Source organism: Fenollaria sp. C0166D3 (assembly GCF_056590255.1).
In genome coordinates this window covers 115,344-173,014 of record NZ_JBWPVU010000001.1, presented here as the reverse complement: position 1 = coordinate 173,014, position 57,671 = coordinate 115,344, and the positions used below count along the sequence as shown (strand labels likewise).

51 protein-coding genes and 1 pseudogene (2 of these 52 cut by a window edge) are annotated in these 57,671 nt (G+C 33.1%); 37 read left to right on the top strand and 15 right to left on the bottom strand.

Translation table 11 applies throughout. The annotated features are described in order from the left end of the window. The 36 genes and pseudogenes from AC1EJ0_RS00770 to AC1EJ0_RS00595 form a co-directional block, all read left to right on the top strand. Positions 1-259: the final stretch of a Fe-S-containing hydro-lyase gene (locus AC1EJ0_RS00770; RefSeq protein ID WP_320605182.1), read on the top strand. The gene continues 308 nt to the left of window position 1, outside the view; only the last 259 of its 567 coding nucleotides appear in the window; the start codon falls outside the window, past its left edge; it ends in the stop codon at positions 257-259. Continuing rightward, positions 238-519, top strand: coding sequence for a citrate lyase acyl carrier protein (gene citD, locus AC1EJ0_RS00765; RefSeq protein WP_058260376.1), 282 nt, complete (start codon positions 238-240; stop codon positions 517-519). The genes AC1EJ0_RS00770 and citD overlap by 22 nt, the downstream gene beginning before the upstream one ends. Continuing rightward, positions 509-1,378: an HpcH/HpaI aldolase/citrate lyase family protein gene (locus AC1EJ0_RS00760; protein WP_480022810.1), complete on the top strand. Its 870-nt coding sequence runs from the start codon at positions 509-511 to the stop codon at positions 1,376-1,378. Before citD ends, AC1EJ0_RS00760 begins: the two co-directional genes overlap by 11 nt. Next, positions 1,365-2,828: a citrate lyase subunit alpha gene (gene citF, locus AC1EJ0_RS00755; RefSeq protein WP_480022811.1), complete on the top strand. Its 1,464-nt coding sequence runs from the start codon at positions 1,365-1,367 to the stop codon at positions 2,826-2,828. The genes AC1EJ0_RS00760 and citF overlap by 14 nt, the downstream gene beginning before the upstream one ends. A 1-nt stretch (position 2,829) precedes the next feature. After that, the gene (locus tag AC1EJ0_RS00750) at positions 2,830-3,306 is read left to right on the top strand and encodes a PTS sugar transporter subunit IIA (RefSeq protein ID WP_320605189.1); all 477 of its coding nucleotides are present in this window, start codon (positions 2,830-2,832) and stop codon (positions 3,304-3,306) included. Positions 3,307-3,423: 117 nt separating this feature from the next. Beyond that, positions 3,424-4,524 carry a CapA family protein gene (locus AC1EJ0_RS00745; protein WP_480022812.1) on the top strand — a complete coding sequence of 367 codons (1,101 nt, stop codon included), beginning with the start codon at positions 3,424-3,426 and terminating at the stop codon, positions 4,522-4,524. A 265-nt stretch (positions 4,525-4,789) separates the two neighbouring features. Next, complete coding sequence (gene rpsB, locus AC1EJ0_RS00740) at positions 4,790-5,533, top strand: 30S ribosomal protein S2 (RefSeq protein WP_058260371.1); 744 nt, start codon at positions 4,790-4,792, stop codon at positions 5,531-5,533. 9 nt (positions 5,534-5,542) lie between these two features. Further along, complete coding sequence (gene tsf / locus AC1EJ0_RS00735) at positions 5,543-6,190, top strand: translation elongation factor Ts (protein WP_304016301.1); 648 nt, start codon at positions 5,543-5,545, stop codon at positions 6,188-6,190. A gap of 3 nt (positions 6,191-6,193) precedes the next feature. After that, a complete protein-coding gene (pyrH, locus tag AC1EJ0_RS00730; protein WP_480022813.1) occupies positions 6,194-6,901 on the top strand; it encodes a UMP kinase in 708 nt (235 codons plus the stop codon). Position 6,902: 1 nt separating this feature from the next. After that, the gene (frr, locus tag AC1EJ0_RS00725) at positions 6,903-7,460 is read left to right on the top strand and encodes a ribosome recycling factor (RefSeq protein ID WP_058260368.1); all 558 of its coding nucleotides are present in this window, start codon (positions 6,903-6,905) and stop codon (positions 7,458-7,460) included. A 48-nt stretch (positions 7,461-7,508) separates the two neighbouring features. Beyond that, a complete protein-coding gene (gene uppS / locus AC1EJ0_RS00720) occupies positions 7,509-8,186 on the top strand; it encodes a polyprenyl diphosphate synthase (RefSeq protein WP_480022814.1) in 678 nt (225 codons plus the stop codon). Next, a complete protein-coding gene (locus AC1EJ0_RS00715; protein ID WP_480022815.1) occupies positions 8,186-8,950 on the top strand; it encodes a phosphatidate cytidylyltransferase in 765 nt (254 codons plus the stop codon). Before uppS ends, AC1EJ0_RS00715 begins: the two co-directional genes overlap by 1 nt. A 14-nt stretch (positions 8,951-8,964) precedes the next feature. After that, positions 8,965-9,984 carry an RIP metalloprotease RseP gene (gene rseP, locus AC1EJ0_RS00710; protein ID WP_480022816.1) on the top strand — a complete coding sequence of 340 codons (1,020 nt, stop codon included), beginning with the start codon at positions 8,965-8,967 and terminating at the stop codon, positions 9,982-9,984. Beyond that, positions 9,984-11,033, top strand: coding sequence for a flavodoxin-dependent (E)-4-hydroxy-3-methylbut-2-enyl-diphosphate synthase (ispG, locus tag AC1EJ0_RS00705; protein ID WP_480022917.1), 1,050 nt, complete (start codon positions 9,984-9,986; stop codon positions 11,031-11,033). The genes rseP and ispG overlap by 1 nt, the downstream gene beginning before the upstream one ends. Before the next feature lie 4 nt (positions 11,034-11,037). Continuing rightward, on the top strand, positions 11,038-15,291 hold the full coding sequence (locus AC1EJ0_RS00700) for a PolC-type DNA polymerase III (protein ID WP_480022817.1): 4,254 nt from the start codon (positions 11,038-11,040) through the stop codon (positions 15,289-15,291). An 897-nt stretch (positions 15,292-16,188) separates the two neighbouring features. Then, entirely contained in the window at positions 16,189-16,578 is a 390-nt protein-coding gene (locus tag AC1EJ0_RS00695; RefSeq protein WP_480022818.1) for a hypothetical protein, read from the top strand. 1 nt (position 16,579) lies between these two features. Next, on the top strand, positions 16,580-17,362 hold the full coding sequence (locus tag AC1EJ0_RS00690) for a TlyA family RNA methyltransferase (RefSeq protein WP_480022819.1): 783 nt from the start codon (positions 16,580-16,582) through the stop codon (positions 17,360-17,362). Positions 17,363-17,366: 4 nt separating this feature from the next. After that, positions 17,367-19,034 carry a DNA repair protein RecN gene (gene recN, locus AC1EJ0_RS00685; protein ID WP_480022820.1) on the top strand — a complete coding sequence of 556 codons (1,668 nt, stop codon included), beginning with the start codon at positions 17,367-17,369 and terminating at the stop codon, positions 19,032-19,034. 1 nt (position 19,035) lies between these two features. Further along, positions 19,036-19,590 carry an NUDIX hydrolase gene (locus AC1EJ0_RS00680; RefSeq protein WP_480022821.1) on the top strand — a complete coding sequence of 185 codons (555 nt, stop codon included), beginning with the start codon at positions 19,036-19,038 and terminating at the stop codon, positions 19,588-19,590. Further along, entirely contained in the window at positions 19,577-20,878 is a 1,302-nt protein-coding gene (locus tag AC1EJ0_RS00675) for a thymidine phosphorylase (protein WP_480022822.1), read from the top strand. The genes AC1EJ0_RS00680 and AC1EJ0_RS00675 overlap by 14 nt, the downstream gene beginning before the upstream one ends. Beyond that, entirely contained in the window at positions 20,878-21,480 is a 603-nt protein-coding gene (locus AC1EJ0_RS00670) for a site-2 protease family protein (RefSeq protein ID WP_294983542.1), read from the top strand. Before AC1EJ0_RS00675 ends, AC1EJ0_RS00670 begins: the two co-directional genes overlap by 1 nt. After that, positions 21,480-22,193 carry a segregation and condensation protein A gene (locus tag AC1EJ0_RS00665; protein ID WP_480022823.1) on the top strand — a complete coding sequence of 238 codons (714 nt, stop codon included), beginning with the start codon at positions 21,480-21,482 and terminating at the stop codon, positions 22,191-22,193. The genes AC1EJ0_RS00670 and AC1EJ0_RS00665 overlap by 1 nt, the downstream gene beginning before the upstream one ends. Beyond that, complete coding sequence (gene scpB / locus AC1EJ0_RS00660; RefSeq protein WP_480022824.1) at positions 22,186-22,734, top strand: SMC-Scp complex subunit ScpB; 549 nt, start codon at positions 22,186-22,188, stop codon at positions 22,732-22,734. The genes AC1EJ0_RS00665 and scpB overlap by 8 nt, the downstream gene beginning before the upstream one ends. Beyond that, a complete protein-coding gene (locus AC1EJ0_RS00655; protein WP_480022825.1) occupies positions 22,712-23,428 on the top strand; it encodes a pseudouridine synthase in 717 nt (238 codons plus the stop codon). Before scpB ends, AC1EJ0_RS00655 begins: the two co-directional genes overlap by 23 nt. Beyond that, positions 23,425-24,018, top strand: a complete 594-nt coding sequence (gene mnmM / locus AC1EJ0_RS00650; protein WP_480022826.1) for a tRNA 5-(aminomethyl)-2-thiouridylate-methyltransferase MnmM — start codon at positions 23,425-23,427, stop codon at positions 24,016-24,018. Before AC1EJ0_RS00655 ends, mnmM begins: the two co-directional genes overlap by 4 nt. Next, positions 23,993-24,862, top strand: coding sequence for a MurR/RpiR family transcriptional regulator (locus AC1EJ0_RS00645; RefSeq protein ID WP_480022827.1), 870 nt, complete (start codon positions 23,993-23,995; stop codon positions 24,860-24,862). The genes mnmM and AC1EJ0_RS00645 overlap by 26 nt, the downstream gene beginning before the upstream one ends. After that, complete coding sequence (locus AC1EJ0_RS00640) at positions 24,862-26,094, top strand: BaiN/RdsA family NAD(P)/FAD-dependent oxidoreductase (RefSeq protein ID WP_480022828.1); 1,233 nt, start codon at positions 24,862-24,864, stop codon at positions 26,092-26,094. Before AC1EJ0_RS00645 ends, AC1EJ0_RS00640 begins: the two co-directional genes overlap by 1 nt. Positions 26,095-26,102: 8 nt before the next feature. Next, positions 26,103-26,423 (top strand): annotated as a pseudogene (locus AC1EJ0_RS00635) (chorismate mutase); the annotation flags it as partial. An 18-nt stretch (positions 26,424-26,441) separates the two neighbouring features. Beyond that, positions 26,442-27,101 carry a (d)CMP kinase gene (gene cmk / locus AC1EJ0_RS00630; RefSeq protein WP_480022918.1) on the top strand — a complete coding sequence of 220 codons (660 nt, stop codon included), beginning with the start codon at positions 26,442-26,444 and terminating at the stop codon, positions 27,099-27,101. Next, positions 27,101-27,649: a lysophospholipid acyltransferase family protein gene (locus AC1EJ0_RS00625; RefSeq protein ID WP_480022829.1), complete on the top strand. Its 549-nt coding sequence runs from the start codon at positions 27,101-27,103 to the stop codon at positions 27,647-27,649. The genes cmk and AC1EJ0_RS00625 overlap by 1 nt, the downstream gene beginning before the upstream one ends. Next, positions 27,649-29,766 carry a bifunctional 4-hydroxy-3-methylbut-2-enyl diphosphate reductase/30S ribosomal protein S1 gene (locus tag AC1EJ0_RS00620; protein WP_480022830.1) on the top strand — a complete coding sequence of 706 codons (2,118 nt, stop codon included), beginning with the start codon at positions 27,649-27,651 and terminating at the stop codon, positions 29,764-29,766. The genes AC1EJ0_RS00625 and AC1EJ0_RS00620 overlap by 1 nt, the downstream gene beginning before the upstream one ends. A 123-nt stretch (positions 29,767-29,889) precedes the next feature. Then, positions 29,890-31,206 (top strand): tRNA (N6-isopentenyl adenosine(37)-C2)-methylthiotransferase MiaB, encoded by a 1,317-nt coding sequence (miaB, locus tag AC1EJ0_RS00615; protein ID WP_480022919.1) that lies wholly within the window; start codon positions 29,890-29,892, stop codon positions 31,204-31,206. Further along, positions 31,193-33,733, top strand: a complete 2,541-nt coding sequence (gene mutS / locus AC1EJ0_RS00610) for a DNA mismatch repair protein MutS (protein WP_480022831.1) — start codon at positions 31,193-31,195, stop codon at positions 33,731-33,733. Before miaB ends, mutS begins: the two co-directional genes overlap by 14 nt. Further along, on the top strand, positions 33,734-35,683 hold the full coding sequence (mutL, locus tag AC1EJ0_RS00605) for a DNA mismatch repair endonuclease MutL (protein ID WP_480022832.1): 1,950 nt from the start codon (positions 33,734-33,736) through the stop codon (positions 35,681-35,683). After that, the gene (gene miaA, locus AC1EJ0_RS00600) at positions 35,683-36,636 is read left to right on the top strand and encodes a tRNA (adenosine(37)-N6)-dimethylallyltransferase MiaA (protein WP_480022833.1); all 954 of its coding nucleotides are present in this window, start codon (positions 35,683-35,685) and stop codon (positions 36,634-36,636) included. Before mutL ends, miaA begins: the two co-directional genes overlap by 1 nt. Further along, positions 36,629-37,903, top strand: coding sequence for a methionine gamma-lyase family protein (locus AC1EJ0_RS00595; protein ID WP_480022834.1), 1,275 nt, complete (start codon positions 36,629-36,631; stop codon positions 37,901-37,903). Before miaA ends, AC1EJ0_RS00595 begins: the two co-directional genes overlap by 8 nt. 35 nt (positions 37,904-37,938) lie before the next feature. Here AC1EJ0_RS00595 and AC1EJ0_RS00590 read toward each other — a convergent pair whose 3' ends face one another. The 5 genes from AC1EJ0_RS00590 to AC1EJ0_RS00570 all read right to left on the bottom strand — a co-directional run bounded on the left by AC1EJ0_RS00590 (position 37,939) and on the right by AC1EJ0_RS00570 (position 44,592). Further along, positions 37,939-38,913, bottom strand: a complete 975-nt coding sequence (locus AC1EJ0_RS00590) for a tyrosine recombinase XerC (RefSeq protein ID WP_480022835.1) — start codon at positions 38,911-38,913, stop codon at positions 37,939-37,941. Positions 38,914-39,140: 227 nt separating this feature from the next. Next, complete coding sequence (gene rny / locus AC1EJ0_RS00585) at positions 39,141-40,691, bottom strand: ribonuclease Y (protein WP_480022836.1); 1,551 nt, start codon at positions 40,689-40,691, stop codon at positions 39,141-39,143. 179 nt (positions 40,692-40,870) lie between these two features. Continuing rightward, positions 40,871-42,298, bottom strand: coding sequence for a cardiolipin synthase (gene cls, locus AC1EJ0_RS00580; RefSeq protein ID WP_480022837.1), 1,428 nt, complete (start codon positions 42,296-42,298; stop codon positions 40,871-40,873). Between the two features lie 11 nt (positions 42,299-42,309). After that, on the bottom strand, positions 42,310-44,136 hold the full coding sequence (gene typA, locus AC1EJ0_RS00575; RefSeq protein ID WP_480022838.1) for a translational GTPase TypA: 1,827 nt from the start codon (positions 44,134-44,136) through the stop codon (positions 42,310-42,312). Between the two features lie 60 nt (positions 44,137-44,196). After that, positions 44,197-44,592, bottom strand: a complete 396-nt coding sequence (locus tag AC1EJ0_RS00570) for an ATP-binding protein (protein WP_480022839.1) — start codon at positions 44,590-44,592, stop codon at positions 44,197-44,199. A gap of 111 nt (positions 44,593-44,703) precedes the next feature. Between AC1EJ0_RS00570 and rd the strand changes: the two genes are divergently transcribed. Beyond that, positions 44,704-44,862: a rubredoxin gene (gene rd / locus AC1EJ0_RS00565; RefSeq protein ID WP_082244110.1), complete on the top strand. Its 159-nt coding sequence runs from the start codon at positions 44,704-44,706 to the stop codon at positions 44,860-44,862. Between the two features lie 102 nt (positions 44,863-44,964). Here the strand turns inward: rd and yihA are convergent, their stop codons facing one another. The 10 genes from yihA to AC1EJ0_RS00515 form a co-directional block, all read right to left on the bottom strand. After that, a complete protein-coding gene (yihA, locus tag AC1EJ0_RS00560; RefSeq protein ID WP_480022840.1) occupies positions 44,965-45,549 on the bottom strand; it encodes a ribosome biogenesis GTP-binding protein YihA/YsxC in 585 nt (194 codons plus the stop codon). Next, complete coding sequence (gene lon, locus AC1EJ0_RS00555) at positions 45,542-47,926, bottom strand: endopeptidase La (protein ID WP_480022841.1); 2,385 nt, start codon at positions 47,924-47,926, stop codon at positions 45,542-45,544. Before lon ends, yihA begins: the two co-directional genes overlap by 8 nt. 76 nt (positions 47,927-48,002) lie before the next feature. After that, the gene (gene clpX / locus AC1EJ0_RS00550) at positions 48,003-49,256 is read right to left on the bottom strand and encodes an ATP-dependent Clp protease ATP-binding subunit ClpX (protein ID WP_480022842.1); all 1,254 of its coding nucleotides are present in this window, start codon (positions 49,254-49,256) and stop codon (positions 48,003-48,005) included. Between the two features lie 3 nt (positions 49,257-49,259). After that, positions 49,260-49,841: an ATP-dependent Clp endopeptidase proteolytic subunit ClpP gene (gene clpP / locus AC1EJ0_RS00545; protein ID WP_294796603.1), complete on the bottom strand. Its 582-nt coding sequence runs from the start codon at positions 49,839-49,841 to the stop codon at positions 49,260-49,262. Positions 49,842-49,853: 12 nt separating this feature from the next. Continuing rightward, positions 49,854-51,143, bottom strand: coding sequence for a trigger factor (tig, locus tag AC1EJ0_RS00540; protein WP_480022843.1), 1,290 nt, complete (start codon positions 51,141-51,143; stop codon positions 49,854-49,856). Between the two features lie 125 nt (positions 51,144-51,268). Then, entirely contained in the window at positions 51,269-51,847 is a 579-nt protein-coding gene (locus AC1EJ0_RS00535) for a LemA family protein (RefSeq protein ID WP_480022844.1), read from the bottom strand. Between the two features lie 28 nt (positions 51,848-51,875). Next, complete coding sequence (locus tag AC1EJ0_RS00530; protein WP_480022845.1) at positions 51,876-52,688, bottom strand: TPM domain-containing protein; 813 nt, start codon at positions 52,686-52,688, stop codon at positions 51,876-51,878. 49 nt (positions 52,689-52,737) lie between these two features. Then, the gene (gene uvrA, locus AC1EJ0_RS00525; protein ID WP_480022846.1) at positions 52,738-55,575 is read right to left on the bottom strand and encodes an excinuclease ABC subunit UvrA; all 2,838 of its coding nucleotides are present in this window, start codon (positions 55,573-55,575) and stop codon (positions 52,738-52,740) included. After that, positions 55,565-57,535: an excinuclease ABC subunit UvrB gene (gene uvrB / locus AC1EJ0_RS00520; protein WP_480022920.1), complete on the bottom strand. Its 1,971-nt coding sequence runs from the start codon at positions 57,533-57,535 to the stop codon at positions 55,565-55,567. Before uvrB ends, uvrA begins: the two co-directional genes overlap by 11 nt. Then, on the bottom strand, positions 57,532-57,671 hold the 3' portion of the coding sequence (locus AC1EJ0_RS00515) for a hypothetical protein (RefSeq protein ID WP_480022847.1). Its footprint extends 1,462 nt past the window's final position; only the last 140 of its 1,602 coding nucleotides appear in the window; the start codon falls outside the window, past its right edge; its stop codon occupies positions 57,532-57,534. The genes uvrB and AC1EJ0_RS00515 overlap by 4 nt, the downstream gene beginning before the upstream one ends.

Below are 57,671 nucleotides of genomic sequence, written 5' to 3'. Positions count from 1 at the left end.
CAAAAGAGATGACAATGTTAAAGAAAAAATAAAAGAATGCGGTGCTTGCTACTTTGCTGCTATAGGCGGAGCTGCTGCCATCATAGCTGATAGAATTAAAACTGCAAAGATAATTGCTTATGAAGATTTAGGAGCTGAAGCTTTAAGAGAGATAACTGTAGAAAAATTCCCAGCAACTGTTATAGTTGACTCTACAGGCAAAGATCTATATATAGAAGGTAAGAAGGAGTATTTGGAATGGAAAGAAAAGAACGAGTAATAAGTAAAGCTGCTAAAGCGGGCTCGCTTGAATCAAACGATCTAATGATTATGATAGAGCCTTCAGATAAATTAGATATCACACTAAATTCAGTAGTTAAGGAACAATATGGTGATAAGATTTTGAAGGCAATAAATGAAGTTCTTGATGAAGAAGGCGTTACTAAGGCAAATATTGTAATTGAAGATAAGGGCGCTTTAGACTTTACTATCAGAGCAAGAATGAGAACTGCAATCGAAAGGAGTCAAAATGAACTATAGAACAATGTTATTTATGCCAGGAAACAACCCAGGCATGTTACAATCATCTGATATACTAGGTGCAGACGCTATAATTATAGACTTAGAAGATGCGGTATCATTACCAGAAAAGGATGCGGCAAGAGAACTTGTTAAGGAATATCTAAAAACATTTAAGTCTGAAGAAAAAGAAGGATCAGATATATATGTAAGAGTTAATCCTCTTGATACTGATTACTTCTACAAAGACTTAGATGCACTTCAAGGACTAAACTTCGATGGCATCATGCTTGCAAAAGCATCTCAAGAATCAGTAGAAGCACTTTCTAAGTACTTAGATGATAATAATCAAAAATACGATATATTCTGCCTAATTGAAACATCTCAAGGTGTTGAAGATGCTAGAAATATTCTTGCAAAATCAAAGAGAGTAAAAGGCGTTTTACTAGGCGCAGAAGACCTAACACTTGATTTAGGCGCAAAGAGAACTAAAGAGTCAGATGAAATAAAATACTCAAGAATGAGAATTGTTTCATGTGCTAAATCTTTAGGTTTACAAGCAATAGATACACCTTGGACAGATACAGACGATATCGAAGGCTTAGTAATTGATACAAAGAAGGCTAAAGCTATGGGTATGACTGGTAAAGCTTTAATATCTCCAAGACATGTTGATCATGTTAATGAAATTTTCTCACCAAGCAAGGAAGATATCGATCATGCAATCAGAGTTATGGAAGCTCTTAAAGATGCTAAAGAAAAAGGTCTTGGCGCATTCTCACTTGATGGTAAGATGGTTGACAGACCTATCATACTAAGAGCAACAAATACATTAAAGATGTCTGGCAATTATAAGGAGGAATATGATGAGCTTTTATAATGATGATATTAAAATATTAGATAAGAAAGATTATCCTAAAAAAGAAGTAAAGCCAAGCAAAGTTTATGAAAGCATCAAAGATTTATTTGATAAACTTGATTTGAAAGATGGCATAACAGTTTCATCACACCATCATTTAAGAAATGGTGATGCCGTGTTAAACATGATGATGCTTGAGCTTCAAAGAAGAGGCATAAAAGACATAACACTTGTAGCTTCATCACTATTCCCAGTTCACAAAGAACTTATTCCTTTACTTGAAGATGGTACTATAACAAATATAATTACTTCATATATATCAGGTGATTTAGCAAAAGCTATTTCAAAAGGCAAATTAAAAGGCAAAATACTAATGCAATCACATGGCGGAAGAGCTAGAAGTATAATTGATGAAGATGTTGTCATTGACTACGCTTTCATCGCAGCTCCATCATGCGACCCAATGGGAAACATCTCTGGTGTTAATGGGGAAGCATCATGCGGCTCAATGGGTTATGCAATAGCAGACGCTATCTACGCTAAAAAGAAAATTGCTATAACAGATACTGTTGTTGACTATCCTAACTACCCAAGCGACATTACTGAAGACTATGTTGACTATATCTTAAAGGTAGATAGCATTGGTGATAAGAACGGTATAGTATCTGGTACAACAAAAGTTACTAAAGACCCAGTTGGACTTAAGATTGCTAAGGATACATTAAAAGTAATGAAGGCATCAGGTCTACTAAAAGATGGTTTTAGTTACCAAAGTGGTGCGGGTGGAATTTCACTTGCAGTTACCGACTTCTTAAGAGACTACATGATTAAAGAAAATATCAAGGGCTCATTTGCAAGTGGCGGTATTACTGGTTATTTAACAGATATGCTCGAAGAAGGTTTGTTCACTTCATTATACGACGTACAATGCTTCGACTTAAAAGCAATCGAATCCATTAAGAAGAATGCTAATCATTTAAGAATGAGCGGCTCTGAATATGGTAATCCAGAAGTATCAGCAGTTGTTGACAACCTAGACGTAGTTATCCTAGGCGCAACTGAAATTGACCTTGACTTCAATGTTAACGTTATTACAGGAGCAGACGGTATGCTAATGGGCGGCTCAGGCGGTCACCAAGACACAGCAGCTGGAGCAAAGATGTCAATTATAGTTTCAAAACTATTTTCATCAAGACTACCAGTTATTAAGAACAGAGTAGATGTAATCGCTACACCTGGAACAACTATAGACGTGCTTGTAACTGAAAGAGGAATAGCGGTTAACCCATTAAGACAAGATTTAATCGAAAAATTCAAAGCAAGCGGCCTAAACGTTATGACAATACAAGAGCTAAAGGCAATTGCAGATAACTTTATGGGTGAACCTAATGACATAAAGAAAAAAGATAGAATTATTGGCTATAGTGAATATAGAGACGGATCTATATTAGACGCAATTTATGAGGTGTAATATGGGACTATTTTCAAAGAAAAAAGAACTTGATTTATATGCGCCAATCACAGGTAAGCTTATAGACATAACAGAAGTTAAAGACCAAGTATTTTCACAAAAGATACTTGGCGATGGCATTGCCATAGAACCAAAGGAAGGCGTTCTATATGCACCATGCGATTGTGAAGTAGTTCAATTGTTTCATACGCTTCACGCAATAGGCTTAAAGGCAAAAGATGTAGAACTACTTGTTCACATCGGCATGGACACAGTTGAGCTTAATGGCGAGGGCTTCAAAGGCTTTGTTAATGAAGGCGACCATGTTAAAAAAGGCCAAAAGCTTATTGAGTTTGATATAGATTATATCAAGTCACAAGGCAAAGAGGCTACTACACCTATAGTCATTACAAATATGGATGCAGTTAAATCACTTAATAAGAGCGAGGCAAAAGACATCGTTGCCAATCAAGATATAGCTCTTAAAATTAATCTTTAATAATATTCATTACTAGGAGGTATGTATATGCATACCTCTTTTTATTGTTTAGGTAAGGCTTGAAAATTTCCTTCTTATATAATATAATCATTATAATAAGTAAAAAAGGGTGATTAAATGAATAAAAGATTTAAATCTTCAATAGTTTTAGTATTACTTTTATCTATGCTGATGTGTAATATTGCATTCGCTGAAGATGCAGAAGATGTTGAAGATGTGGTAGTAAGCGATGAAAATTTAGTTCTAGTAGATGAGAAGATAACTATATCACTAGCAGGTGATGTATCATATTCAACTTATGTAAAGAATAAAGTTAATCAATTTGGCGTGACTTATCCAATGGAAAACGTTAGGGAAATATTCCAAAATGATGATATAAGCTTTATAAATTTAGAGACTTCTATTACAGATCGTAAGAAGCCAGCAAATATAAAAAAAGAATATAACTTCGCTTCAAATTCAAATACGGCCGGGGAGCTAGCTAATTCATCCATAGACTTAGTCAATCTTGCCAATAATCATGCGCTCGACTATGGCCAAGAAGGTTTTATTGATACGATGAATTTACTTGACACAGCTGGTATACAATACGTTGGCGGTGGAAGAAAGATAGATGAGGCAATTTCCGCAAAGATAATTGAAGTTAAAAACAAAAAGATAGGCTTTTTAGCCCTCAATGCAGTTGTGCCTAGCAGAACATGGCTTGCTACAGACAAAAGGGCTGGTCAGGTAAGTATGTACCCATATGAGGTTGACAAAAGACTAGCATATATTAAAGAGATTAAATCACAAGTTGATTATCTAATTCTATCGATACATTGGCAAGGCTTAAGTAATCCTAAAAACGAAAAGGATTACATCAATGCAGCACATAAACTAATAGATGCAGGAGTTGACGTTGTCGTTGGTACGCATCCTCATTTAATGCAAGCAACAGAGTATTATAAGGATGGCATTATTTTTTACAGTTTAGGAAACTTTATCTTCCCAAATATGGGAGGCAGGGCAGATAAGGCCGCCATAATTCAGTTAGAGATAGATCCAAACGCTGATGAAGTAATCAAAGTTAAGTACATTCCGACAAAGATGCTTGGCAATAGACCTGTCTTATTAAAAGACCAAGAAAGATTAAATGAGCTATACTATATGAACGCTGTTAACAAGAAGTTCAATTCATACGTACAAGCGAATGGATATATGATTAAACTAGAAAAATAATATTTGATTAGTGATAAATGGATGCAAGGCTATATACTAGCTATGCATCCATTTTTATTAATGACATTAGCTTAAGAAAAACATATTCAATAAGATAAGATAAAAATAATTTTATAAATAGAAAATGCTTGTATTTTATCAACTTATATGTTATAATTGATTAGTAAAAATATGCACACTTCACGATGTACGCCTCAGGTGCTAAACATTAGTTAAGGCGGCAGGTGAATGAAGTGTAAAGAAAAAAACTTGGAGGTAGAAAGACATGGCAGTAATTGCAATGAAAGACTTATTAGAAGCAGGTGTTCACTTCGGACACCAAACTAGAAGATGGAACCCTAAGATGGCTAGATTTATTTTCACAGAAAGAAACGGAATCTATATCATCGACCTACAAAAAACAGTTGATCAAGTTGAAGAAGCTTACAAATTGGTTAAAGATGTTGTTGAAGAAGGCGGAAAGGTTCTATTCGTAGGAACTAAGAAACAAGCTCAAGAAGCTATCGAATCAGAAGCTAAAAGATGTGAAATGTACTATGTTAACCAAAGATGGTTAGGTGGTATGCTTACTAACTACAACACAATTAAGGGTAGAATCAAAAAACTTGAAGAATACAATAAAATGGAAGAAGACGGTTCTTTAAGCGTTTTACCTAAGAAAGAAGTTGCTACAATCAGAGCAGAAAAAGAAAAATTATCTAAATACCTAGATGGTATTAAGGAAATGGGTGGAATGCCACAATTAATCTTTGTTGTAGACCCTAAGAAAGAAAAGATAGCTATAAACGAAGCAAGAATACTTGGTATACCTGTTATTGGTTTAGTTGATACTAACTGCGATCCAGATGAAGTTGATATAGCTATACCTGGTAACGACGACGCTATCAGAGCGGTTAAGTTAATCACTGAAACTTTAGCTAACGCTGTTATCGAAGGAAAACAAGGTAAACAAGAACGTTCTGAAGAAAAAACAGAAGAAAAAGAAGAAATAAATAACGAAGAAAACTAGGAGGTAAATATGGCTATAAGTGCACAATTAATTAAGGAATTAAGAGAAAAAACTGGCGCAGGCATGATGGACTGCAAAAAGGTTTTAGTTGAAACTGATGGTGACATCGATAAGGCTATAGATCTTTTAAGAGAAAAAGGACTAGCATCAGCTGAAAAGAAAGCTTCTAGAATTGCATCAGAAGGCTTAGTTGCTTCTTATATTCACTCAGGAAGAATCGGTGTTTTAGTAGAAGTTAACTCAGAAACTGACTTCGTTGCTAAGACAGATGAATTCAAAGATTTTGTTAAAGATATAGCTATGCAAGTAGCTGCATCAAACCCAGAATACCTATGCGAAGAAGATGTTCCTCAAGAAGCTATTGATAAAGAAAAAGAAGTTCTTATTCAACAAGCTCTAAACGAAGGAAAACCTCAAAACATAGCAGAAAAGATGGTTGAAGGTAGAATGCATAAATTCTATGAAAGAGTATGCTTATTAGACCAACCATTCATCAAGGACCCAAGCATAACTGTAAATGATTTATTAAAAGATAAAATTGCAAAGATTGGTGAAAACATCAAGATTAGACGTTTCGTTAGATACGAAGTTGGCGAAGGCTTAGAAAAGAGAGAAGAAGATTTTGCTGCTGAAGTAGCAAAGCAAATGGGCAAGTAATATATGGCTTATAAGAGGATCGTCTTAAAATTAAGTGGTGAAGCTTTAGCTGGTAGCGAAAAGACTGGTATCGATAATGAGGTTATCAAGTCAATCGCTAAAAGAGTAAAGACTGTAACAGAAATGGGTGTTGAAGTAGGTATAGTTGTTGGCGGAGGAAACTTCTGGAGAGGAAGAGACTCACTTAATATACAAAGAGCAACATCAGATTATATGGGCATGCTAGGAACTGTTATGAATGCACTTGCACTACAAGATGCTTTAGAAAAGATGGATGTACTTACAAGAGTACAAACATCAATCGAGATGAGAGCTGTAGCAGAACCATATATAAGAAGAAGAGCAATTAGACAACTTGAAAAGAAGATGGTTGTTATATTTGCTGCAGGAACTGGTAATCCTTACTTTTCAACAGATACAACTGCTGCACTTAGAGCTGCTGAAATCAATGCAGAGGCTATACTATTAGCCAAGAAGGGTGTAGACGGTATCTACGACAGCGATCCAAAGATAAATAAAGATGCGAAAAAGTTTGATAAATTATCTTATCTTGATATACTTAGCAAAAATTTAAAGATAATGGATGCAACAGCAACATCTTTATGTATGGATAACAATATACCGCTAGTAGTATTTGGTATAGATGACCCTGATAACATAGTCAGAGTTGTTGAAGGTGAAAGGATAGGAACTATTGTAAAGGAGGATTAATATGCCTGATAGATTTAGTCAAGAATATGAACCGAAGATGAATAAAACAATAGAAGTTTTTAAAGAAGATCTTAACTCAGTAAGGGCTGGCAGAGCTAACCCAGCACTACTTGATAAAATTATGGTTAGCTATTATGGTGTAATGACTCCACTGCAACAACTTGCAAACGTTTCAGCACCTGAAGCAAGACTACTAGTTATTCAACCATATGATGCATCAACAATACCAGAAATAGAAAAAGAAATTCAAAAATCAGACATTGGTATAACACCGTCAAACGATGGCAAGCTTATTCGTTTACCATTCCCTCAATTAACTGAGGACAGACGTAAAGAACTAACTAAGATAGTTTCTAAAAAAGGTGAAGATACTAAGATTATTATAAGAAATCTTAGAAGAGACCTTATGGATGCTATTAAGAAGGCTGAAAAAGATGGAGATATCAGTGAAGACGATAGAAAGACTTTTGAAGACGATGCTCAAAAATTAACTGATAAATACACTGATAAGATTGATGAGATTATAAAAGCTAAACAAGCAGAATTAATGGAAGTGTAAAATATTAACCCCCCTCTTTATAGGGGGGTTATTTACAAGGAGATAGTTATGATTTTAAATCATGTAGCAATAATTATGGATGGCAATGGCAGATGGGCAAAAAAAAGAAATATGCCCAGAACTTATGGTCACAAAGAAGGTATGAATAGGGTTATAGAGAATGTAAGGTACGCCTCAGATACAGGCATAAAATATCTTACTCTATATGCGTTTTCTAAAGAAAATTGGAAGAGACCTAAGGAAGAAGTATCGTTTTTAATGAAGCTTATAATTATATATATTAACAGCCAAATTGATGAACTAGATAAGAACAATGTTAAGATCGTTGTATCTGGAGATTTGGATGGAATATATTCTGACTCAAAAGCGGTTATAGATGGAGCAATTGAGAGAACATCTAAAAATACTGGCCTTGTTCTAAACATCTGCTTAAACTATGGCTCGAGAGATGAAATAATTAGGGCTATTAATCTTGCGAAAAAAGATAATAAGGAAATTAATTCTTATGAGGATTTAAAGGAGTACTTCTACAACCCATGTATACCAGATCCTGATTTAATAATCAGAACTAGTGGGGAAGAGAGACTATCAAACTTTTTGCTTATGCAATCTGCATACAGCGAACTTTACTTTACTCAAAAACTATGGCCCGACTTTCATAAAGAAGATTTTGCAGAAGCTATAGAGAACTTTGCTCTTAGACATAGAAGATATGGAGGAATATAATGAAGAGTTTTTTTAAAAGACTAGCTACATCAGTAGTGGTTTTATTACTACTTATATTAATAATTTATGACATGAACCATATCTATAGATTTGGTATGTTCTTATGCGCCTCCATTGCTTCATATGAAGTCTTACACATGATGGCAGATACAAGAAAGAATTTTTCTTATGCTTTAGCCATTTTACTTAATATTTTAGTTTATATTAATACTTATACACACACATTTCCAAATGAATACATATTTATGATGATGAGTATAATATTCTCAATAATAAGTGTTGTGGACGAAAAGTTTTCATCAAGAACTTTTGTAAGTTTGATATTTACAACATATTTTATAATATTTCCGTTCTCGATCTTCTACAACTTTATTGATAGGGATAAACTCATACTAATATTTTTAATTGCTATATCAAGTGATGTATTTGCTTATGTCTTTGGCTCGCTTTTTGGAAAGCATAAACTTATCGAAAGGATAAGCCCTAATAAAACTATCGAAGGCTCTGTTGGCTCATACATCATAACTGTAGCGATTACATATTTTTATACAAGATACTTTAATCTAAATTTAAATCCATATTATTATATAGGTTTAATTTTAGCGCCTGTTGTTGCGCAATTTGGCGATTTAATATTTTCAAAGCTTAAAAGATATTATAATATTAAGGATTACGGTTACATATTCCCAGGACATGGAGGCATTATGGATAGATTTGATAGTGTTTTACTCGTATGTCCGTTCGTATTAATATGTTTTTTTTAAGGAGCAATTTATAGATGAGTATAATAGTAGCAATTTTAGTATTTTTAGTTTTAGTAACAATTCATGAATTTGGTCACTTTATTGTGGCTAAGTGGGCTGGCATCAAGGTTAATGAATTTGCCGTGGGTATGGGCCCAGCAATATTCAAAAAGCAAAAAGGTGAGACCCTTTACTCACTTAGAGCCTTCCCGCTTGGTGGCTACTGCGCTATGGAAGGTGAGGACGAGGACAGCTCTGACGAAAGAAGTTTTGACAATGCAAAAGCATATAAGAGACTTGTAGTTATATTAGCAGGTGCTTTTATGAATATAGTTTTGGCTATATTAGCTTTTTTGATTGTTAATATGCAAAGCGGATATACAGATTTGAGAATTGATAAAATCGAAGCAGATTCACCTGCATATATAGCCGGTATACAAGAAAATGACGAAATAATTTCATATAATGGTAAAAAGCCACTACTATTCTTAGAATTAAGAAATATGATTATTAATTCAAACAATGAAAGTGATACTCTTAGAGTAAAAAGAGATGGCGAACTCATAGACATAGAAGTTAAACCTGAACTGGCTACAATTGAAGACGACGGTCAAGTTATTGAGTATAAAAAACTTGGCATAATGCCTAAAGTAAGTTATGATTTTTTAGGCTCATTTAAAGAGAGTATAAATACCTGTAGATACGCTTACAGATCTATGTTTGAATTTTTAGGAAGAGCATTTAAAGGTAAAGTCAAAAAGAATGAAGTTTCAGGACCAGTTGTTATCATTAAGACAATATCGAGTGCAGCTAAAGTCGGATTTAGTTCTGTTATGTTCTTACTCGGTTTAATTAGTATAAACCTTGCCTTCTTTAATCTATTGCCATTCCCAGCTTTAGATGGGGGAAAGGCTGTATTTATCCTATTTGAAATGATAACTGGCATAAAGCCAAATAAAAAAGTGGAATACATTGTGAACATCATCGGATTTTCACTTCTAATGCTTTTATTCTTATTTGTAACGTATAATGATATAAAAGGATTGATTAAATGATAGTTAGAAAGAAAACAAAAAAAATATTTGTTGGCAATGTTGCTATAGGTGGAGACGCGCCTATAACAATACAATCAATGACAAATACTGATACTAAAGATGTTGAAGCGACAGTTAAACAAGTTATTGAGATGGAGAATCATGGTCTAGACATAATAAGGATGGCTGTCAATGACGAAGAAGACGCTAAGGCTATAAACGAAATAAAGGGAAAAATTCATGTGCCTGTCATTGCCGATATACAATTTGATTATAAACTTGCACTAATGGCGGCAAGAGAAGGCTACGATTGCATAAGAATTAATCCAGGCAATCTTAATTCAGAAGATGAACTTAGAGAAATAGTCGAAATATGTAAAGATAAGAATCTGCCTATAAGGGTTGGAGCAAATTCCGGATCTATTTCTAAAAAAATACTAGATAAATATAAGGGCGTTAATGAAAATTCATTAGTTTATGGAGCTCTTGAACAAGTTGAGATGCTTAATAAACTTGATTTTCACAATATAAAAGTATCTATCAAGTCATCTGATGTCAATACATGCATCGATGCGAATAGATTATTCTCAAGCCTATGTGACTATCCACTTCATCTAGGACTAACAGAAGCAGGATCACCATCCGTTGGCATAGTTAAATCATCTATAGCCATAGGAACGCTTCTTAAAGACGGTATAGGCGACACAATACGCGTATCGCTAACATCTGATCCAGTAGAGGAAGTTATAGCCGCTAAGAAGATTCTGAGCGCTTTAGGCATACGTAGAGACTCAGTAAACCTTGTTTCGTGTCCTACATGTGCTAGAACTAAGATAAATATCATACCTATAGTTGAAGAGCTAGAGCCCTTACTTGCTAATATTAAAAAAGATATAACGGTAGCCGTGATGGGCTGCCCGGTTAATGGACCTGGTGAAGCAAAAAATGCCGATATAGGCATCAGTATGAGTAAAGAATTTGCTTACCTATTTAAAAAGGGTAAGGTTATAAAAAAGCTTGATAGAAGTGAAGTAGTTGAAGAACTCTTAAAAGAAATCGAAAGAATGTGAAGTAATGATAAAATTATTTAAACCTGAAGAACTGAATATTGATATAGACTTTCTTTCAAATGAAGATAAGATATTTTTTGAAAGTCCTGTGCTTAAGGATAAGACACTTAAAATAACTTATTATTATAATTTAAAAGATCAAAGTCTAAGCCAAAAAGTAGACGAAGTAATTAAGTCTACTTTTTTAAAATTCTCTTTATCAGATGTAAATATTAATGCAGTAGCATATACAAAATGCAATGAATATTTTGAATCGATAAGAAGTGAGTTTACTGATATTGATGATAATTCATTTGACTGTGAAGAGCTTGACAATCTATATACATTTACATTTGATAATCAGCTTTTGCTTGATAGTTTCAATGCAAATCCATATTTAGAATTAATGAGGTCTTTATGCTCAAGCTTTGAAGGTAAAACTATAGAAACTAAATGCAAAGAGATTATTATTAATAAGGAAGAATTTATTGATCAATTAAAGAGCAATGCCGAACAAATAAGTGAAAACTTTAAAATTGTTAAAGAAGAAAAGAAAAAGAGCGAGCCAAGCTCTGAAGCGAGTGGAAAGAAATCATTCTTCAGAAAGAAAAAAGAAATTGATAAGAACAAATGCATTAAAATAAAAGACATTAGCTCGGATATGGACTTTATTACTATACAAGGAGAAGTATTTGAGTATGAATTTGTTGATAGAGATGAATACGCTTTACTTAAGTTTGCCGTTGATGATGGTGAAGAGGCTATAAGAGTTAGTAAATTTATTAGAAAGAATAAAGAAGGTCAATATGACTATGACTACGATATAGAAGATGGCGTCAAGCTATACCTTTGCGGCAATGTTAATCTCTTTCAAAATATAATGAGCATAAAGATATATAGTTATGAAATTATTAATGAAGAAAAATCAGAAGAAGCAGAAGAAGATATTAAAAGAGTAGAGATTGGTCTTCACACAAAAATGTCAAGCCAAGAAGGCTTCATATCAGCAAAAGAATACTTTAAAGAAGCTAAAAAGAGAGGCTACGAGTCCATTGGTTTTATGGACAAATATGTTGTACAAAGCTATCCAGAAATCATGGATGCAGCTATAGAAACAGGTATTAAGCCTCTATATGGTGTTGAAGCGAATTTATTTGACGATACAAAATCACTAGTTAATAATTACAAAGGCGATAATAAGAATACCTTTGTCGTTTTTGACGTGGAGACAACTGGATTTTCAGCCATTGACGACAGAATTATCGAAATGGGTGCGGTGAAGATACAGGATGGTAAGGTCATAGATAATTTTTCTGAGTTCACTGATCCAGGCTTTCATATACCATATAGAATAACTGAGTTAACAACTATTGATGATGCGACTGTAGCAGGCTGTCCATCTTTCGATGAACTATTAGAAAAGTTTATGGACTTTTGTAAAGACTCAGTTCTTGTTGCTCACAACGCCGAGTTTGATATTTCATTTATTAAAAGTTCCATGCATAGAAAAGGCGTTAAATTTGATTTTGAATATATTGATACACTTGAGCTATCGAGATACTTACTTCCAGATTTAAAAAAGCATAAACTAGATACATTAACATCACTATTCAACATAACTCTAGAAAATCATCATAGAGCCATTGATGACGCTACTGCAACCGGATTTGTCTTCTTAAAGCTTTTAGATCTATTAAAAGAACAAGGCTGTAATAATCTTGAAGCTATTTCAAAGATAAAGTCACAAAACTATTACAATGTTTATAAAATATCAATATTTGCTACAAATCTAGTGGGTTTAAAAAACCTATATAGACTTATTTCGCTATCGCATATCGATAATTATAATAGACAGCCAATAGTATATAAGAGTCAAATAGATGCAAACAGAGAAGGGCTTTTAATCGGAAGCGGCACTTATAATGGCCCTATATATAATGCTTGTATTAGATGTGAAGAAAACGATAAATTAAAAGAGATGATGAAGTATTTTGACTTTATCGAACTTCAGCCAATAGATCAATATCTATATTTGATTGAAGATGAAAGTCTTCATGAAATGGATGCTATTAAAAACATCAATAGAAGACTATATGATAATGCAAAAGAACTTGACATACCTGTACTTGCTAATGGTGACGTTTACTATATAGATCAAAAGGACAGTGTATATAGATCCGTTTTAGTTTTTAATAGAAAAAACTTTGTGGGAAGCAGAAAAGAGTGTAATAATACAGATCATTATTTTAAAACTACTAAAGAACTTTTAAAGAATTTTCCATATTTAAGCGAAGAAGAAGCTAAGGAAATTGTTATTGATAATACATTAGCTTTTGCTGAAAAATTTGAAAATTTCAGACCAATTCCTAAGGATACCTTCCCGCCATTTATCGAAAATTCTGATAAAGACTTAAGGGACTGCTGCTATAACAAAGCTACGAGCATATATGGAGATCCTCTTCCTGAGATTGTCAAGAAGAGGCTTGATAAGGAGCTTGATTCAATAATTGGTAATGGTTATGCCGTTTTATACATCATAGCAAGAAAACTTATTTTGCAATCAAATGCTGATGGCTACGTAGTCGGCTCAAGAGGCTCTGTTGGTTCATCATTTGCGGCAACAATGAGTGATATAACCGAAGTAAATCCACTTATACCTCATTATGTGTGTCCAAATTGTAAACACAGCGAATTTGTTGATGATCCGAAATATGACTCCGGCTTTGACCTTCCTCGTAAAAACTGTCCTGTATGTTCACATGAGATGAATAGGGATGGACAAAAGATACCATTCGAGGTTTTCCTAGGCTTTAACGGTGATAAAGAGCCAGATATAGACTTAAACTTTGCTGGCGACTATCAACTAACTGCTCATAAAAATACTGAAAAGATATTCGGAGAAAATTTTGTATTTAGAGCTGGAACTATTGGTACACTAGCTGATAAGACAGCTGCCGCTTGTATCTTAGACTATCTTGAAAAGAAAAACAAGAGTATTTCATATTTGCACGCAATGTTCTTAAGCAAAAGAATAAAAGGCTCTAAGAGAACTACCGGCCAACACGCTGGTGGGGTAATGGTAGTTCCTAAAAATAAGAGCATACTAGACTTTACTCCAGTACAAAAACCTGCTGACGATATGAGAACTGATATAATAACAACTCATTTTGATTATCATTCGATAAGCGGTAAGATACTAAAACTTGACCTACTTGGTCATGATGTTCCAAACATAATCAAAAATCTTGAAGACTTAACTAATACCAAAATTGAAGATATACCATTTGACGATGAAAAAGTACTATCACTCTTCTCATCAACAGAGGCCTTAGGTATTAATAGCGATGATTTAAAGTTTGGCGTTGGCACTATTGCCATACCAGAATTTGGTACAAACTTCGTTAGAGGCATGCTTAAAGATACCAAGCCAAAAACATTCTCAGACTTAGTAAGAATAAGTGGTCTTTCTCATGGTACAAACGTGTGGAACAGTAACGCTGAAAAGCTAGTTAATGAAATGAACGTACCGATGTCTGAAGTTATTTCTACAAGAGACGACATCATGAACCAATTGATTGATGCCGGCATGGATAAGTCTACTGCATTCAAAATTATGGAGTTCGTTAGAAAAGGAAAACCATTAATACAAAAGAAAATAGTTGACAATGAAACTATAATTATAAATTATGAGGATGAGATTAAGAAGTATCCACTTCCTGAGTGGTACCTTGACAGCTGCCACAAGATATCTTATCTATTCCCAAAGGCGCACGCAGCTGCCTATGTAATGATGAGCTATAGACTTGCTTGGTATAAGGTATACTACCCACAAGCGTTTTATGCAACATACTTTACACAAAAGATAAATGACTTTGATTATGATGCTCTTGTTCATAGACTTGAAAATTTGGATGCCTTAGTAAGAGAGATTAGCCAAAATCCTCATGCTAAGAAAAAAGATGAGGACCTATTGTCGCTTGCTGAAGTAGTTAAAGAGATGGAGCTAAGAAATATAAAGATATCGCCAATTGATCTAGATAGATCACTAGCTACAAAGTTTACCGTAATCGATGGGGAAATCATTCCGCCATTTACAGTTATAGCTGGACTTGGCAAGGACCCTGCTAATAACATTATAAGGGAGAGGGAGCGTAAAGAGTTTAACTCTATTGAGGACTTCCAAAAGAGGACTCAAGTAAATGCTACGGTAATTGCATATTTAAAATCAATAAACTTTTTTAAAGACATGCATGATACCAATCAGATAAGCTTATTTTAATTGACAAAATACATTTATTATAGTATAATTATCATAGTGGTGTAGTATTCTAGTCAGTATTCTATATCATGAAGGCGGGGCTAAAAATCCGCCAAAGAGCGTATCGATGAAGTTCTTGATTTGTGCTTGTGACGCCCAGTCATGGGCATTCTTTGAGAGTAAGGCAGATGGGGCGATCTACAACGGCATGTAGGCGTTGACCCTGCTGTCGCGGAGGCGTAAGATTTATCTTATGTAGACCTATTTTTTTAAATAGTGTAGCTTGCCTTGAGTGATCTAGTGCGGATGATGAGGTCTTTTTATTGAACTTGTGGCCAAAGATCAATAAGAAAAGTTATCGAAACCTAAATTGCAAAAGAGGCTAAGGATATAAAATACTGTTTGGGAAAACTTCTAGACTAAATCGTAAGATGACTAAAAAGGGATTACAGTGCGGACTAAGTGGCAATCCAGTATTATATTTGGCGACAATATAATTACTAAATTAATGGGAAACCGCTATGATTGGTGACATATAGCCTTAGTAAGGGAAAACCAACTGGACCTAAGCCGTAATATTTACTTTTTTAGTTTCCACTAAGCTGATAGATTACTATCAGCTTTTTTTGTTGTATATAAGCTTTGTTTATGGTATAATAACAATGTAATTCCGATTAATTATAAGGGGTGTAAGAAATTTCAGATTTTAAAAAAAAGTATAAAGATAAAAGCATTGATAAATTAAATAAAGATAAAAAACATAAAGCTGGTAAAAGTGATTTAAAATGGACGCTATTCATTACCATCCTTACTTTTGCTATGTCTATAATACTTTCTTCTATAATTGATATATTATTAGAAGATGTTGGAATTTTAGTTGGAGTTATACTTCTTTTACTTGTAATGATGATAGGTATATTGTTTGATATTATTGGGGTAAGTGTTACAACAGCAGAAGAAAAACTATTTCATGCTATGGCATCAAATAATATTGAAGAAGGTAAAATCGCCATAGGACTAATTAAAAATGCCGATAAAGTATCAAGTTTTTGCAATGATGTAATTGGTGATATGGCGGGCATTATCTCAGGTGCACTAGGTGCAACACTTTTGACAAAGATAGCTTTGCATTTTGATAATGTTAATGTTGCTATCTTAGGGACTTTAATAACTGCATCTGTTGCTGCTGCGACAGTTGGCGGAAAATCATTAGGCAAGTCTGTAGCAATCTTAAAGTATCGAGATATTATTTTTGCTATATCAAAAGTTATTTTAAAATTTAAAAACATATTTAAGAAGAATAAATAGTATGAGATTAGATAAATATATAAGTGAATTTAAAAATATTGACAGCAGAACTAAGGCTAAGAAATTAATTTTAGCTGGCTTTGTCCTAGTTAATGGAAAAGCTTTACTAGATCCTAGCTATGATGTCAAAGAAGATGACGACATAGCTATTGATTCAGATAACGACATAACAAGATATGTATCTAGAGGTGCTCTAAAGCTAATTAAGGCTATAGAGGCTTTTAAGCTTGATATTCGTGACAAGACATGTATTGATATAGGCGCGTCAACAGGAGGCTTTACAGACGTTTTAGTGAAGCGTGGAGCGCGTTTAGTCTATGCGCTTGACGTTGGAAAAGATCAGCTGCATCCATCATTAAGAAATAATGAAAAAGTTATTTCATATGAATCTTTTGATGCTAGAAATATTAGCAATGAAACTTTTGATGAAGACTTCGATATAGTGACATCTGATCTTAGCTTTATATCATTGACCTTATTAAGAGATGCTTTTGATATACTTGTGAAAGAGGATACAAAGCTTATAGTCTTAATAAAACCTCAGTTTGAGTCAGGAAAGATAAAGAGGAAAAACGGTATATTTAATGATGCCAAATTACATATAAACGCAATGAATAACGTGATTCTATCTTTCAGGGAGAAAGGTATATATTTAAATGATATATGCAAGTCGCCTATAGAGGGAGGAGAAGGAAATATTGAGTATCTCGCTCTGTTTACAAGAGGTGATAATCACAGTAATATCGATATAAGAAGATTGGTTAAAGAATCTTTAAGTAGGTGAAGAAATGCTTAGTAAATTATATATAAAAGATTTTGCTATAATTGATTCATTAAATCTTGATTTCAACGATGGATTCTCAGCTATTTCTGGAGAAACAGGTAGTGGTAAATCCATCATAGTAGATGCCTTAGCTGTAGTTCTAGGCGCAAAAGCTAGTAAAAACCAAATAAGAGACGGCTTTGATTCGTCAAGCATAGAAGCGCATATTGATATAGATAATAAAAAACTAGCTAAGGTAAATTCTATTTTAAATGCTAAAATTAAGAGTCCGCTTATTTTAAAGAGAATTATATATAGAGATAAGCCTAGTGAAAACTATATCAACGATATAAGCGTAAGTCTAAAAGATTTAAGCGAAATAAGTGCTTTAAGTATTGATATATTAGGACAGAAAGAACAATTTACATTGCTTGACAAAAATGAGCACATAAACATACTTGATTATTTTGGGGATAATGCGTACAAGACCTTGCTCAAAGAAATAAATGAATTATATTTAAAGATAGAAAAAAGCAATAAGCGTTTAAAAGAGCTTCCTAAGGATCAAAAAGATATCGATAATCAAATAGATTTTATAGAATTTCAAAAAAATGAAATAGATGAAGCTGAAATTTTAGATGGAGAAGATGAAGACTTAGAGACTGAGATAAAAAGACTTAACTCCAGTGAAGACATCAAAAAGACTGCATATAATATAAATCAAATGCTTAGAGATAGTGATAATTACAGCGTAGATTCAATCTTATCCGACGCAAGTAATTTAGTTGATGACTTAAAAGAGTACTCAAAAGACGCTGAGGCTTGGTATGAAAAACTTATGGACTATCAAGAGCTTATTAAGGATATAAATGAAGAGATAAAATACTTTTCAGACTCTATTGACTACGATCAAGAGCGGCTATATGAACTAAGTAAGAGGCTTGACGAGATAAATAAAATAAAGTATAAGTATGGCAATAGTATTGCTGAAATAAATGCATATAGAGAAGACTTAAATAATAAGTTAAATGAAATAAGAAATATAGAGCTAGAAAAAGCAGCATTAGAAAAGTCACTTATAGAAGATAAAAAATCTTATGATGAAAAAGCGAGTGATTTAAGTCTCAAAAGAAAAGATCTTGCTAAAACAATCGCAAAAATGCTTGAAGATGAGTTAAGAACGCTAAATATGAGCAATATTCAAGTCGAGATTTCGGTCGAAGCAAAGAAAACTATGAAAGATTATGGCTATGATGACGTAGAAATTTTAATGAGTGCAAATAAAGGTCAATCAGTTAAACCTATAAGCGAAATTATTTCTGGTGGTGAAATGTCAAGACTAATGCTTGCAATTAAAAATTTAGGCGCTGATTTTGACAATATCGACACAATCATCTTTGACGAGATAGACGCAGGGCTTAGCGGCTACACTGCTAGCTGCCTTGCGAATAAACTTAGAGAATTAGCAAATAAATATCAAATAATATCAATATCACACTTACCACAGATATTAGCTAAAGCTGAGGAACACTACCTTGTAGAAAAAGCTAGCGATAGCGAGGCAACTATAAGTCATGTTAAAAAACTAGATTACGACGGAAGAGTGATAGAGTTAGCAAGGCTACTAAGCTCTGGTAAGATAAGTGATATAGCAATAAAAAATGCAAAAGAATTATTAAAAAGTGAGGACTAGAATGGAACATATTGAAGTAGAAAAAACATTAAAAAGCGAAAAAATTTATCAAGGTAAAATATTAAGTTTACGTATTGATACTATTGAAATGCCTAATAAAAAATATTCAAAGAGAGAGATAGTAGAGCATAAACCTGCTGTTGTCATCATTGCAATAAAGGGCACAAAACTTTTAATGGTAAGACAATTTAGAAAAGCTGTAGAAAAAACTTTGTTAGAAGTGCCAGCTGGATTAGTTGAAATTCAAGAAACTCCAGTACAAGCTGCAAGTAGAGAGCTTGAAGAAGAAACAGGATACTTGTGCGAGAATCCAAAATACATTATGGAGTTCTATACATCACCAGGATATTCTGACGAAAAGATAGATTTGTTTTTAGCTGAAGACTTAGTTAAAACAGAACAAAATCTTGATGACGGTGAGTTTATAGAAGTAGAAGAAATCGAAATCGAAGAGCTTAGAAAGAAAGTATTGTATGGCGAAGTTCAAAACGCAAGCTCAATCATAGCAATTAATTATGCGTATGACTATATAAAGAGTAAAAATGAACATAATTAATATCATTGAGAAAAAGAGAGATAAAAAATTATTAAATAAGAATGAAATTGACTTTTTTATAAAAGGTATTCTAGATGAATCTATAGCTGATTATCAAACATCAAGTCTACTTATGGCGATATTTTTAAATGGACTTAACGACGAAGAAACTTATTATTTAACAAAAGCAATAATTGATAACGGTGAATATATTGATTTCGACGGAGTAGACTCAAAAATTCTTGATAAACATTCAACCGGTGGAGTAGGTGACAAGATAAGCTTAATACTTGGTCCAATACTTGCGTCTATGGGATATAAATTTTTAAAGATGAGCGGCAGAAGTCTTGGTTTTACAGGCGGCACTCTTGATAAATTAGAATCAATTCCTGGATTTAAGGTTAATCAAAGCGATGAGTGGATAGAAAAAACTGCTAATGACTTAGGTTTTTTCATAGTTAGTCAATCAGAAAATATTGCAAAGGCAGATAGAATTTTATATGCACTAAGAGATGTTTGTGCAAGTGTCGACTCAATTCCGCTTATAGCCTCATCTATACTTAGTAAAAAATTCAGCTTTAGAAATGATTCCTTACTTATTGATGTTAAGTGTGGTACGGGAGCCTTTATGGAAAGTTTTGATAAGGCAAAAGAGCTTTGTGACGCTATGCTTAATATATCCAAAGCATTCAATAGAAAAACTACTTGTATAATAAGCTCAATGAACAAAGCTCTTGGCAAGAGAGTTGGTAATAATCTAGAGATTATAGAAGTAGTCGACTTTTTAAAAGGTAATTATAAAGCTTATGATGATATATATGATGAGATAAATCATATTGTATATGAACTCTTACTAAACCTTGAAGATGTAGATTATAAAGAAGTAAAAGATAAGATAAAAAGAGTTTTAGATAGCGGAGAAGCCTTTGAAATGTTTTTAAAATTTGTTCACAATCAAGGCGGAGATATATCATATATTGAAGATATCAATAAGTTTGATAAGGCTAGATACGAGACTGAGATTTTGGCAGATGCTAGTGGCTATTTAAGCAAATATAAGCTTAAAGACATAGCAAAGACACTCAACGAATTAGGCGCAGGTAGATTAAAGAAAGAAGACAAGATTGATTACACAGTTGGCTTAATAAATGAAAAATGTATTGGCGATAAGATTGATAAAGGCGACTTATTATTTACAATAAGATCAAATGAAGAATTAAGTTCCAATCAATTGGATGCTTTAAAAGCTAGCGTCATCTATGGCGACAAGGCTGTAAAAGAAAAGCACATTTTAGAGGTGATTAGATAATGTTTGGCAATATTAATTTACAAGATATTATTATAAGAACAATAGCTGTGCTTGTGGCAATAATACCTCATGAGATGGCACACGGATACGCAGCATACCTTTGTGGTGATGAAACAGCAAAAAACGATGGTAGATTATCATTAAACCCACTTCATCATCTTGATCCTATTGGTACTATTTGCTTGATATTTTTTAAATTTGGTTGGGCAAAACCAGTTATGATTAACCCAAATAACTTTAGAGACAGGAAAAAAGGTACTTTCTTCGTCTCTATTGCTGGGGTTTTGACTAACTTTATCTTGGCTATCATTGCAGTTATTATTATGAAGTATATAAGGTTAAGTGACTTTGTATTTGAGCTATTTATGAATATATTCTGGTTTAACATAATCTTAGGTGTATTTAACCTTATTCCTATTCCACCACTAGATGGATCAAAGCTGTTGTTTTCATTTCTACCACCAAAGTATGAGTATTATCTAATAAAGTACGAAAAATATGGCTATATACTACTCTTATTACTTATAATGACTGATAATCTTGATAAAATACTTATACCAATGGTTAATTTTATGATTAATCTGATAGGAAAGATAGTCTGATGTATAACGTTGAAATAAGCAGCTACAAAGGTCCTTTTGATGTACTATTAGAACTCATAGATAAGGACAAGATGGATATATTCGATATACCCATCAATGAAATAACAGAAAAATTTCTTGACTATATCAATACTTCTCAAGAGATAGATGTCGAAATGAGTAGTGACTTTTTAGTTATGGCATCGAGATTACTGGAGATAAAATCCAAAATGCTTATACCAGTAGAAAAGGATAATATTGAGGAAGATCCACGTCTAGAACTTAGTAAAAATATTCTTGAATACAAGATATTTAAAGATGTATCTTTGTACTTAAACACAATGTATGAAGAGTCGAATAACTTTGTATTTAAGCCAATGGATGAGATTGATGAAAAAGATGAAGCTTTAGACCTTAACTTTGACTTGAATAATCTATCTAAAGTACTTGTATCACTTTTGACTAATAAGAGAACAATTATCAAAGAAGAACCTAGCAGCATACGTAGAGAAAAATATAGTGTCAAAAAGATGACAAATGACATTGTTAAAAAGTTTAAGAAAAATAAAAAAGTAAAACTAAGTGAGTTTATTCCTGAAATAGTGGACGTAGCTTATGTAATTACCTTGTTTATCAGCGTTTTAGAGCTTATACAAAACAAAATTATTAGCTACGAACAAGAAGCAACATTCTCAGATATAGATTTTACATACTTGGGTGATAATCATGAATGATATAAAAGAAATAATTAAAGCATTGCTATTTGCATGGGGAGATCCTCTCGATATCAAAACTATTAGCGATATATGCGAATTAGATATTGAAGAAATTGAAAGAGCTATAGAAGAATTAAGAAGTGAAATGGATTCATCAAACGATGGATTAAAGATCATCAGAATGAATAGCTCTTATCAGCTTATTAGCAGAGATATATACTTTGATTACGTTAAAAAACTACTGAGTGAAAAGCCAAAAAATAATCTAAGCAATGCATCTATCGAAACGCTATCAATAATTGCTTATAAACAACCAGTTACTAAGATGCAAATAGAAAAAATAAGATCTGTAAAGTCAGATGGTCCTGTTAACACACTGCTTGACAGAGGCTTAATAGAAGAAGTAGGCAGACTTGATACACCAGGCAAACCAATACTTTATGGGACAAGCGATATCTTTTTAAGAAGCTTTGGCATAGAAGATTTATCTGAGCTTCCAGATATAAACATGGATATAAATATAGAAAGGCAAGACAATGGAAAAAGTGAGACTGAATAAGTTTGTAGCTGAAAATGCAGAAGTGTCTCGAAGAAGGGCAGACGAACTTATTGAAAAAAAGAGAGTAACAGTAAATAATAAAGTGGTTGAGAAGATGCCGTTCTTCGTCGATCCAGAAAGTGATGTAGTAAAGTTAAACGGTGAAGTAGTCTCCGTGGATAAAGATAAAAAGATATACATTGCACTAAACAAACCACTTGGCTATGTAACAACGCTAAAAGATAAATATGCTAAAAACATTATATCTGATTTATATGATTATAAGATAAAAAAGAGGATTTATCCAGTGGGTAGGCTAGACGCAAACACTACAGGATTATTACTACTTACAAACGATGGTCAATGGTCTAATGGCATCATGCATCCAAAAAACGAAATATATAAAGAATATATAGCTAAACTAGATAAGGCTCCTAATAAGAATGATCTTAACAAATTAAGAAACGGCGTCTATCTAGACGGAGTTAAGACAGCTCCAAGCATAGTAAAAGTGCTAAATGTATATGATGACAGCTCCTTAGTATCTATATCGATATGCGAAGGAAGAAACCATCAAGTTAGAAATATGTTTAAGGTCTTAGGATATAAGGTCCTAATGCTTAAAAGAGTTAAGATAGGCACTCTAGAATTAGGCCAACTAAAGGTCGGAGAATTCAGAAGACTATCAAAGGAAGAAGTTGAATCGTTTAGATGAAATATAAATTCTTAGATAACACTAATCATTTTATTGATTACTTATTAAAAACTTTTCTTAAAGATAAGAAGATACTTGTTGACATGACTTGCGGCAATGGTTACGACAGCTTAAGAGTTTTGAAAAACGCGCCAAATTATGAAAAGCTATATCTTTATGATATACAAACAAAAGCTATAGAAAATACAAGATCTCTATTAGAGTCTTACGCATATAAGAATTGTATCTATTTAAATAAAAGCCACGATGATTTATCGGATATAAGAGAAAATATAGACTTTGCTATATATAACCTAGGTTATTTACCTGGAGCTGATAAAAATCTAGTAACAAGACTAGATACAACCATGAGTTCTATACAGCAGCTATTAGTAAGACTTAACCATGGCGCAATCATTATGATAACTACATATCCTGGCCACGAAGAAGGTAGCTTAGAAGATGGTAAAATTTATGATTATTTGAAAAGTTTAGATCAAAAAATATTTAATGTTATCAAATTAGAGTTTATTAATCAAAAGAATAAACCGTGTAAAACATATATTTTAGAGAAGAGGAGTGAAGATGATGGAGAAAAATCTAATTTATAGAATCGAACAAAACAAAAAGCAATTTAGTAAGGGTCAAAGGTTAATTGCTGACTATATTCTCAACAATTTTCACAAATCGACCTTCCAAACAGCTCAAAAACTTGCTATGGAACTTGGTTTAAGTGAGTCAACAGTAGTAAGATTCGCAACATTACTTGGTTATGATGGATACAAAGAATTGAAAGATGATATACACGAGCTAGCTAAGATAAGTCTATCAAACATTGACAGAATTAAGCTTAGAGAGATAACAACTATGGATGAGCTTGTTGAGTCATGTTTAGCAACTGACGCTCACGACGTGAAGAGATTAAAAAATGATCTTGACACAGAAAAGCTATTTGAAGGTATAGACATTTTAAACAATAGTAGAAAAATATTTGTACTAGGCTTAAGAACCTCTTCATTTTTAGCAAATTATTTTTGCTTTTATTTGAAATTAATGGGCAAAGAAGCGATCATTATTAATTCTGACGATGATATAGTATTTGAGAGCATGCTACACATGAATGAAAAAGATACATTCTTTTGTATAAGCTATCCAAGATATTCTAAAAAATCAGTAAGTATATTGAAATACGCCAAATCAAAGGGAAGCAAGGTTATATCTCTTACAGACAATACAAACACTACCATCGCTAAGAACAGCGACCTAGTTTTAATTGCTAAAAACGATATAATTCTATTTATCGACTCCTTTGTTGCTCCACTATCTTTGATAAACATCATTATAGCTGGACTTAGCTTTAAAAATTTAGATTCAACACAAGATTATCTAACAGAAATGGAAAGGATTTATAAGTCATACGACATATACGATTTTGATCCTTATGAAGATAAATAATGAATAAAGTATATGATGTCGCTGTCGTTGGTGCAGGAGCTGCAGGTCTTTTTACTGCTGTTAACTGTGCTAAACGCGGCAAAAGCGTAATATTATATGATAAAAATAAATATCCTGGAAGAAAGCTGAGAATAACTGGTAAGGGCAGATGCAATATTTGTAATTATTCTGATAATGATAATATACTTAAAAATATCGTTCACAACGAAAAGTTTATGTATAGCTCATTAAATAATTATTCGGCTAATGATCTTATTAAATTTTTTAATGACAATGGCGTAAAAACTAAAGTTGAAAGAGGCAATAGAGTATTCCCTCAGTCGGATGACGCCATGGAAATAATTGAATTGTTTAAGAAGCTTATAAAGGACTCGAATATAGAATTTAAAAATGAAAGCACAGTTAAAGATTTAGAAAAAAATGAAGATTTATTTAAAATAATATCTAATTCTGGAGTAGATTATGCAAAAAATCTTGTTATAGCTTGTGGCGGTATGAGCTATAAAGTAACTGGTTCTAATGGCGATGGCTATAAACTTGCGCAAAAGTTTGGACATAGCATAAAGCCAATAAAAGCCTCACTTGTTGCAATGAATACAAGTTTAAGTAAAGAGGATAGACTTGAGCTTATGGGACTATCACTTAGAAATGTAGAAGTAAAAGTCATAAATCAAAAGAAAAAGACTATATTTACTGAATTTGGAGAGATGCTCTTTACTCACTTTGGTATATCTGGCCCAATAATACTGAGCGCATCCTCATATATGAAAGATGATGAAGATTATACTATCTATTTAGATTTAAAACCTGCACTAAATGAAGAACAGCTAGATAATAAGCTTCTTATGCTATTTGAGGAAGAGCACTTAAAATCCATTGGCAAAGTGCTAGAGAATCTTCTTCCAAAAAAATTAATAAATATATTTCTAAAAGCTATTGACTTAGATTATTATAAAAAGGCATGTGAGATTACAAAGGTTGAAAGAATTGCTATTATCAATAATCTTAAACACTTCAATCTTAAGTACGACTCTTTAAGAGATATAGATGAAGCGATAATCACTGCAGGCGGAGTTAACGTAAAGGAAATTGATCCTAAGACTATGGAGTCAAAATTAATAAATAAGCTATATATAGTTGGTGAAGTTTTAGATATAGACGCTTTAACAGGTGGATATAACTTACAAATAGCATTTTCAACAGCTTATCAAGCAGCAATGAGCATTGAGTAGGTGATGGTGTGGTAGTAATTAGAGGAGCAGTAGATGCTCAAAATACGGCTAGTTCAATAATTAATCAAAGCAAAATTTTATTAGAAGAGATAATAAAGGCGAATAATTTAAATAAAAAAGAGATTAAATGCATTTTATTTACAGTAACTCAAGACTTAGACAAGGCATATCCAGCTCTTGCTGCTAGATACATTGGCCTAAATGATACAGCTTTGATATGCTTAAACGAAATGCTTGTAGATGGACAAATGCAAGGTGTTATAAGAGTAAGCCTATTTTATAATGCTGACATAGATAAAAAAGATGTATATTTAGGCAAAACGCAAAGCTTAAGAAAGGATAAATATATGAGTAACAATATAAAAGTGGCTATAGATGGTCCAACAAGTGCTGGCAAAAGCACTATAGCTAAGCTATTAGCAGAAAAACTTAAGATTAATTATGTAGATACTGGTTCAATGTATAGAGCACTAACACTAAAGGTTTTAAACAATAATATTGATCCTAAATCTGAAGAAGATGTTGTGGCCTTAGCTGAAAAAACTAAGATAGATTATTTTGAAAACCATATCTTCCTAGATGGGCTTTGTGTTGATGATAAGATAAGAAACGAGCGTATCGATAAAAACGTTTCCTACGTTTGTCAATATAGAGATGTAAGAAAAAGACTAGTAAGTTTGCAACGTGAGATAGCTTCTAATTCATCTGTAATCATGGATGGCCGTGATATAGGTACAGTTGTTTTAAAGGATGCCGACTACAAGTTCTTTTTAACAGCTTCAGCAGACGTAAGAGCAAAAAGAAGATACAAAGAATACTTGGAAAAAGGTTTAGAAGTTAATTTTGATGATATCAAAAAGGATCTTATCCGTAGAGATGACTACGACTCACATAGAGAAGTAGATCCACTTGTAAAAGCAAGTGATGCTATCGAAGTTAACACAGATGATAAGAACATCGAAGAAACAGTTGAGCTTATGCTTTCTTATATAAATGGAGATAAATAATGTATAAAGTCATTAGATTTGTTGGAATAATAATTTGCAGAACATTATTCAGATTTGAAATAAAAGGCAAGGAAAATTTAAAACAAGATACAAATTTTATAGTCGCAGGCAATCATAGATCAAACTGGGACCCCATATTTGTAGCGATGAATTTAGGTACAAACGTAGCTTTCTTCGCAAAAAAAGAACTTTACGAAAACCCATTTACAAGGTTTATACTTAATAAATCTAACGCTATAAAAGTAGATAGGGAAAAAGCTGATATCAAAGCTATAAAAGATGTTATGAGAACACTTAAGAATGGCAATAATTTGATTTTCTTCCCAGAAGGCACTAGAAATGTTGATGGAACAGCAAAGGCAAAAGATGGCATACACTTGATTGCAAAAAGAACTGGCACAAACATCGTCCCTTGCCATATTGAATCGAGCTACAAAATTTTTTCTAAAGTTAAAATGACTTTTGGTGAAATAATTGATGTAGATGAATTTGAAAAGCTAGAAGGAGATTTCTCCGAAAACTTAATGGATAGGATAGCATCGTTATAATGAAGATATATTTAGCAAAGTACTACGGCTTTTGTTCAGGTGTTAGATTGGCTGTAAAAAAAGCAAATGAGTTTTTAGAAGAAAACAAAGAAGCGGAGATAGTTGGTGACTTAATTCACAATCAAACAGTTATCGATGATTTTTCTAGACGTGGGCTAAAAAAAATTGATGATTATAAAAAAATATTTTCAAATAATATAATCATACGCGCACATGGTGAAACCATTGAAAACACTAAGCTCCTAGAGGATAATCACAAAAATATTTGCGATACAACTTGTATAAAAGTAAAAAATATTCACGAATTAGTGGAAAAATATTCAAATATAGGTTATAATGTTATTATAGCGGGTGATAAAGAACATCCAGAAGTAAAAGCTATAATTTCTCATTCTAAAACAGAAGCAATCGTCATTAAGGATTTATATGAAGCTAAAGAAATTATTGGCTTAAATCATATTGCATTCTTTGCACAATCAACATTCATTCATGATAAATTTGATAAGATGTCAAAGTGCTTAGAAGAGCATAATGAGGATGTGCTTGTATTTAACACTATATGCAACGCTACTGAAAACAGACAGAAGGCTGTTAGAGAGCTTGCAAATAAAGTAGATATGGTTTTAGTCTTTGGATCAAATTTCAGTTCAAATACTAAAAAATTGTATGAGATTTCGAAAACTATTAATCCTAAAACATATTTACTTGAAAATATTCATGAGCTGGACATGAGTTTAATAAAACCAGATTATAATATTGGTATTACAGCAGGTGCTTCGGTACCTGATGATATAATTAAGGAGGCAATTAAAGTAATGGAAAATTTAAACCACGATGAAACAATGAAAAAGGAGGATGCTAAAGAAACAAAAAAAGATGAAATGATTAAAGCTATTGATGATTCTTTCAAGAGAATATCAAGAGGCGAAATCATTGAAGGTGAAGTTCTTTATGTAACTGACAACGATGTTAGTGTTAACATCAACTTTAGAAGCGACGGTATAATCAAAAAAGAAGATCTAGCTGAAGAAGATGTTAATCCAAAGGATCTATATAAACAAGGCGATAAGATCAAAGTTTATGTAGTTAAGATTGACGATGGAGAAGGTAACGTAGTTCTATCAACTAAGAAGTTGAAAGAAATGGAAGTTTGGGAAAAGATTGAAGAAGTTAAGGAAAGAGACGAAGTAGTTTCTGTAAAAGTTAAATCTGTCACTAAAGGCGGCTTGATTGTTAACTATAGCGGAATCCAAGGATTTATACCAGCTTCATTAGTATCAGTTAGATATAAAGAAAACCTTGAAGAATTTGTTGGACAAAATCTAGACGTTGTAATTATCGACGTTGATATAAATAAAAGAAGATTAGTATTCTCTAGAAAAGCTGTTGAAAAGAAAGAGCTTGATAAGAAGAGAGAAGAAGCTTGGGAAAACATCAAAGAAGGAGAAATAGTCAAAGGTATAGTAGCTAGAATCGTTGATTATGGTGCTTTCATTGACCTAGGCGGAATCGATGGCTTAGTACACATCACAGACCTTACATGGGGAAGAATTAGAAATCCTAAGGAAGTTTTAAAACAAGGTGAAGAAATTGAAGTTAAAGTTTTATCAGTAGATAAAGAAAGAAATAGAATTTCACTTGGATTAAAACAAACAGTACCTGAACCATGGACAGTATTTACAGAAAAATACCACGAAGGCGATGTTGTTGAAGTAGAAGTTGTTAATATTGAATCATACGGTGCTTTTGTTAGAATTATGGAAGGCGTAGATGCTTTACTACACGTTTCACAAATTTCTCATAAGAGAGTTAATGATCCAAAGGACGTATTAAAAGTTGGCGATCGCTTCGAAGTTATGATTACTGAAATTCATGAAGACAAGAAGGTTAGCGTATCTAAGAGAAGACTTGAAGAACCAGTAGAAGAAGAACAAGAATACGAAGAAGAAGCTCCAGCAGCTGAAGAAGTTCATGAAGAAGAAAAACCTGAAGTTGAAGAAAAAGAAGTAAAGGAAGCTGAAGTAAAAGAATTACCTGTACAAAATGATGACTTATCAGAAGATATGGGTTCGTTATTTAAAAATGCAATAGAAAATTCTGAATCAGAAGAACAATAATAATTGATTTTTAAAGGCACGCCTAGGCGTGCCTTTAATTAGTTAGGAGTAAGACATATATTGAATAATATAAAAAAATATATCGATGATTATCAAAGTAAATATAAAAAATCACCAAGCTTTATGATTAAAACCTATGGCTGTCAGATGAACGAGCGTGACAGCGAGTCTATAAGCTGGATACTATCTAATCTTGGCTTTGTAGAGACAGATGATATGATTGAATCTGACATAGTTATATTCAATACATGCGCTGTTAGGCAAAATGCAGAGAATAAACTATTAGGCAACTTAGGTGATTTAAAGCATCTAATGGAAGCAAATAATTTAAAAAAAATCATTATGGTTTGCGGCTGTGTTATGGAGATTGACTCTTCAAGAGAGTTTCTAGAAGAAAAATTCAAACACGTAGACATCATATTTGGAACTAATTCCATTGCCATTTTAGAAGATTTGCTTGAAGAACATCTATCTACAAAAAAACAAGTTATCAATATTGATCAAATCAATCTAAAGACAAGAGAAAAGATTGGTCAAAACAGAAGATATAATTTCAAATCTTATGTTAATATCATGTATGGCTGCGATAATTTTTGTACATATTGCATTGTACCATACACTAGAGGCAGGGAAGTATCAAGAGAGGCTAAGGATATAGTAGCTGAGGTCAAGCACCTTGTTGATGGCGGCGTAAAAGAAGTGACACTTCTTGGTCAAAATGTTAACTCATATGGAAAAACATTAGAGCCTCAAATTTCATTTACTGAGCTTATCTATAAGATTGCTGATATCGATGGACTTGAGAGAATTAGGTTTATGACATCTCATCCTAAGGATATATCCAAAGAGCTTATATATGCTTTTGATGAGATAGACAAACTTATGCCATTCTTGCACATACCAGTGCAATCTGGCTCAAATAGAATACTTAAGCTTATGAATAGAAAATACACTAGAGAAGATTATCTAGAAAAGATAGAGCTTATTAAATCCTTAAAACTAGATATTGCCTTATCTACAGACCTTATAGTAGGCTTTCCAGACGAAAGTGATAGGGATTTTGAAGATACTATTGATCTAATTAAAACTGTTGGCTATGATCAAGCGTTTACCTTTATATATTCAATAAGACCAGGTACTCTTGCTGCTAAGATGGAAAATCAAATTCCTGATGATATTAAAAACGCTAGACTACAAAAACTTATTGATGTACAAAACGATATTAGCTTAGAAAAGAACAAGAAATACCTAGGTCAAACACTAAATGTATTAGTAGAAGGAACATCTTCAAAGGATGATAATTTCTACTCAGGTAGATCAGAAGAGTTTAAATTAGTTAATTTTAAAGCAAATGAAGAAGATATTGGCAATATTATTAAAGTAAAAATAAATGATGTTAAATCATTTTCTATGAATGGTGAGAAAGTTGAAGATAGATAAAGACAAATTGTCTCCTATGATGAGGGAGTATGTAGAACTTAAGGAAAAGAATCAAGACGCTATAGTGATGTATAGGATTGGAGACTTCTTTGAAATGTTTTTCGACGATGCTATTGAAGCGAGCGAGATACTTGATTTAGTCTTAACAGGACGCGACTGCGGTCTAGATGAAAGAGCGCCTATGTGCGGCGTGCCCGCTAAAGCTGTTGACGTCTACATCAATAAGCTTGGTCAAAACAATAAAAAAGTTATAATTGTCGATCAAGTAGAAGACCCAAGACTAGCTCAAGGCCTAGTTAAAAGAGACATAGTAAAGATAGTTACACCAGGAACAACATCAAGCGAAGAAGAGCTAAATAAGTATATCATCTACCTATATATAGACGATATGGGCGCATCAATCGTTAAGTGTGACTATCTAACTGGCGATATTGATGCTCATGACAATATTCTTAAGGGCAGTATCTATGAGATTGTTGACAGCATTTTTAAATACAATGTTGCAGAAGTCTTTATAAATGATGATTACGCTAATCTTGATGCTCTTATCAAATACTTCGAGAAAAAATCACTAGAGTATGTTAAGACTTATAAAGTAGAAAAAAATCTTGATGATATCGTAGTCATTTTAAAAGATAATCATAATATTAGCCTTAAGAAAAATGAATATAGAAAAGCTATTGCTATCTATTATCTTATAAATTATCTTGAATACACTCAAAAGAATGATTTGAAGCACTTTAAGTTTGAAAATATCAATGATGATGTCAAGACAATGGTCCTAGATGATCAAACTAGATTAAATCTAGAGATTGATTCATCTTATAATACTAAATCAAAAACCTTATTTGATATACTTAATGATACAAAGACAGCTATGGGCTTAAGATACCTTAAAAATGCCATGCTAAAACCGCTTGTCAACGCTAGCGATATAAACGAAAGGCTTGATTTAGTCGAATATTTTTATAAAAATGAGATGGAAATGACAGGAATAAGAAATTATCTTAAAAATATTCGTGACGTAGACAGAATTTCAAACAGAATCAATGAGATGACAGTTACAAAGCAAGATATGCTAAGGCTTAAGGACTATATTATCTACGCTGAAAACTCTGTAGCTCTTATAAAAGATGAAAATATTAAAGATAATTTCAAATTTTATGACTTAAATGACTTAGTTAAACTAATAGATATTGCCATTGATTCAATGGATAGTGACTATATAATTAAGCTTAACTATAACGCAGAGCTAGATAAATACAGAAGCTTGCAAAATGATTCATTAAAAGAGATACTTCTTCTTGAGGATAAGGATAGAAAAAATACTAAGATTAAAAATCTGAAGATAAAGTATAACAAGATACTTGGTTATTTCTATGAGGTTACTAAATCTAACTTAAATATGGTTCCTGAGTACTTTATTAAAAGAGCTACTCTTGTTAATAGTGAAAGGTTCGTAACTGAAGAGCTTAAGGCTCTTGAAACAGAGATACTTACAGCGAAAGATAGATTTGAATCACTAGAGAAAGAACTATTCAATGATATTAAAAATAAATTATTAGATAGTTTATCTAGGATAAAGAACTTAAGTGAGAAGATTGCATATCTTGACTTTATAGTTAATCTCGCTTATATAGCTAGGAAAAATAAATATGTAAGAGCAAGTATAAGTGATGAAGATCTTGTATTAAAAAATTCAAGGCATCCAGTTATTGAGAAGAATCTCAAAGATACAGCCTTTATTGAGAACGATGCATACTTTGATAGCAATAAGTATATAAAAGTCATCACAGGGCCAAATATGAGCGGTAAATCAACTTATATGAGGCAGATAGCTATATCTTTATACTTAAATCAAATAGGCTCCTTCGTTCCAGCGAGCGAGGCAAAATTACCTATAGTAGATAGGATTTTTACTAGAATAGGCGCATCAGATGATATTTCTAGAGGCAATTCGACATTTATGGTCGAGATGAAAGAAGTAAATGAGATACTTAAATTTGCTAGCAAAGATAGCTTCATCGTTTTAGACGAAGTAGGTAGAGGAACTAGCACTAACGATGGCTTATCCATTGCCTTTGCTATACTTGAATATATATCAAAGAAGATTAAGGCTAAGACCATATTCAGTACGCACTATCACGAGATACCTCATTTAACTGAAAAGTTTAAAAATGTTGAGCAAATATCTATGGATATATTAGAAGATGGCGAAGATCTTATATTCTTAAGAAAGATTAAAAACGAAGCGCAAGACAAGAGCTACGGCATATACGTAGCAAAGCTTAGTGGTATCAATGATAATGTTATATCAAGCGCTCAAGAGATGATGGATAGGCTTGAATACCAAGATCTTAGCGTTAGAAAAAAAGAGAAAGAAACGACTAACATTAGCCTAGATGAATACAAGTACAGGTCTTATGTTGATTCAATCAAGGCTATCAACATTAACGCAATGACCCCAATGGATGCTCTAAATGAGCTAAATAAGATAATTGAAAGAGCAAAAAAAATAGGTGATTAGATGATAAAAGTACTATCAAAAGAAACAGTTGAAAAGATAGCTGCAGGTGAGGTTATAGAAAGACCAGTTTCAGTTGTCAAAGAACTTGTAGAAAATTCAATAGATGCTGGCGCTACGAATATCATTATAAAGATATATGATGGCGGCAAAAGAAAGATATCAATCTCCGATAATGGCAGTGGAATTAACAGAGAAGACGTTAATCTTGCCTTTATTAAGCATTCTACGAGCAAAATCGAGAATGTTGATGACTTATATAGGATACACACTATGGGTTTCAGAGGCGAGGCATTGGCAAGCATCAAGGCCATAAGCAATGTTACACTTATAAGTAAGACTGAAGATGAAGAGATTGGCTCTAAAATAAGCTTTTTTAATGGCAATAAAAGGATAGAGAATATTTCCACTAATAAAGGTACGTCCATAATAGTCGAAGATATCTTCTATAATATTCCAGCAAGAAAAAAATTTCTAAAAAAAGATACTTATGAGTCAAATCTTATAAATGATCTTCTTTATAGGCTTGCTATAGCAAATCCTAGTATAGGCTTTAAATACATGAATAATGATAAGGTCATCTTTGACTTATTCAGTGATCAAAGCTTATACGAAAGAATTAACAGCCTTTATGGTTATGATACAGCCATAAATATGAAGGAAGTCAATATCGAAAGCGATAAGTTTAAGATTAGAGGCTATATATCAAATAATCTTCTATATAGAAGCAATAAAAAGAATCAGCTTTTATATATAAATAATAGAACTGTTAAAAATGACGCTATAAATAAAGTAATAAATGAAGCTTACAAGTCTACTATACCTTTGAATAGATTTCCAGTCTTTTTCTTATTTATAGATATAGACCCTAGTATGCTTGATGTTAACATACATCCAGCTAAGACAGAGGTTAAAATACAAGACATGGATGAACTACTTATTTTGCTTAACTCTAATCTAAAACGCGTCATCAATAGCGATGTTGAGCTTAAGATAGCTTTTTCTGATAAAAAAGATGAGAGGGAAGAGGAGACTAAGCTTAATATAGTTGAAAAAGATGAAGAGGATAGCAATGAAGCCGTGATAATTACTTATGAAGATGACACTAGTACTCAAGATAATTCAGTTTATGCCAAATCTACTGATACTAAGTATGATGATGAATTTATAAGTAAGGAAGATAGCGATATAGATGAAAATAATGCAGATATACCAGTTTTTGATGATGACGAGTTCATAAATGACATAAATTTATTACAAAATAGAAATAAAGATATTAAAAAGTCTTCACAAGAATATGAAGAGATATTAATATTTGACGAAAGAACGGAAGATGATAAAAACAGAATAGTCATGGATGAGATTAATATACTTGATGCTTATAAGATAGAAGGCGTTTTATTTAATACCTTTATACTGCTTTATGACTACAATAATGACTTTGTAGTTATGATAGATCAACATGCGGCGCACGAAAGAATTCTTTACGAAGAATTTTCTGAAAAGTTCAAGAATTCTAAGGTAAATTCACAATATATAGAAGGCGTAAGTCCTATAAAGCTTACAGTTAATGAAGAAGAAACTATAAAAGAAAACATGGATCTACTTAATAAGTTTGGCTTTACTATAGATATATATCCTGATCATAACGTAGTTGTAAGAAGCATACCTATCATATTTGGTGGTAATTACAGTCTTGACTTAATTAAGGATATAATCGGTATATTAGATGAAGAAAAGACTAATATCTATGATTATAAAGTTGAAAAGATTATGAAGTATGCTTGTAAAAATGCTATTAAGGCTGGAGATAAGATCTCTAATATCGAAATAGATAAGCTTATAGAAGACCTTAAGAAGTGCAAATATCCAACAACTTGTCCTCATGGTAGGCCAAGTATGATTATACTTAAGAAGAACATGATTGAAAAGATGTTCTTTAGGATACAATAATGAAAGAAAAAATAATAATTATATCAGGACCAACTGGTATTGGAAAATCAAAGGTCGCTGTTGAGCTCGCTAAAAGGATTGGCAATGCTGAAATCATCTCATCTGATTCAATGCAGATATATAAAGAAATGAGCATCGGTACTGCAAAAGTCACTGACGAAGAGATGTCTGGCATTAAACATCATATGATAGACGAAGTGAGTATTCATGATAATTTCTCTGTTTACGATTATCAAAAGAAGGCAAAAAAGCTAATTAGTGATATGAATGAGCGCGGTACAATCCCTATAATCATAGGTGGAACGGGTCTATATATCAATTCCTTATTATATAAGCTAGACTTTAGTAGTGAAGCTGAAGATAAAGAGCTTAGAGAAAAGCTTAACAAAGAAGCAGAACTATATGGCAAAGAGCATTTATATAATAAATTAAAAGAGCTTGATCCAGAATATACTGAAAAGCTTAGTGTGAATGATACTTTCAGGATCATTAGAGCTTTAGAGGTTATATACAAGAGCGGCAATAAATACAGCGAAGAGAACAAAAACTTCAGAGAATACAATGACGAATACGATAAGCTAATCTATATACTTCAAACAGATAGAGAGCTTTTATACGATAGAATAAATAAAAGAGTTGACAAGATGTTTGCAGCTGGTCTCTTAGATGAAGTTAAAGACATCATAAAGGATATGAGTAGTGAAGAAATTGCTTCAAATAGAGCTCTGCTCGCTATTGGATATAAAGAGCTTATAAGCTATCTGCAAGGTGAAATTACTTACGAAAGAGCTGTAGAGCTAATCAAGCAAAAGTCTAGGAACTACGCAAAAAGACAGTTAACATGGTTTAGACGTGAAAGTGAAGCAAATTTCATTGATATGAACTTTGAAGATATAGACAAAACAGTTAATACAATATACAATGACATAATGAAAAGGTGGAAGAATGAATAATATTTACAAAAAATACGATTTATCAGACGCTGTCATAAATTTAGTTAATGACGCAAGTGATGAATTAAGCGAAACATACAAAGAGTATGAAAAAAATAAAGAGATTAATCAAATTAAAGTTATACATGCTATGCAAAAAAATAACTTAGCTGCATCAGACTTTTATTATGCAAGCGGTTATGGCTATGGTGATATCGGTAGAGACAAAATAGAAGAAATATTTAAAGATATCTTTAATGCAGAAGACGCTTTAGTAAGAACTTCTATAGTTTCAGGTACTCATGCTATATATATAATGCTTTCTTCGATTCTTGATCATGGAGATGAATTTATATACGTAACTGGCACTCCTTATGACACTATACAAAAAAGTATAGGCCTAATTGGCGATTTAAGGGACTCATTAATGAAAAAAGGTATAATGTATAGCCAAGTGGAGCTAAAAGGCGCTACGATCGATTTTGAGGCCTTAGAAGCGAAAATCGCAAAAAACACCAAAGCTATAGTCGTGCAAAGGTCAATTGGCTACGAATTTAGAAAGGCAATCAATCTTCACGCAATAAAAGATGATATGCTTAAGTTTAAAGAGAAGCATCAAGACATTGTTATAATGTATGACAATTGCTATGGTGAATTTACCGACAGTATTGAGCCAACAGATATTGGTGCAGATATTATAGCTGGATCACTTCTTAAAAATCTTGGCGCTGGCATAAGTTTAGGTGGCGGTTACTTAGTAGGAAGAAAAGATCTTATAGAACTAGCTGCAGACCGTTTATATGCACCAGGCCTTGGTAAAGAGCTAGGCTTATCTTACGGCACGCTTAGAACGACATTACAAGGCTTATACATGTCGCCACGAGTAGTATGTGAAGCTCTTAAGACACAAAGCTTATTCTCATATGTGTTCACAAAGCTTGGCTTTGAGTGCACGCCAGAATTTAACGAGCACAAATCAGATATAGTTTGTGCAATAAAGTTCAAAGACCCAGACATACTTATTAAGTTCTGTAAATCGATACAAAAAGCGGCTTGCGTTGATTCATTCTTAACGCCAGAGCCTTGGGACATGCCAGGCTATGAGAATAAAATAATTATGGCGTCAGGCAGCTTTATAGATGGCTCATCCATAGAAATATCTGCTGATGGTCCTATAAGAGAGCCATATATAGCTTATTTCCAAGGATCAATGTCTTTAGAACAAGGAAAATTAGGCTTAATGATAGCCTTACAAGACCTAGTAGACGCAGGGAAGATATCATTATAATAAAATATAAGCAAAATAAAAGTATTAGAGCGAATCTAATACTTTTTTCTATTGGCTAATGGATTATTTTCTATTGATTTTTTAAGGGTGCTATTATCAAGATGGGTATATATCTGTGTTGTAGCAACTGATGTGTGACCAAGTATCTCTTGCAAGGACCTTATATCTACTGAGCCATATTTATACATAAGGGTAGCGGCAGTATGTCTTAATTTGTGGACTGTAAACTTGTTTTTGTCAAGGCCAGCCTCAAGTAAGTACTTATCAAACATGTACTGAACAGCGCGGTTTGACATACGAACCTTCTTTTGAGAGATGAATAGGGCGTGTTTATCACTTTCTTTAACATCTTTCGGTCTCAGTTCAATATAGTCCTTTATTGCGCTAAAGGTAGCATCATTTAAATATATTTGTCTTTCTTTATTGCCTTTACCAACAACATTGATGTATCTATCATCATTAATAGAGTCTAAATTAAGGCTAGTAAGCTCAGATATACGCAAGCCGCAGTTTAAAAACAGCATAATTATAGCATAGTCACGATTACGCATTTCATTATTTTCATTCTTCATAATGGTATTTAATAGCGTTTCGCATTGATTAAGACTTAAGTATATTGGTAGACGCTGATCAATTTTAGGCATTTCTAACTCATCAGCAACGTTGTTGTCAATGAGATTAACTTTCATTAGGTAAGCATATAGAGCATGAACTACAGCAGCTTTTCTATATTTACCATAGTTAGTGTTATCAAGATCTTCATCAGCGTAGGATATAAATGCATATAGATCATTAATTTGAAGCTTTTTAATGTCATCAACAGTAACAGCTGTATAATAATATTCATCGTTTTCATCTAAAATTTCTAAACGAATAGCGACAAAGTTAAGAAAGGATTTTAAATCATAATAATAACTTTGAATGGTATTAGGAGACAAACCCTTAACTGATTTTAAATATCCTAAAAAGTCTTTTATGTAGTTAGGATCGTTTTTTTGTGTAATTGCCATATATTTGAAGCCCCTTTCGATATTATGTGTTTATGTCACTAAATTTATATTTAGCGACATTTTATCTAAATCTATTATACCACCCTTTTATATAAATGTCAAAGCTTTTTTAATAAATTTTGATTTATACTTAATCTTCATTACTATATTTATATCATTAATCCTATATAAAGATTTTAGCAAATAAAAAATGTGTAGACTTTTTATCTACACATTTTATTTAAATACTATTTTGCATAATCAGTACTTCTTGTTTCTCTAATGACAGTAACTTTTATTTGTCCTGGATATTCCAAATTTTCTTCAATTTGCTTAGCAATATCGCGGCTCATTAAAAGCATTTTATCTTCATCTATAACTTCAGGTTTAACCATTATCCTGATTTCTCTACCAGCTTGTATAGCATATGACTTTTCGATACCTTCGAATGAATTAGCTATACCCTCTAGTGTTTCTAGCCTCTTGATGTACGATTCTAATGTTTCTCTTCTAGCACCTGGTCTTGCAGCAGATATTGCGTCTGCAGCTTGAACGATAACAGCTTCAACTGTTGTTGGCTCTTCGTCACCATGGTGTGATCCGATGATGTTTAGAATTTCTTTGTTTTCCTTATATCTCTTGCAAGCATTTACACCTATTTCAACATGACTTCCCTCCATTTGTTGGTCAATGGATTTACCTATGTCATGAAGTAGGCCTCCTCTTCTAGCAAGTCTTATGTCTGCACCAAGCTCTTCTGCAATAGTTGCCGATAGTTTAGCAACTTCTATAGAGTGCTCAAGTACATTTTGACCATAGCTTGTTCTAAATTTAAGTCTACCTAATAGTTTTACTAGCTCAGGATGTAAGTTACGTACGCCGGCTTCGATAACGGCTCTTTCACCTTCTTCTTTTATAACTGTCTCTACCTCGACCTTAGCTTTGTTGACCATCTCTTCAATCCTAGCAGGATGAATTCTTCCGTCAGCTATAAGTTTTTCTAAAGCAATTTTGCAAATCTCTCTTCTAATTGGGTCAAAACTTGATAATACTACTGCTTCCGGTGTATCGTCTATGATTAGATCTACTCCGGTTAAAGTTTCTAGTGTTCTTATATTTCTACCTTCTCTACCGATGATTCTTCCCTTCATCTCGTCATTTGGTAGGTTAACAACATTAACACTAACTTCAGTTACATAGTCAGATGCATTCTTTTGAATAGCGTCAGCTATGATTTCTCTAGCATTCTTTTGTGCTTCTTCTTTAGCTTCATATGTAGCTTGTCTGATATAAGTAGCACACTCATGAGTCATTTCCTTTTTAACTTCATCCAAGATAATGTCTTTTGCTTCTTGGGTACTCATTTTGGAAACGCGCTCAATTTCTTTTCTTCTTTCTTCAATTAATTGTTCAACTTCTTCTTCTTTCTTGCTTAGAGAGTTCATCTTATTCTTAAGTTGTTCTTCCTTCTTTTCGTAAGATTGTGTTCTCTTGTCAAGATTTTCTTCTTTGTTGATCAATCTTTTTTCCGATTTTTTCAGTTCGATTTCTTTTTCTTTTGCTTCTTTGTCGAGGTCATTTCTTAGTTTGTGAATTTCTTCTTGGGCAGATAGTATCTTCTCTTTAGCTTCTTGACTTGCTTTGTTCTTTGCATCTTCGATAATTCTACTTGATTCGATTTCAGCACTTTTAATCTTCTTCTCGCCTAGAATCTTTCTAATTATATATCCTATGATAAATCCAAGAACTATAGCAATTAAAGCTGTAATCAGTACTTCGCCTGTTAAAAACTTATCCAAACTTAAAACACCTCCTATTAAATTTTATTGGTTTTAAGCATCACGCTTAAAGCTATTATAACACATTTTTGATTTATTAGCAAGTTTTTAGTATGATAAATATAGATATTTTTTATAGCAAAGCTATATCTATAAAAAATAAGACTAAACATCTTGTCTAGCCTTATACAATATATTTATTATAGCATTGGTGAAAACAATCTAGTTATTGACTCTTTAATCTTGGCAACTCTTGATCTTTGATTGTATCTATCAAGAGTTAGCTCTTTCGACTCTTCCATATCCCTCAAAAACTGTTCACTTAATAATGCATTTGTATCTTTATCATAAAAAATCAGATTCGCTTCAAAGTTTAACGAGAAACTTCTAATATCAAAGTTAGCTGTTCCTACCGTGCATATATCATCATCTTTAACAACTTGTTTAGCGTGTAAAAAGCCTTTTCCATACTCATAAACCTTTACTCCGTCTTCAAGCAGCTGTCCTACATAGCTTTGCGTTGCCCAATATACAAAGAAGTGATCTGGTTTATCTGGTATCATGATTCTAACATCAACACCTGATAAAGCAGCTATCCTAACTGCTTCAAATATAGATTCATCAGGAACAAAGTACGGACTTTGTATCCACAGCCTTGTTTTAGCCGTGCTAATCATTTTTAAATAAATGTTTCTTATATTCTCATACATAGAGTCTGGACCTGATGTTACTAGCTGCATTCTGCTTAAAGTCTTAATGTCATGATTTTTATAAAATTCACCTTTTGTTTTAATCTTAGTAGCAAATCTATAGTCAAAGTTAAATCTTCTTAGGTACTCTTCAACTATGTCCCCTTCTAATCTAAAATGAGTATCTCTCCAAAATCCAAATTTTTTATCATTGTTAATATACTCATTACCAACATTAAAACCGCCGCTATATGCAATTTTACCATCAATAACAACTATCTTTCTATGATTTCTATAGTTGAATCTTGTAGTAAATTTAGAGAAAAATAATGGGAAGAACGAGTCTACTTCGCCACCTAATCTTTTAAACTCTATAAAGTGTCTTTTTCTGATGCTTCTAGAACCAACTGCGTCGACGAGTATCCTTACCTCTACCCCTTCTTTTAACTTTTGATTAAGAAGGCTTATAAGCTCCCTTCCTAGTTCATCTGTTTTAAAGATGTAGTACTCTATATAGATGTATTCTTTCGCATTCTTGATGTCTTCAAATAAGTCTTTAAACTTATCTTTTCCATCAAAGTAAAATTTAATGTCGTTATAATCGGTAAAAGCGGAATCGCTTGTTGCTAAGCATAAATTTATTAAATCTTTTTGATCTGCATTTAGGCTATCTGAATTACTTAGAGCTATATACTTTTTTTGATGTTCAATAAGTCTTTTCTCTTGCTCATCTAGCATCATCTTTTCATCAAAAGTTTTTCTCTTTCTGTAATTAAGTCCAAAGAACATATAAAGTATAAAGCCAACAAATGGCAAATAAAGTAGTATCATTAACCATAGCCATGTTGACTTTATATTCTTTCTTTCTTTAAAAACTATGAATAAGCCTAATAGCAAGTTTAATAAATAACCAATTAAAACTTGTAATGAGACATCCATCGCATTATCTCCTATTTCTTAGTATTTTTTGATTTATACCTCTTGTTTGTATCTAATATTTTCTTTCTAATTCTAATAGATTTTGGTGTTACTTCTATTAGCTCATCATCTTCAATGAATTCAAGAGCTTCTTCAAGTGATAATACTCTTGGTGGGCTAAGTCTGATGGCATCATCAGAGCCCGCTGCTCTTGTATTAGTCATTTGTTTCTTCTTAGTAACGTTAACCTCTATATCAAGGCCCTTTGGATTTTCTCCAACAACCATGCCTTCATAAACTTCAGTTTGTGGTCCTATGAATAATATACCTCTGCCTTGAGCAATATTTAGTCCATAGCTTGATGCAACACCTGTTTCAAAGGCAATTAGTGATCCGGTAGTTCTTGTAGGTATCTCTCCTTTATATGGCTCATAGCCTAAGAAGCTCGAGTTTATAATACCTTCGCCGTGTGTATCAGTCATAAACTCGCCTCTGTATCCAATTAAGCCTCTTGCAGGCATCTTAAATACTAGTCTAGAGTATCCAGCTGAGTTTTCTTTCATCTCTTGTAATTCAGCTTTTCTTCTTGATAATTTATCTATAACCGCTCCAACAAATTGTTCTGAAACGTCTACTGTAACCTTTTCCATAGGTTCAAGCTTCTTGCCATCCTCATCAGTTTTGAATAGTACTTGTGGTTTTGATAATTGAAGTTCATAGTCTTCCCTTCTCATTGTTTCAACTAAAACTGATAAGTGAAGCTCCCCTCTACCTGAAACCTTAAATGCGTCAGTTGAATCAGTTTCTTCAACTCTCAATGATACATTTGATTGTAGTTCCTTTTCTAGTCTTGTTCTTATTTGTCTAGATGTTACAAATTTACCTTCTCTTCCTGCAAATGGTGAATCATTAACAATGAAGTTCATAGAGATGGTTGGTTCAGATATCTTAACGAAGTCTAGTGCTTCTGGACATTCAGAATCAGCTATAGTATCGCCAATGGATATATCTTCAATACCAGTAACGGCAACTATTGCTCCGCCCTTTTGCTCATTTGTCTCAACTTTATCTAGACCAATGAATTCATAAAGTTTACCTATCTTAACTTTTCTTTGCATTTCTGGATGAAGCTTATTAACTAAGACAGCTTCTTGGCCATTCTTTATAGTACCTCTTTCAATCTTGCCTATACCAATTCTACCAACGTAGTCATTGTAGTCGATTGTTGATATTAGTAATTGTAGCGGCTCATCTTCGTTTGATTCAGGAGCCGGTATATGCTCGATGATGGCATCAAATAAATCGTCCATATTATCTTTTTCGATAGTCACTTGATTTGATGCGTAGCCTTTCTTAGCAGATGCAAAGATAAATGGAGCTTCTAGGGCTTCATCTTCAGCACCTAGTTCTATGAATAAGTCTAAAACTTCGTCGACTACTTGAACAGGTCTTGCTTCTGGTCTGTCAATCTTATTTATACACACAATAACTGGTAGGTTTAGCTCGAAAGCTTTCTTTAATACAAATTTTGTTTGTGGCATAGGTCCTTCAAAGGCATCTACAACTAAAACTACACCATTAACCATCTTTAGAACTCTCTCTACTTCACCACCGAAGTCAGCATGGCCGGGTGTATCAATGATATTAATCTTTTTACCGTTGTGTATAACGGCTGTATTCTTTGAAAGTATAGTAATACCACGTTCTTTTTCAAGGTCTCCAGAGTCCATAACCCTGTCTTGAACTACTTGGTTTTCCCTGAAAGTTCCTGATTGTCTAAGCATTTGATCGACCAAAGTTGTCTTACCATGGTCAACGTGCGCTATGATTGCTATATTTCTTAAATCTTCTCTTAACATATTATTCCTCCTAAACACTACCTTTTATTATAATACTTTTTTATAATAATTACAAGTATTTTACTCTCTATCATCAATAAAGCTTGAAAAAATAGTGCATTTTATACCATGTTCCAATCTAGCAACGCTATCTGTCAAGGCTTCAACTATCTTTAGTCCTCTTCCACCAAGGTCACAGGAAGCATTATTCGAGCATATGCTAAGAGTCCCGACCCCCTCATCTTCAACTCTAAGTTTTATTGACTCATTGCATATAGATATGTATAGCTTAACTTTTTTATCCTTGCTATATTGGTTGCCATGTGATGCGGAATTAAGCATAAGCTCATTAAGAACAAGCCTAATATTAAATATCATCTCATTAGGCAAATATTCATATAGATTTTCTACTATTCTATCTACAAATATCTCGACACTTTCAATATTTGAAGATACTGTTCCATAAAATTTATACATTATATCCTTCCTCTACTAATCTATTTATACCCGTGATAAAAAATTATTAAGCAAATTGTTACAAATTATCTGTTTTGGGTATAAATAAATCGAAAGGAAGGAGGTTGCATTATGGACAAATATGAATGCGATGCATGCGGTTATGTTTATGATCCTGAAATAGGTGATCCAGACGGAGGTATAGCTCCAGGAACAGCTTTTGAAGACATCCCTGATGATTGGGTTTGCCCAGTTTGTGGTGTTGGTAAGGACATGTTCTCTAAAATGTAACTAAGTAAATTAAAAGCCGAAGTGATTCGGCTTTTTCATTTTTATGATATAGTTAAAGGCGCTCTTATCAGTATTGATATAAGCGCCTTTCTTTTATTTTTATTAAATTATCTCTTCGAACTTATTTAGTACTTCTTTAACTCCTCTTTTGTCTTGCGAGGAAAATGGTATTAGTAAATCCTTATCTAAGTCGTTAAGTGATTTATTTATTATGCTTACTTGTTTTAGTATTTGTGATGATTTTAACTTATCTAGCTTATTAGCTATGATGAGATAGTCCGTTCCAGTTGATCTAATGTAATCATACATCATTAAGTCTAGCTTTGTTGGCTCATGCCTAATGTCAATTATTTGACAGATAAGAGCAATGTTTTGAGACTTAACAAGGTATTCTTCTATAATCTTCTTCCACTTCTCTCTTTCCTTCATGGATATTTTTGCATATCCATAGCCAGGAAGGTCAACTATTCTAAACTTATTATCCATATTATAAAAGTTAATAGTTCTAGTCTTTCCAGGTGAAGACGATGTATAAGCAAGTTTCTTTCTGTTAGTAAGCGCATTTATAAATGAGCTCTTGCCAACATTACTTCTACCAACTAAAACTATCTCCTTAAGACCATCTTTTGGGTAGCTTTTCTCATCAACTGCCATCCTCTCTAAGAAGGGTTCATTAATCTTAAGCATCTTTATCACCATCTATGAAAATAATTTTGCTAAGCTCTTTAAAGTTATTAACGTAATGTACATTAAGACTTTCTTTAATATTTTTTGGAAGCTTTTCAAAATCTTTCTTATTTTCCATAGGAAGAATTAAATCTCTAATCTTCATTCTCTTAGCAGCAAGGGCCTTTTCTTTAAGACCGCCAATAGCAAGGACATTACCTAATAGAGTAATTTCTCCAGTCATAGCAAAGTATCTGTTAATCTTTTGATCTGTCAAGGCTGATAGTATCGCCGTTGTTATGGTTATACCAGCACTTGGTCCATCTTTTGGTATAGCGCCCTCTGGTACGTGAACATGTATGTCGTAATCTTTGAACTTCTTTTTGTCAATATTAAAGTACTCGTAGTTAGCCTTTAAGTAGCTTATCGCTAATTGACAAGACTCTTGCATAACTTTACCAAGGTTACCAGTTATATTAAGTTTGCCATCACCAGGCATTAATTGAGCTTCAACGTTTATAGTATCGCCGCCTACCCTAGTCCATGCAAGACCTACAGCTTTACCAACGCTATCTTCTTTGTCGACTAGATTATATTCAAATATTGGTCCTTCTAGCAATTTATCAACAGTTTTTACATCAACTTTTTTAACTAGCTCATCATCCATATATTTTTTATAAACTAATTTTCTGATTATTGATTGTATCTTTCTTTCAAGCTCTCTTACACCCGACTCTCTTGTGTAATTATCTATAAGTCTATAAAGAGCTTCATCGTCAAATTTTATTGCATCTTTACTTAAACCAGCATTTTCTAAAGACTTTGGTACAAGATACTTCTTTGCTATATTAAGCTTTTCTTCGTCAGTGTAGCCCTCTATCCTTATTATTTCAAGCCTATCTAAAAGCGCTTCTGGTATAGTATCTAGCGAGTTTGCAGTAGTTATAAATAAAACTTCTGATAAATCATATGGAAGTTCTAAGTATCTATCAGTAAAGTCACTATTTTGAGAGCTGTCAAGCACTTCTAGCAGTGCACTCGATGGGTCTCCTCTAAAATCTTGGCCTATCTTATCTATCTCGTCAAATAAAAATACTGGATTTTTTGACTTAGCCTTCTTCATTAAAGAAATAATTCTTCCTGGCATTGATCCAACATAGGTCCTCATGTGACCTCTAATATCAGCTTCATCCTTAATGCCGCCTAGTGACATCCTAACAAAATTTCTGTTTGTAGCATTGGCTATAGAGTTAGCTATAGATGTCTTACCTACCCCTGGAGGCCCAACAAAGCATATGATAGAGCCTTTTATAGCTTTCTTATTATTAAGTATAGCAAGGTATTCAAGTATCCTGTCCTTAACATCTTTTAAGCCGTAATGATCCCTATCAAGTATCTCCTTAGCTAACTTTAAGTCCTTTGTATCCTTAGTTCTATTATTCCAAGGAAGGTCCTTAATTAACTCGATATATTGAAGTGTAGAAGGGTAATCAGGTGATGTCACTGGCGTTTGCTCAAGCTTCTCTATCTCCTTAAAAGCCTTCTCCTCTACTTCATTTGGAGCTTTTAATTTTTTAATATCACTTCTATATGCATCAAAAATATTTTTAGCTCCAGATTTATCCGCATTAAGTTCATTTTTTATAATCTTTAATTGTTCATGAAGGATGTAGTCTCTTTGATTTTTGTCCATGGCATCTTTTGTTTTATCTTGAAGTGTTTGTAAAACCTCAATTGTAACTATGGATTTATTGATAGTATCAATAACTATCTTAGTTCTTTCCTTCTTGTCAAGTGCATTATTATAATCTTGAGTAATTTTTTTATCAATATCAAGCCTTGAGAATATACTATCCAAAAACACATTGTAGTCAACATTACTTGGAACTATCCTGTCCTTACTTGATTGACTCTCCATAATAAGTGCATTTAACTTATCGAGTGCACTCTTAACTACCTCAGAGTATGTAATATTCTCAGGATTGTCAAATGAATAGTCGTTCTCGTCATTTAATTTTATAAGATCACCATAAACAATGCCATCGTTCTTAAAAACATTAGTCAAATAAACCTTAGATAGAGTTCTAAAATTCATCTTCATGTACTTATTGTTAGGAACTATGGATTCAATCTCAGCAAGTATACCTATCTCGTGAACTGATTTTGCGCTTGATATAGACTTTCTATTTGTTTTTAATTGAAAAACAGCAAAGATACCATTAGTCTTAGATGCCTTCGCTATAGAAGTAACCAAGTCTTCATTATCTAGATTGATACTGTAAAAATTATTACTAACAAGATTCAAATCTTGAATTGAAACGATAGGCACTTTAATGCCATCTTCACCATAGTCATCATCAAATGAAAAATTATCGATTATTTCTTCATAATTATCCATATCTTTCTCCTTTAATAAAAGGCCGAAACATATCTGTCCGGCCTTATTGAGCTTCTAAATAAGCAATCTGCTTAATCTATGAAACGATTTTTTCTTCTTTATCCTTATCGTCACTTTGATAAGTAAGCTTCTTCTTTCCATCTATAACAGAGCTATCTATCTTTAATGTTCCATCGTACTTCTTAGATGGAAGTTCATACATTATATCAAGCATTACTTTTTCAATAATACTTCTTAGTCCTCTAGCTCCAGTCTTCATCTCAATAGCTTTTTGAGCTATTCTTCTAACTGCATCGTCAGTAAACTCAAGCTCTGCGCCATCCATCCTAATAAGCTCTTGATATTGCTTAATAAGTGCGTTCTTTGGCTCTGTTAGTATCTTGACTAAATCATCTTCCTTAAGCTCGTTAAGAGTTACTGTAACTGGAAGTCTACCTATTAGTTCTGGTATTAAACCAAACTTCATTAAGTCTTCGCTCTCAACATGCTTTAAAGCTTCTGACTTTTGTTTAGATTTGTCGAAAATTTCTGATCCAAAGCCGTAAGACTTTTTATTAGTTCTCTTTGCAATAATGTCATCTAGTCCTTGGAAGGCTCCACCAACTATGAAGAGTATATTGCTTGTATCAACTTGAATAAACTCCTCTTGTGGATGCTTTCTCCCGCCTTGTGGTGGAACGTTAGCTATAGTTCCCTCTAAGATTTTTAAAAGAGCTTGTTGAACACCTTCCCCGCTAACATCTCTTGTGATTGAAACGTTTTCACTCTTCTTAGCTATCTTATCTATCTCATCTACATAGATTATACCTCTTTCGGCTCTATCTACATCGTAGTTTGCATTTTGGATAAGCTTAAGAATGATGTTTTCAACATCTTCGCCGACGTAGCCTGCTTCAGTAAGAGTAGTTGCATCACATATTGCAAATGGAACGTTAAGTATCCTTGCTAGTGTCTCAGCAAGAAGTGTTTTACCGCTTCCTGTTGGACCAAGTAAAAGTATGTTGCTTTTTTTTATTTCTACATCTTTATCAATTGTATCCTTTGTGATTCTCTTATAATGGTTATATACAGCAACAGATAAAGTCTTCTTAGCGTCATCTTGTCCGATGACATATTCGTCTAAAGACTTCTTTATCTCCATTGGTGTAGGTAAAACCATATCTTCGAAGTCATAATGTTCTTCATTTAGTAGATGGTCTTCCTCTAATATATCCATACAAACGTTAATACATTCATCACAGATGTATACATTTGGTCCAGATATCAATCTTTTGACTTCGTTTTGAGTTTTTCCACAAAAGGAACATCTTATTTCATCATATTTCGACATTTATTAATGTTTCTCCATAACTTTATCTATTAGACCATACTTAACTGCTTCTTCTGCATTTAAGTAGTAGTCTCTGTCAGTATCTCTATTGATTATCTCAATATCTTGTCCAGTTTTTTCTGACAGTATCTTATTTATTCTCTTTCTAATTTCAAGAATCTTTTCTGCTTGAATACGAATGTCTTCAGCTTGTCCTTGAGTTCCACCAAGTGGTTGATGTATCATAATATCTGCATTTGGTAGAGCATATCTCTTTCCTTTAGTGCCTGATGCTAATAGAAAGGCACCCATTGACGCAGCTAAGCCAACGCATATAGTTGATACATCAGGTTTTATATATTGCATAGTATCATATATAGCAAAGCCAGCTGATACTGAGCCTCCTGGTGAATTTATATAGATTTGTATATCTTTATCAGGATCTTCTGCTTCTAGAAATAACAATTGAGCTACAATTAAGTCAGCCATCTCATTGTTTATTTCGCCTGACAAGAAAATAATTCTTTCTTTTAAAAGCCTTGAGTAGATATCATATGACCTTTCTCCTCTGGAACTTTGTTCTACAACCATAGGAATTAATGCCATTTTATCACCCCATTAAATATATTTTACTTTTTTCTTTATATCGTCTATTGCTTTTGAGTTAAGTATGCCTCTATCTAGGAATTCTAGAGATCCTTCACTCATTGTCTTTTTAAATTCTTCTTTATCTTCTGCTTTATACATTTCAGCTAATTTATCAAGTTCTTTGTCATAATCTCTCTTTGTTGCTTTTAATTTATTTTCTTGAGCATATTTTTCAAGAATTAAACCAAGTTTAACTCTCTTTTCTGCAGGTTCTTTGAATGTTTCCTTGATTTCTTCGTCTGTATTTCCAGTATACTTCTTGTAATCTTCATAGTTTAAGCCTTGAGCTTGTAGTCTATATTGGAAGTTTCTTAATTCGTTTTCTACTTCGTCTTCAATCATTCTATTTGGAACATCAAATTTTGTTTCTTCAATAACTTTATCAAGTACTTTGTTTTCTCTTTGAGCGTCAATCATTTCATTGAATTGAGCTTTTAATTTCTTTCTTAAATCTGCTTTAAATTCTTTTAATGTATCAAATTCTGAAACATCTGATGCAAAGTTATCATCAAGTTCAGGCAATTCTTTAACTTTAATTTCATTTATAGTGCAGATAAATTTAGCATCTTTTCCTTTTAGATCTTCTGCATGATATTCTTCAGGGAATTTAACATTTACATCAAATTCTTCTCCTATAGCTCTATCTACTAATTGATCTTCAAAGCCTGGTATAAATGAATTAGAACCAATTTCTAGTTCATAGTCTTTTGCTTCTCCGCCTTGGAAAGCTTCGTTATCTACATAACCTTTGAAATCAAGCTTAACTATATCACCTTTTTTAGTCTTTCTATCTTCGATGATAGTGTATCTAGCATTTTCGTTTCTTAATCTTTCGATTTCATTTGTAACTACTTCTTTATCGAATTCTTCTTTAACGTCTTCAACTTCTATCTCTTCGAAGTTTGGTAATTCAAACTCAGGAACTACTTCTACTTCAAATGTAAAGTTAATATTTTCATTTTCTTTAAAGTCTTTAACATCAACATCTGGTTGATCAACAACTTTTAAATCTAATTCTTCTAATGCCTTTGGATAGATTTCTTGAAGCATTATGTTTATAGCTTCATCGTAAAATACTTGAACGCCATAGTTTTGTTCAATAATCATCTTAGGTACTTTACCTTTTCTAAATCCAGGAATACTAAATTTTGATCTAATCTTCTTATAAGCTTCGTCTATCTTAGGCTCAAAATCCTTCCAATCCACGTCTACATTGAAGTAAACTTTATTTTTTTCTTTTTTGTCAAAATTAACTTTCACTTAATTCACTCCTTAAAATTACTTATGTTGTTATTATATCACTAATATCGTTATAAGTAAATAAATATTTTACTTAATTACACAAGAAAAAGTCAAACAAGATCAAAGTTTGACTTTTAATTAAATTATTTACCAAAATCAACGCTTGGTGCGTTCTCTGCTCCATCTTGAGCTTTAAATGTTTCAAATTTATCAAAGCCAAGCATCGATGCAAAGATATTGTTAGGGAATGTCCTAACTGATTTATTGAATTCAGTTGCTTCGTTATTAAAGTCACGTCTTGCAACTGCTATCCTGTTTTCAGTTCCTGCTAATTCATCTTGTAAACTTAAGAAGTTTTCATTAGCTTTTAAATCTGGATAGTTTTCTACAACTATGTTAATGTTTTTAGCTAGTTCTGTATCAAGCTTTTCATAGTCTTCAGGTGTTTTTGCATCTGTGTATCCACTTCTAAGTTTAGCAATGTTTTCAAGTGTTTCTTCTTCGTGTTGAGCGTAACCCTTTACTGTTTCAACTAAGTTTGGTATTAGGTCAGCTCTTCTTTGATATTGTGTTTGAACTTCTGCCCATGTCTTATTAACATTCTCTTGTCTGTTAACTAGGCCATTGTACTTAGATGCTACTAGTGCACCTAAAGCAATTACTATTACTAGTATAATTAAAAGTGGTGAAAATTTACCTCTTCTTTGTCTTTTTTCTTCCATTTCATATTCTCCTTTATTTAAAATTTATTTACCAAGATCCTGATGCTCCGCCGCCGCCAGATGAACCGCCGCCAAATGAGCCGCCACCTGATCCGCCGAAGCCGCCAAATCCGCCTGAACCACCAGAGCCTCCAAATAAGCCACCGAATGGATCGTCGTCATCGAAAAATATATTTCTACGTCTTCGTCTATACATTCTTCCTCTTCTGCCGTAGATATATCTTGATCTATTAAGCCTAGATGTAATCATAATAAATAAAAATATTAATAATATTATCATTACTGGGCTTATAGATAAGTCATTTTCAAGTCCTAATTCATTTACGTCTATTTCTTCAAACTTTACATTGTACTCTTCTCCGATGTAATAAATTACGCTATCGAACGCATCTCTAATACCTTTATCGTAATCTTCTGCTTGAAAATTAGGTTTTATTACATTTCTTATTATTCTTCCTGCTTTAGCATCATTTATTGCGCCTTCAAGCCCATAACCTACTTCAAACCTTACCTGTCTATCATTAAGGCTTACTAATAAAAGTACTCCGTTGTTCTTTTTCTTATCACCTATGCCCCAATCTCTAAATACTTTATTAGAAAATGATTCTATATCCGTTCCTCCTAGGTCGTTGACAGTAAGTACAGCGACTTGGCTTCCATAGTCTTTCATTTTAAAATTCATTTCATTAATATGATCAATAGTATCTTGAGAGATAATATTTGCATTATCGAGAACAAATCCATAATCAGGCTTTGAGATTGCTTTTGCAGTAAAGCCTTGTAAGAAAATTATTTGAACTATAAATAATATTATAAATTTTTTAAGAAAGCTCTTTTTCATATTTACCTCCGTATATAAAATATACCCGAAATGTCATGCTTTTAATCAATTAAAGCTTTCCTTCTTTTTCAAATATTTCTCTCAAAAACTTTCCTGTATATGATTTTTTATTCTTAGCCACTTCTATAGGTGTTCCTGTGGCAACTATGGTTCCGCCCATGTCTCCGCCTTCTGGACCAAGGTCTATGATGTAGTCTGATTGCTTAATAACATCAAGATTATGTTCTATAACTAAGACTGAATTGTTTTGATCAACAAGTGTGTTTAGTACCTTTATAAGCTTAGCAACGTCATGTGAGTGAAGTCCAGTAGTTGGCTCATCAAGTATATATATTGTTCTTCCAGTTGACTTTTTAGAAAGTTCTGTGGCAAGCTTAACTCTTTGTGCCTCGCCACCCGATAGCTCTGTTGAGCTTTGACCAATCTTTATATATCCAAGACCTACATCATAAAGCGTTTGTAGTTTTCTTGCTATACGCGGTTGATTTTCAAAAAACTTTAGTCCTTCCTCAACTGTCATTTCAAGCACATCGGCTATAGTTTTGTCCTTAAACTTAACTTCAAGTGTCTCTCTATTGTACCTCTTACCTTTACATACCTCGCATGGTACGTATACATCTGGCAAGAAGTGCATTTCTACCTTTAATATACCATCACCCTTACATGCCTCGCAGCGACCGCCCTTAACATTGAAAGAGAATCTTCCTTTTTGATAACCTCTCATCTTTGCTTCTTGCGTCATAGCAAAGACATCTCTGATTAGATCAAATGTGCCAGTGTATGTCGCTGGATTTGATCTAGGCGTTCTACCTATTGGGCTTTGATCAATTACTACTACCTTGTCAATATTTTCAATGCCTTCAACAGCTTTTCTCTTACCAGGTTTATATTTTGATTTATTTATTTTTTGTGCCAGTGATTTATAAATAATTTCATTAACTAAAGTTGACTTTCCTGAACCAGAAACGCCTGTTACCGTAACAAATTCACTTAGAGGCACTTCTACGTCTATGTTTTTAAGATTGTTTTCGCTTGCTCCTATGACTTTCAAGACATTATCTTTATCAGTTTTTCTATACTCATCCTTTAGTGGTATTTTCTTTCTTCCAGATAAATAGTCGCCTGTGATAGATTTTTTGCATTTCATAACCTTATTAATATTGCCTTGAACAACAAGATGACCACCATGTATACCTGCTCCTGGACCTATATCTATAATCTCGTCACAATGGTGCATAATCTCTTCGTCATGTTCTACTACAAGTAAGGTATTGCCTGCGTCTGTTAGCTCTCTAAGTGCTTGTATAAGCTTTAAATTGTCTCTTTGGTGTAAACCTATAGATGGCTCGTCTAAAACGTATATAACGCCCACTAGAGCAGAGCCTATCTGTGTAGCAAGCCTAATTCTTTGAGCTTCACCACCTGAAAGTGTCTTCGCCATTCTGGATAGATTTAAGTAATCAAGTCCTACAGTTATTAAGAATGACAATCTCTTCTTTATCTCAATCAAGATTTGTTCAGCAATCTTTTCTTCTGTTTCATTAAGCTTTAAATTGTTTATATAATCAAGTTCGTCTTTTATGCTAAGCTTTGTAAATTCATAAATATTTAAATCGCCTACCCTAACAGCAAGCGCTTCCTTTTTTAGTCTTGCACCGTGACATTCAGGGCATTCAATCTCTTCAACGTACTCCTCAGTGTTGTCTCTAACCGCTTGGGACATAGAGCTTGTAAGCCTGTCCATCATTACAGAGAGTATGCCCGGCCACTTCTTATTAAATTCTTTAGATGATTTTGTGAACAATGAATTGTACTTAAACCTTACATTGTAGTCAGTACCATTAAGTAAATCATCTATCATTTTCTTAGGCGCCTCTGAGAATGGCTGGTCTTCTTTAAAGTCATATTTATCTAATATAAATTTAAATATCTTATAATAATAAGTGCCCTTCTTTGAATTTTTAAATGGCTCTATGACTCCTTCTTCAAGTGAAAGTGAATAGTCAGGTATAACTAAATCCTTGTCAATGCTTCTAAAGTAGCCTAGTCCATTACATCTTTCACACATGCCAAAAGGACTGTTGAATGAAAACAATCTTGTAGATAGCTCATCAAATGATATACCGCAGTCAATGCAAGCATATTTTGTTGAATAAGATTTTTCATATAAATCTAAATAGTTTATCTTAACAAGTCCATTCGAATAATGAACTGCAGTCTCAAGTGAGCCAGTAAGTCTTGATAATATGCCATCTTTAATAACAAGTCTATCGATAACGATGTCAATATCGTGCTTCTTGTTCTTGTCTATCTCGACTTTATCTGTAATATCGTGCATTTCTCCATCTAAAATATATCTAACAAAGCCATCTTTTTGAATTTGCTCAATAACTTTTTTATGTTGCCCCTTTTGTCCTCTGACAATAGGTGCTAAGACATAGATCTTTTGTCCTTCATCATGGCTCATAATTATATCAGCTATCTGATCAATAGTTTGCGATGTAATCTTCTTACCACAGCTTGGGCAATAGATTTGACCTATTCTAGCATATAAAAGTCTTAGATAATCATAAACTTCTGTAACTGTTCCTACTGTTGATCTCGGGTTATTGCTTGTAGTCTTTTGGTCTATAGATATGGATGGGCTTAGACCGCTAATAAACTCAACATTTGGCTTAGTAGTGTTGCCTAAGAACATTCTAGCATAGCTCGAAAGGCTCTCTACATATCTTCTTTGACCTTCAGCATATATTGTGTCAAAAGCAAGTGAAGACTTCCCCGAACCTGAAAGTCCAGTTATAACCACAAATTTATTTCTAGGTATATCTATATCTAAGTTTTTTAAATTATTTTCATTGGCACCTCTAATAACTATTTTATTCTCCAATGAATAATTCCTCCTTCTTCAATTCTTCTATCATATCTCTGTATTTAGCAGCATCTTCGAAATTTAAATCCTTTGCCGCCTTATTCATCTTTGTCGTAAGTTTCTTAATCTTATCTTGAACGCCCTTTGCGCTATAAGTGTACTTTTCACCCTCATCCATCGCCTTAGTTACTTCAATAACATCTCTGATGGATTTTTTAATAGTCATAGGCGTTATATTATTATCTTCATTGTACTTCATCTGTATCTTTCTTCTTCTAGCTGTTTCATTAATTGCGCTCTCCATAGATTTAGTTATAGTATCTGCATACATAATAACTAGTCCATTAGAGTTTCTAGCTGTTCTACCAGCTGTTTGAACCAAAGATGTTTCACTACGTAAAAAGCCTTCCTTATCCGCGTCTAGTATTGCTACTAAAGATACTTCTGGTAGGTCAAGACCTTCTCTTAGAAGATTTATACCGACTAAGCAGTCAAACTTTTTCTCTCTTAAATCCTTTATAATCTGCATTCTATCAATTGCAGTGACATCTGAGTGCATATAAGTAACATTGATACCTAATTGATCAAGATACTTAGTTAAGCCCTCAGCCATCTTCTTAGTAAGTGTTGTGATTAAGACTCTCTCATCTTTTTTAGCTCTGATTCTAATTTCCTTAATCAAGTCATCTATTTGACCCTTAGTAGGTCTTACTTCAATCACTGGGTCTAGTAGGCCAGTTGGTCTAATAACTTGCTCTACAGTGTTTTTAGAGCGTTCTAGCTCATATTGAGCAGGCGTCGCGCTCACATATATAACTTGATTCATCATAGCTTCAAACTCAGCGAATTTCAAGGGCCTATTGTCAAGAGCGCTTGGTAGTCTAAAGCCATAGTCTACAAGTGAAGTCTTTCTTGACCTATCTCCCTCATACATTGCTCTGATTTGAGGCACACTTACATGTGACTCATCTATAAAGGTTATAAAGTCCTTTGGGAAGTAGTCTATCAAGGTATATGGCCTTGATCCTGGCTGTCTTTGTGATAAGTGCCTAGAATAGTTCTCTATGCCTGAACAAAAACCTATCTCGTTAAGCATCTCCAAATCATAATTAGTTCTCTCTTTAAGCCTTTGTTCTTCAACTAGTTTGCCGTGCTCATGAAGCCACTTAAGTCTATCATCTAACTCAAGCTTAATGCTTTCAATAGCTTTTTTAACTTTGTCATCAGTTGTCGCATAGTGAGACGCTGGGAAGATGGATACATGCACTCTAGTACCAATAACTTCGCCAGTTAGTGAATCAATCTCAAGTATCTTATCAATCTCATCACCAAAGAATTCAATTCTAAACGCATTTGTCTTTTCAGATGCTGGGAATATATCTAGTATATCTCCTCTAACTCTAAATGTTCCTCTGATAAAGTTTATATCATTTCTGACATATTGTATGCTAATTAATTTTTTAATTACATCATCTCTAGAGATTTGCATCTCAGGTCTAAGTGATACCATCAGCTTTTCATAATCAATAGGGTCACCTAGTCCATATATACAAGAAACAGAGGCGACAATGATTACATCTTTCCTTTCAAATAAAGCTGCTGTTGCAGAGTGCCTTAATTCATCTATGTCATCATTGATTTGGCTGTCCTTAGCGATGTAAGTATCAGTTGCCGCAACATAAGCCTCTGGTTGATAGTAGTCGTAGTAGCTTATAAAGAACTCAACTGAGTTTTCTGGAAAGAACTCCTTAAACTCGCTATATAACTGATACGCAAGAGTCTTGTTGTGCGCGATGACTAAAGCTGGTCTTTGCGTCTGTTTAATTATATTTGCCATAGTAAAAGTTTTACCAGAGCCCGTTACGCCTAGCAAAACTTGATCCCTATAGCCTTTATTAATTCCTTCAGATAGTGATTCTATTGCCTTTGGTTGATCTCCTGTAGGAGTATAATCAGACTTTAATTTGAATTTCACTATGCATCACCTTTACTAATATCTATCTCATAAATAATGTTCTTTGTATAATTCTTATCAATAACCTTTGTACTTTTATATAGCTTCTTTAAATCATTAGTCAAATATAAACTTAAGTTATCCACATTTTCAAAAAGAA

Excerpts from the sequence above, each read along its gene's own strand:
- AC1EJ0_RS00625 (WP_480022829.1), top strand. The coding sequence starts at position 27,101 with ATGTATAAAGTCATTAGATTTGTTGGAATAATAATTTGCAGAACATTA.
- rd (WP_082244110.1), top strand. The coding sequence starts at position 44,704 with ATGGACAAATATGAATGCGATGCATGCGGTTATGTTTATGATCCTGAA.
- AC1EJ0_RS00595 (WP_480022834.1), top strand. The coding sequence starts at position 36,629 with ATGAATAATATTTACAAAAAATACGATTTATCAGACGCTGTCATAAAT.
- AC1EJ0_RS00680 (WP_480022821.1), top strand. The coding sequence starts at position 19,036 with ATGGAACATATTGAAGTAGAAAAAACATTAAAAAGCGAAAAAATTTAT.
- lon (WP_480022841.1), bottom strand. The coding sequence starts at position 47,926 with ATGGATAATTATGAAGAAATAATCGATAATTTTTCATTTGATGATGAC.
- recN (WP_480022820.1), top strand. The coding sequence starts at position 17,367 with ATGCTTAGTAAATTATATATAAAAGATTTTGCTATAATTGATTCATTA.
- miaA (WP_480022833.1), top strand. The coding sequence starts at position 35,683 with ATGAAAGAAAAAATAATAATTATATCAGGACCAACTGGTATTGGAAAA.
- clpP (WP_294796603.1), bottom strand. The coding sequence starts at position 49,841 with ATGGCATTAATTCCTATGGTTGTAGAACAAAGTTCCAGAGGAGAAAGG.
- rpsB (WP_058260371.1), top strand. The coding sequence starts at position 4,790 with ATGGCAGTAATTGCAATGAAAGACTTATTAGAAGCAGGTGTTCACTTC.
- AC1EJ0_RS00670 (WP_294983542.1), top strand. The coding sequence starts at position 20,878 with ATGTTTGGCAATATTAATTTACAAGATATTATTATAAGAACAATAGCT.
- pyrH (WP_480022813.1), top strand. The coding sequence starts at position 6,194 with ATGGCTTATAAGAGGATCGTCTTAAAATTAAGTGGTGAAGCTTTAGCT.
- tsf (WP_304016301.1), top strand. The coding sequence starts at position 5,543 with ATGGCTATAAGTGCACAATTAATTAAGGAATTAAGAGAAAAAACTGGC.
- AC1EJ0_RS00590 (WP_480022835.1), bottom strand. The coding sequence starts at position 38,913 with ATGGCAATTACACAAAAAAACGATCCTAACTACATAAAAGACTTTTTA.
- clpX (WP_480022842.1), bottom strand. The coding sequence starts at position 49,256 with ATGTCGAAATATGATGAAATAAGATGTTCCTTTTGTGGAAAAACTCAA.
- AC1EJ0_RS00535 (WP_480022844.1), bottom strand. The coding sequence starts at position 51,847 with ATGGAAGAAAAAAGACAAAGAAGAGGTAAATTTTCACCACTTTTAATT.
- typA (WP_480022838.1), bottom strand. The coding sequence starts at position 44,136 with ATGTTAAGAGAAGATTTAAGAAATATAGCAATCATAGCGCACGTTGAC.
- miaB (WP_480022919.1), top strand. The coding sequence starts at position 29,890 with ATGATTAAAACCTATGGCTGTCAGATGAACGAGCGTGACAGCGAGTCT.
- AC1EJ0_RS00570 (WP_480022839.1), bottom strand. The coding sequence starts at position 44,592 with ATGTATAAATTTTATGGAACAGTATCTTCAAATATTGAAAGTGTCGAG.
- AC1EJ0_RS00750 (WP_320605189.1), top strand. The coding sequence starts at position 2,830 with ATGGGACTATTTTCAAAGAAAAAAGAACTTGATTTATATGCGCCAATC.
- AC1EJ0_RS00530 (WP_480022845.1), bottom strand. The coding sequence starts at position 52,688 with ATGAAAAAGAGCTTTCTTAAAAAATTTATAATATTATTTATAGTTCAA.
- yihA (WP_480022840.1), bottom strand. The coding sequence starts at position 45,549 with ATGCTTAAGATTAATGAACCCTTCTTAGAGAGGATGGCAGTTGATGAG.
- citD (WP_058260376.1), top strand. The coding sequence starts at position 238 with ATGGAAAGAAAAGAACGAGTAATAAGTAAAGCTGCTAAAGCGGGCTCG.
- AC1EJ0_RS00620 (WP_480022830.1), top strand. The coding sequence starts at position 27,649 with ATGAAGATATATTTAGCAAAGTACTACGGCTTTTGTTCAGGTGTTAGA.
- AC1EJ0_RS00655 (WP_480022825.1), top strand. The coding sequence starts at position 22,712 with ATGGAAAAAGTGAGACTGAATAAGTTTGTAGCTGAAAATGCAGAAGTG.
- AC1EJ0_RS00665 (WP_480022823.1), top strand. The coding sequence starts at position 21,480 with ATGTATAACGTTGAAATAAGCAGCTACAAAGGTCCTTTTGATGTACTA.
- cls (WP_480022837.1), bottom strand. The coding sequence starts at position 42,298 with ATGGATGTCTCATTACAAGTTTTAATTGGTTATTTATTAAACTTGCTA.
- AC1EJ0_RS00745 (WP_480022812.1), top strand. The coding sequence starts at position 3,424 with ATGAATAAAAGATTTAAATCTTCAATAGTTTTAGTATTACTTTTATCT.
- AC1EJ0_RS00690 (WP_480022819.1), top strand. The coding sequence starts at position 16,580 with ATGAGATTAGATAAATATATAAGTGAATTTAAAAATATTGACAGCAGA.
- frr (WP_058260368.1), top strand. The coding sequence starts at position 6,903 with ATGCCTGATAGATTTAGTCAAGAATATGAACCGAAGATGAATAAAACA.
- citF (WP_480022811.1), top strand. The coding sequence starts at position 1,365 with ATGAGCTTTTATAATGATGATATTAAAATATTAGATAAGAAAGATTAT.
- uppS (WP_480022814.1), top strand. The coding sequence starts at position 7,509 with ATGATTTTAAATCATGTAGCAATAATTATGGATGGCAATGGCAGATGG.
- rseP (WP_480022816.1), top strand. The coding sequence starts at position 8,965 with ATGAGTATAATAGTAGCAATTTTAGTATTTTTAGTTTTAGTAACAATT.
- AC1EJ0_RS00760 (WP_480022810.1), top strand. The coding sequence starts at position 509 with ATGAACTATAGAACAATGTTATTTATGCCAGGAAACAACCCAGGCATG.
- mutL (WP_480022832.1), top strand. The coding sequence starts at position 33,734 with ATGATAAAAGTACTATCAAAAGAAACAGTTGAAAAGATAGCTGCAGGT.
- mnmM (WP_480022826.1), top strand. The coding sequence starts at position 23,425 with ATGAAATATAAATTCTTAGATAACACTAATCATTTTATTGATTACTTA.
- AC1EJ0_RS00675 (WP_480022822.1), top strand. The coding sequence starts at position 19,577 with ATGAACATAATTAATATCATTGAGAAAAAGAGAGATAAAAAATTATTA.
- AC1EJ0_RS00640 (WP_480022828.1), top strand. The coding sequence starts at position 24,862 with ATGAATAAAGTATATGATGTCGCTGTCGTTGGTGCAGGAGCTGCAGGT.
- scpB (WP_480022824.1), top strand. The coding sequence starts at position 22,186 with ATGAATGATATAAAAGAAATAATTAAAGCATTGCTATTTGCATGGGGA.
- AC1EJ0_RS00645 (WP_480022827.1), top strand. The coding sequence starts at position 23,993 with ATGATGGAGAAAAATCTAATTTATAGAATCGAACAAAACAAAAAGCAA.
- AC1EJ0_RS00715 (WP_480022815.1), top strand. The coding sequence starts at position 8,186 with ATGAAGAGTTTTTTTAAAAGACTAGCTACATCAGTAGTGGTTTTATTA.
- cmk (WP_480022918.1), top strand. The coding sequence starts at position 26,442 with ATGAGTAACAATATAAAAGTGGCTATAGATGGTCCAACAAGTGCTGGC.
- AC1EJ0_RS00700 (WP_480022817.1), top strand. The coding sequence starts at position 11,038 with ATGATAAAATTATTTAAACCTGAAGAACTGAATATTGATATAGACTTT.